Origin of the sequence: Streptomyces sp. NPDC057137 (assembly GCF_042670825.1) — a bacterium.
Classification (GTDB): Bacteria; Actinomycetota; Actinomycetes; order Streptomycetales; family Streptomycetaceae; genus Streptomyces.
In genome coordinates, this window is the sequence record NZ_JBHUUW010000018.1 from 1 (window position 1) to 56,606 (window position 56,606).

A 56,606-nucleotide genomic window follows, 5' to 3' on the forward strand; every position below is an offset into this window, starting at 1 on the left:
GAGTGCGCCCGGCGCCGCTCGCTTTCCGGGGAACGGAGCGCGAGCCGGCGCCCAACTCGTGACAACGTCGCGCGAGTTGTGACACCGAGCGCGCTCGGAGACGGGACGCGCAGCGAAACCGGGCGGCCCGCACGTGGGACGCCCGCCGAAAGACGGGACCTGCCGGGTGACCACCCCTGAACAGACGACCGGACAACCCGACTCGGGACCCAGCGGCTACGCGGCGGCCCGGCTGCGCCTTCTCCACGAGAAGACGCGGTCCGGGCCGCCGCGCCGCGCCGCCCTGGCACGCCTCACGGACGACTGGCTGCACGCGCTGTTCACCGCCGCGGTCCGCGAGGTGGGCGTCCAGGGCGCGGCCCTCGTCGCCGTCGGCGGCTACGGACGCGGTGAACTGTCCCCCCGTAGCGACCTCGACCTTCTTCTCCTGCACGACGGTGGCTCCGACGCCGCGGCCATCGCCGCGCTCGCGGACCGCGTCTGGTACCCCGTGTGGGACCTCGGGCTCGCCCTCGACCACTCCGTGCGTACGACGTCCGAGGCCCGCAAGACCGCCGGCCAGGACCTCAAGGTGCAACTCGGGCTCCTCGACGCCCGCCACATCGTCGGCGACCCGGCGCCCACCGCCGCCCTGCGCACCGCCGTACTCGCCGACTGGCGCAACCAGGCCCCCAAGCGCCTTCCCGAACTGGACGAACTCTGCCGCGAACGCGCGGAGCGCCAGGGCGAGCTGCAGTTCCTTCTCGAACCCGACATCAAGGAGGCACGGGGCGGGCTCAGGGACGCCACCGCGCTGCGCGCCGTCGCCGCGTCCTGGCTGGCCGACGCCCCCCGCGAAGGCCTCGCCGACGCCCGCCGCGCGCTCCTCGACGTACGCGACTCCCTGCACCTGACGACGGGCCGGGCCACCGATCGGCTCGCCCTCCAGGAGCAGGACGGCGTCGCCGCGGACCTCGGCATCGACGACGCCGACGAACTCCTGCGGCAGGTCTACGAAGCGGCGCGCACCGTGTCGTACGCCTCCGACGTCACCTGGCGCGAGGTCAACCGCGTCCTGCGCTCCCGCGCCGCCCGCCCCCGGCTCCGTGCCCTCCTCGGCGGCGGCAGCAGGCCCGCCCCGGAGCGGACACCGCTCGCCGAAGGCGTCGTGGAGCAGGACGGCGAGGCCGTACTCGCCAGGACGGCGCGCGTCGAACACGACCCCGGACTGCCGCTGCGCGCCGCAGCCGCCGCAGCCCAGTCCGGGCTGCCGATCTCGCCGTACGTCGTCCGCCGGCTCGCCGCCGCGCCCCCGCTGCCCGTGCCGTGGCCCGCCGCGGTGCGCGAGGAATTCGTCACGCTGCTCGGCGCGGGGCAGCCGACCGTCGACGTATGGGAGGCGTTCGAGGCCGAAGGGCTCATCACCCGCCTCATCCCCGAGTGGGAACGCGTCCGTTGCCGGCCCCAGCGCAACGCCGTGCACACCTGGACCGTGGACCGCCACCTCGTCGAGACGGCGGTCGAGGCGTCCGCGTTCACCCGGCGCGTGAGCCGCCCCGACCTGCTCCTGGTCGCCGCCCTGCTCCACGACATCGGCAAGGGTCTGCCGGGCGACCACTCCGAGGCCGGCGAGCCCGTCGCGCGCTCCGTCGCCCTGCGGATCGGCTTCGACCGCGCCGACGCCGATGTCGTCGCCGCGCTCGTACGCCACCATCTGCTGCTCGTCGAGACGGCCACGCGGCGCGACCTGGACGACCCGGCCACCGTCAGCTCCGTCGCCGAGAAGGTCGACTCGCTGACCACCCTCGAACTGCTCCACGCGCTCACCGAGGCCGACGCCCTCGCCACCGGCCCCGCCGCCTGGTCCACCTGGCGCGGATCGCTCGTCACGGACCTCGTCGGCCGCGTCGCGGCCGCCCTCGCGGGCAAGCCACCGGCCGCACCGCGCCCCGTGGTGACCAGTGCCGAACAGGAACGCCTCGCCGTCGAGGCGCTGCGCACCGGCGGCCCCGTGCTGTCCCTCCACACCCAGCCGGAGCCTCCCCAGGAGGACGACGAACCGGAGCCGGTCGGCGTCGAACTGCTCATCGCCCTGCCCGACCGCCCCGGTGTCCTGCCGGCCGCCGCCGGAGTCCTCGCGCTGCACCGTCTCACCGTGCGCGCCGCCGATCTGCGCATCGTCGAACTGCCCACGGCGCTCGGCGAGGTCTCCGACGTCCTGCTGCTGAGCTGGCGGGTCGCGGCGGCGTACGGCTCCCTGCCCCAGGCGACGCGGCTGCGCGCGGACCTCGTGCGCGCCCTGGACGGTTCGCTCGACATCCGGTCCCGGCTCGCGGAGCGCGAGGCCGCCTATCCCCGGCGGCGCGGCACACAGGCTCCACCGCCCCGTGTGACGGTGGTGCCGGGCAGCTCGGAGCTGGCCACCGTCATCGAAGTACGCGCGCAGGACGCCCCTGGTCTGCTGCACCGGATCGGGCGGGCGCTGGAGGAGGCGGCGGTACGGGTCCGCAGCGCGCACGTGTCCACGCTGGGCGCGAACGTCGTGGACACGGTGTACGTCACGCGCGCCGACGGCGCCCTCCTGACGGACGGGGAGGCGACGACGGTCGCGAAGACGGTGGAGGAGGCCCTGCGCGGCTGACCGCGGCGGAGGCCGTACGAGGCCGACCACAGGGGCCGTGGAGCGGGGCGGGCACGGCGCCGTACGGGGCCGTGCGACGCCGCGGCGGAGGGCCCCGTACGGGCATTCACACCGGGCAGGGCCCCCCGTGTTCGCCCGGCCGGATACCCTGGAGAGCAATCCACCCTGCCCCCGACCCCTGAGGACCTACGAGCGCCGTGTTCGATACCCTCTCCGATCGCCTCTCAGCGACTTTCAAAACCCTCCGCGGCAAGGGGCGACTGTCCGAGGCGGACATCGACGCCACCGCACGCGAGATCCGCATCGCGCTCCTCGAGGCGGACGTCGCGCTCCCAGTGGTCCGCGACTTCACCGCGAAGGTCAAGGAGCGGTCGCGCGGGGAGGAGGTCTCGCGGGCGCTCAATCCCAGCCAGCAGATCATCAAGATCGTCAACGAGGAACTCGTAGGCATCCTCGGCGGCGAGACGCGGCGCCTGCGCTTCGCCAAGCAGCCGCCGACCGTGATCATGCTCGCGGGTCTGCAGGGTGCGGGCAAGACGACCCTCGCGGGCAAGCTGGGTCTCTGGCTCAAGGGCCAGGGCCACTCCCCGCTGCTGGTCGCCTGCGACCTCCAGCGCCCCAACGCCGTGAACCAGCTCTCCGTCGTTGCCGAACGCGCGGGCGTCTCGGTGTACGCCCCCGAGCCCGGCAACGGCGTCGGCGACCCGGTCAAGGTCGCCAAGGACTCCATCAAGTACGCGAAGGACCGCGTCCACGACGTCGTCATCGTCGACACCGCCGGTCGTCTCGGCATCGACGAGGAGCTGATGCGGCAGGCCGCGGACATCCGCGACGCCGTCAGCCCCGACGAGGTCCTGTTCGTGGTCGACGCGATGATCGGCCAGGACGCGGTCAACACCGCGGAGGCCTTCCGCGACGGCGTCGGCTTCGACGGCGTCGTTCTGTCGAAGCTCGACGGCGACGCCCGCGGCGGCGCCGCGCTCTCCATCGCGCACGTCACGGGCAAGCAGATCATGTTCGCCTCCAACGGCGAGAAGCTGGACGAGTTCGACGCGTTCCACCCGGACCGCATGGCGTCCCGCATCCTCGACATGGGCGACATGCTCAGCCTCATCGAGAAGGCCGAGCAGACCTTCAGCCAGGCCGAGGCCGAGAAGATGGCCCAGAAGCTGGCGAAGGGGCCCAAGGAGTTCACGCTCGACGACTTCCTGGCGCAGATGGAACAGGTCCGGAAGATGGGCTCCATCTCGAAGCTGCTCGGGATGCTGCCCGGCATGGGGCAGATGAAGGACCAGATCAGCAACATCGACGAGCGGGACGTCGACCGTACGGCCGCGATCATCAAGTCCATGACGCCGGGCGAGCGGCACGAGCCGACCATCATCAACGGCTCACGCCGGGCGCGTATCGCCAAGGGTTCCGGCGTCGAGGTCAGCGCCGTGAAGAACCTGGTGGAGCGCTTCTTCGAGGCCCGCAAGATGATGTCGAAGATGGCGCAGGGCGGCGGGATGCCGGGTATGCCCGGCGCTCCGGGCTCGGGTGGCGGCCCCGGCCGGCAGAAGAAGCAGCAGAAGCAGGCCAAGGGGAAGCGGCGCTCCGGCAACCCGATGAAGCGCAAGGAGGAGGAGCAGGCCGCGGCGGCGCGGCGCGAGGAGGCGGCGCAGGCGGGTGGCGCGTTCGGCCTCCCGGCGGCCGAGGCGGACAAGAACTTCGAACTGCCCGACGAGTTCAAGAAGTTCATGGGCTGACGCCTCTGGGGCCCGGTGTGACGGGCGGCGGCGCGGGGCCGCTTGTGCGGTTGCCCGGCGCCGCCGACGTATTCGCTGCGGCTACCGCGCCGCGCCGGGCGGTCCGCCGAGCAGCGTCGCTCCCGTCGTGAGCGCGCTGGCGTCCAGGCCGAGGGCCGCCGCGGCCGTCGCCCCGACGTCCGCCAATGTGGCGGCGTCCGGCAGGAGTTCGATCCCCGCGCCGTCCGGGCGGTGGATCAGGACGGGGACGTACTCGCGTGTGTGGTACGCGTGGCCGATCGTCGGGTCGTTGCCGTGGTCGGCCGTGACGATCAGACGGTCGCCCGGCGCGGTGAGCAGCCCCATCAGTTCGGTGAGCCCGACGTCGACCTGCTCCAGGACGCTCCCGTAGCGCCCCGTGTCCTGCTGGTGGCCCGCGAGATCGCTCTCCTGGACGTTGGCGACCACGAGGCCGCCCTGCCCGCCCCGTACCGCCGCCAACGTGTGCTCCAGCACCTCCGCCGTCGCGACCGCGGGGCGCCGAACGGCGGCCTCGCACGCCAGGATGTCCGCCGCCTTGCCGACGAGGGTGACAGGCAGGCCCGCACGGGCGGCGACGTCGGGCAGCTGCCCGGTGTGGTCGAGATCCACGCCCAGATGCCGCACCTGGAGCCCGCCGTTGCGGTAGAAGCCGGTGGCAGGCGTGTCCAGCCCGACGGTGCCGCCGTCACCCTCACGTACGTACGTGGAGAGCGCCCCGTCCGCGTGGCCGCCGACGGCGATCACACGGGCGACCGGCGCCACCGCCCGCACCGTACGGGCGATGGAGAGGATCCGGTCGAAGGCCATGTCGTCGAGACGTCCGGAGGCGTTCCAGTTGATGCCGGGGTCGGCCTCCAGGTTGTCGTGGACCAGTACGGCGCCGTCGACGAGCAGCAGCGGCTGCCCCCGCAGGGGCTCGACCAGGTGTCCCGCCGACTTCAGCGCGCCGGTGACCTCGCCGAGATGCCCGGCGAGCGGGGCCACCGTGACCCGGCTGAAGTCCGCGCCCATCATGGTCTGATGCCCGGCGAAGGTGTCCGCTCCGGGGTAGCCGAGTGCTGCCCGGCCGGCGGCGACGGGGCGGCCGGTCCGGCGGGCGAGATCCGGGTGCGGATGGACGAGGCCGAGGCCCAGCGCTCCGAGTGCGGGCAGCCGGAGCGGCCGGCCCAGTGACGCGCGGCAGTGGTCGAGGACATGCCCGCAGGTGTCGGCGGTGAGATCGCCGGGGCGCAGCGCTCCCGCGTCCGGCATCGCGCCGACACCGAACCCGTCGATGACGAGGATCACGGTGGTGCTCATGGCTGTGGCTCCTTATCGGGCCCGGCCCTGGGCGTCGTAGAGGCCGGTCAGCCGGGGTTCTCCGGTGGAGAGCCCGGAGACGACCGCGACGGTCGAGCGGGTGACGAAGATCTGGGTGCGGAAGGCGAGTACGGCGGTGTCCCCGACCTCAACGTCCGCGGCGTGGGTGGGGCGTTGGAGCAGTCGGTAGTAGTCGATGTTCTCCGCGGGCGCGTCCTGTACGGGCAGGCGCAGCCCGGTGCGCGGCAGCAGGGCGTCGTTGATACGGGCGCGCGGGTAGAAGCCGCCGCCGTGGATCGCCGGCCGTCCGTCGGCGAGCGTGTGGGCGACCTCGCTGACGTACACGTAGGCGGGCCGTTCGGGCTGATGGTGGTCGACCGCGTGCAGCGGGGTCGTCCCGGTCAGGGCGTGCCCCGGCTCGCCGTGCGTGGCGCCCAATTCGGCGAGGAGGGGGAGGGTGGCCATGGAGGTGGCACTCGGGGCGCTGAGCTTCAGCCCCTCGTGCCCGCGCGCGGCCAGCAACTCGCGCGCCGTGATCGTGAGTTGGAAGTTCTGCGTGGGGGCCGGTGCGCCGGTCAACGGATCGCACAGGACACAGGGGAACGCGGTGACGCCCGCGATTCTGATGCCCGGCAGCGCCTCGGCCGCCGCCGCGAAGTCGTCGAGCCCGGCGAGCGGTACGCCGCCCTCCTGCCCCGGATAGACCTTGTCGGTGCCCTCAAGACGTACGAGAACGTCCTGGACGAAGCCGAGCCGCCGGGCGGCGTCCGAGACGGCGCGTGCGTTGGCCAGGTCGAACACGGTCACTGTCTCCGGCCGCCAGCCGAGCATCTCGGGCAGCTGACGGGGCGGAATCTGTACGAGGTGGCCGAGGTTGCCGGCCCGTGCCCCCGCGTCGTGCAGCAGCCGCGCCTCGTACGGATCGATCGCCGCGAACCGGGGGATGTGCCGGGCGATCGCCCGGATCAGCGCCGGATTGCGGCCGATCTGCTTGACCACGAACCAGAGCGACAGGCCGAGCCGTTCGGCCTCGCCGGCCAGCAGCGCGGCGTTGGCCTCCACGGCGTCGGCGTCGATCACGTACGTATCGGGCGGGACGGTGCCGGAGTTGTGCAGCGAGACCGCCACATCGACGAGCTCGGGGTTGCGGGCCAGGACGGCGTCCAGGAACACGTTCAGTCCTTCAGGTCGTGCAGCGAACGGCGGAGGATCTCGATCACCAGATCGGCGCCGGCCCGCATGGGGTTGATCCGCACGGTCCGGTCGGCGAGCTCCGGAGCGTCGTCGAGGGACGAGCTGGACATCCGGTAGAAGAGCGGGGCGATCTCGTAGCGGGAGTTGGAGCCTACGGGGTACGGCGCGGCGCCGTACCGCGCCGCCGCGGCGGGCAGTTCACGCGCGACGGGGCGGTCCAGGCGTACGAGCAGACAGCGATCCTGCGCGTTGGCGATCCGTACCTCCGCCACACCGGGCACCTCCCCGGCGGCGAGCCGGTCGGCGATCTCGGCGCCGACCTGCGACTGGACGGCCCACATGGCGGGGACATGGGTGAGGGCGCGCAGCGCGTCGAGCGCCTGGTGGCCCTGCACCTGACCGCCGCCCGAGTAGTTGTCGGCGCGCACGCGCGCGACGACGTCGGCCGCCCCGACGACGGCGCCGACTCCCTCTGGCCCGTGCAGCTTGAAGAGCGAGAAGCACGAGGCATCGGCGCCCAGCTCAACTCCGCACAACGGGGCGCGCATTACCGCGTAGTTGTCGTCCACGATCGTGCGCACCTCGGCGGCGCGGCAGGCCGCGAGGACGTCTCCCGCGTCGTACGAGTCGGCGAGCCGTTGCCGGCTGTGCTGGACGTACGCCCACCCGAACTCACCCGAGTCCAGGGCCCGGCGGAGCGCTGCGCCGTCGTTGAAGTCCGCCTCGACGGTGCGGACTCCGAGCCCGCGCAGGGTCACCGCGGTCGTGCGGTAGACCGGTGCCCGGTGGATCAGCAGCGGGTCACCGGCGCCGACGGCGCCCTGCAGCGTGGCCCGGATGGCACCGGTACCCGCGCCCTGCACCAGGGCGGCGTCCTCGGCGCCGAAGAAGTCGGCCAGCACCGACTCGACCCGCGCGGTGGTACGGGGCCGGCCCAGGTCCGGCACCACACCCGCGTCCGCCTCGAAGAGCTGCTGCCCCTCGAATCGCGTGGCGACGCACTCCAGCAGCCTGAACTGCATCCGGACCGCGTCGTCCAGCGGGATCGTCGTCAGGGGGAAGGTCCGCGGCAGTTGTACGGACATCTCAGTGGTTCTCCTTCGTGTCCGCACCGGTCAGGAACCGGAGCGGATTGCGCCGTGTCATCAGATCGATCAAGTCATCGTCCACGCCGGCGGCGCGCACCCGGGGCAGGAAGGACCGGAAGAGATGCCCGTAACCCTGCCCGCCCTCCGACCGCAGATAGGCGTGCCGGGAGATGTCGCAGCTGAGCAGGACGCGGTCGGCGTGGCCGGCCTCCAACAGGGCCAGCAGGAGCCGCAGCCGCGTGGTGTCGCTCTGGTAGCTCTCCTTGCCGACGGTGTCGAAGGCGACGTACGCGCCGCTCGCCGCCAGCTCACGGTGCACCGTCGGGGCGTCGAGCAGGTCCTGGTGGCCCAGCGAGATCCGGTGCGGTGGGAGACCGGCGCCGGTGAGCAGTTCCAACTGGGCGAGACCGCCGTGGCCGAGCTGGGCGTGGGTGGCCACCGACAGCCCCGTGGCGACGGCGGCGTGCGCCGAGGCCAGCAGGGCGCGGGTCTCCGGCTCGGTCGGCGTGTCGCCGTGGCTGCCGATCTCGCCGAGTACGCCGGGCCGGATTCCGGTGTCGCCGAATCCGGCGTCGATCTCCCGTACGAGGGTCGCGGTCAGTTCATCGACGCCCGCCCCGTCGAGCTCCGCCGGATGGAACGGCTCGTAGTACCAGCCCGTGGCGGCCACCACCGGCACCCCGGACTCCGCGGAGATCCGGGCCAGGGCGTGCGGACGGCGCCCCATGCCGCGGCAGGTCAGCTCGACGACCAGGCCGAGGCCGTACTCCTCGCGCAGGGCCGCCAGTTCCGCGGTGACGGCGGCCCCGTGCAGGTCCGCGTCGAGAACCGCCGCGCCGTCTCCGGCGCGGTCGAGATCGAGGACCAGGTGTTCGTGGGCGAGCACGGGGCCGAGTACGGCGGAGACGGGCAACGGGCCGGTGACGGTGCGCAGATGGCGCGGCCGGCGCGCGTCGTCACCGGTGTCGGGTGCCGTGCCGGAGTCCGGGTGCTGCATGGTGCGGGGGGCCTTCCTGTGTGATGCGTGTTCGTTACGGCGAGTCCCTTGGCGCCCCCTACCCCTTGATCGGAGTGAACAGGTCCATCCAATAGAGGACGTTCAGCAGCACGCCGCCCACGATGACCGCGGCGGGCGCCGCTGCCATCCGCACCACGGGGCGGCCCATCGACTCGTTCAGCAGGTAGAGCCCGCCCACGATGAGGATGCCGAGGCCCCCTCCCATGACGTTGGCGGCCATCAGCGAACCGAAGAGGATGGCGAGCCCCAGGGCGTCGCCGATCGCGCTGCGCAGATGCTCGGAGGAGTCGCGGACGCTGGGCAGTTTCCCGAGGACCTTGCCGATGGCGGAGAGCGCCAGCACCTCGATGGCGAAGACCGCCGCGCCGACGATGGCGGCGAGAAACGGGTTCGGCATGAGGTAGCCGATGGGGTAGACGAAGGTGAAGCCGGCGATGCCGTACGCGCCGGAGGCGAGCGCGGTCGTCGCGATCAGCGGTACGAAGCCGAAGGCCCGGTAGAAGTCCACCTGGGCGGCCTCCGCGTAGTCGCCCTTGGCGATCAGGAAGCTCGTCGCCTCACCACCGCCGAACACATGCGACTGGGCCAGTACGCAGACGCCCGCCCCGAGCAGCATGAACAGCGGCAGATGGCGGCGCAGCCGCAGCGCGCTCGCGCTGAAGAGCGAGGCCATCGGATCTTCCGCGTCGTCCGTCGCCCCGTTCTTCCCCTCCTGGGCCGAGTCGCCCGCCGCGGCTGCCTTCGCCGCCTCGGCCCGGTCCAACTTCCGCTGCGCCATGTCCTTGTTGACGGCGAAGCCGATGAGCGTCAGGACTCCGACGGCCATCGCGATGGAGCCGGGGAAGATGTCGGGCCAGACCTTCATCGTCATCACGACGAGCGCCAGCTCGACGACCGCGGCTATCCCGCCCCGTAGCCGCCCGAACTGCTTGGTGATGGCGAGCACCGGAAAGAGCGTGAACAGGAACAGGATCGGCGTCGACATCTGCTGGAGCGCGGTCAGGAAGTCGACGGGCAGGTCGTGGGCGAGGCTGTTGGCCCCGTTGAGGCCGAACACGACCACGGCGCCCCACGCGCCGCCGAGCAGCGGCGCGATCCACTTCTTGGGCGACAGGATGCCCAGGATGTCGGTGGGCAGGAAGACCAGCCACGGGTTCAGTACGCCGGTGGACAGCGCCATTGGGGCGCCGAGACCGAAGATGAAGCCGGCGGAGAGGCCGAAGGACACGGCGGTGGTGGCGTTGCGCGTGGACCGCCCCTGGATGAAGTCGAGCATGAAGGGGCGCACGCCGTCGTTGAAGACGGCCAGTGCCATATGAGAGATGAACGCGGTCAGCGCACACAGCGCTATCACGGTCAGTTGCTGTGCCAGCGAGAGATCGAGGTCGGTCGAACTCGCTGCGAGGACGCTGTTCACGGGATTCACTCCTCAGTGCCCGGCGGGGCCTGGCCCGGCGCGGGGTCTTACGAGGTCTGTCGAGCCCTTGCGGGTTCGTACGGGGCCGTCAGCCGCGTGCGGCGATGGCGCGGGCCATGAGCGGGGCGACCACGTCGATCTGGTCGATGGCGAAGCCGAAGACCTTCTTGCCTTCCGCCAGCAGGGCGTTCACCTCGTCCTCCGTGGGCACGGAGCGGCCGAAGGTGTGGCAGGCGGGCTTGCCGAGCAGTCCGACGAGTACGCCGAGGGAGGCGCCGGCGCCGGTGTGGCAGGTGCCGAGGAAGTAGTCGGCCTGGCCGCCGCGGAGTTTCATCGCGGCGTCCATGTCGTTGGAGACCACGATCTCGATGCCGTCGAGGCCGAGCTTCTTGACGGTCTCGGTGACCTCGGCCTTGCCGACGCCGCCGGTGAGGATCTTCGTCATGGCTGGTTCCTTCTCATGTCTCATGTCTCGCGCCGTGGGGGCGAGTTCTGGTCGAGCAGGGCGAGGTGCAGTCCGAGGAAGTTGATCTCGGAGTCGGGAAGGGGCGCGCCGAGTTCCGATGCCGCGCGTACGGAGACGGCGCGTGCCCGCGCCACCGCGGCCGGGTGCCCGGCGAGTTCGGCGGCGATCTCGGAGTCGGTGGGGAAGTCCGCGATCGGCTCTCCGTCGAGCAGCCTGGTGAGGGCCATCATGAGGTGGCTGGTGAGCGTGCCGGCCGTCTCCTCGGTGACGGTGCGGCCCTCGGCGGCCAGGGCGTCCAGCTCGGCCGTCACGAACGCGGCGGCCTCGGGCCGGACTTGGCCGCCCTCTCGGAACAGTTGAATGCGTAGGGCGAGCTGGTCGTCCATGGTCGTCCCTTCCTTCGATACGACAGTAACCAGGATTTTGGATTTTGAGCAGAGGCTCGGCTTCTTCTTTTTCTGCGGGGCCGAGGGGCGCCGCCCCGTCGGGGCGGGGCCGGACGTTCCGTACGTCGGGCGGACGGTCAGTACGACGGGGCGCGTTCACCTCGCAGCACCTCGGCCTGGCAGGTGGTGATGAGCGAGAGGTCGAGGGAGTCGCGTACGGCGCCGAGCGCCTTCGCCCCCTCGGTCCTGCCGATGATCGCGGCGCTGGAGTTGCGCAGCGACAGGTCGCGGGTGACCTCGTCGCCCAGCGGCAGTACGTCCACGCCGGCGCCGAGCCGGTCCTGGACCTCGTCGAGGTTCCACAGGGTGGCGTCGACGCGGTCGTGCGCGAACAGGTCGCGCAGCTGCATGTACGACGCCTCGACCCACGTGATGTCCGCGCGCCCGGCGAAGACGCGCTCCGCGAGTATGCGCTGGTCCTCGGAGGCGTGGTCGACGGCGACCCGTAGTCCGTTGGTCTCCAGGGTCACGCCGTGCCGCAGCAACAGCCCGTGCGCTCCCACGTACGTGCCGGGCCCGAGGTCTGCGACCAGTTCCACGGGGCGCTCTTCGATCAGCCGGTCGGCGGCGAAGCGCGAGAGGACCACCAGGTCGACCTTGCCCTCGATCAACGCGGTGGTGCGGGCCCCGGCGCCGCGCATGAACGTGATGGCGAAAGGCGCCCCGGCCTGCTCGAACGCGGCGCGCAGTCCGGTGGCCAGCCCCTCGTAACGGTGCGAGTAGGGCAGCGGCATGGCTGCCAGGAGTGTGCCGAGCCCCGAGAGCCGCCAGAGGACCGAGCGGTCGGAATCGACGAGGAACGTGCCGAGGTGGCCGCGCGCGGTCGTACGGATCGCGCCCGCCGTTTCCAGGAGCTGGAGCGCGGCCTGGACGGTGCCGTTGCCGACGCCCAGTTCCTCGGCGAAGTCGCGGACGCGGGGCAGGCGGGTGTCCGGTTCGTGGTTGAGCAGCAGGACGGCGAGCTGCCGGGCGGCGAGGCCGTTGCGGGTCAGGAAGCGTTCATCGAAGCCGGTCACGGAAGGGACAGTAACCAGTATTCTGGATACTGACAAGAGTGTCCTCAGGATGTCTTTCGCGTGGTCTGGTTGCGTGCTCTCTGCGCGCTCGACGGCTGCCGCGCGCCGCGGTCCTCGGTACCAAGGGCGGCTCGCGGCGCGGACTACGGCACGGTGCCACCCCGCCGCGCCCGCGGCGGGGTGGCACCGTGTTCAAGCCACATGTGGCCTTGTCAGGGCGTGCGCGCGATCAGGTAGCGGAAGACATTGGGCATCCATACGGTGCCGTCGCGCCGGACATGCGGGTGGAGGGCCTCGGTTATCTCCTTCTCCACCTGCGACTGATCCGTCGCCCGCACCGCCGCGTCGAACACTCCGGTCGACAGCAGCCCGCGCAAGGCGCTCTCCATGCCGGCGTAGCCGAACGGGCAGGACACGCGCCCCGAACCGTCAGGCTTCAGCCCGGCCCGCGCCGCCACGTCCTCCAGGTCGTCCCTGAGCGGCGGACGGTAGCCGCCACCCTTGCGCAGCCGCTCCGTCAGCCGCCCCGCGACTCGCAGGACGCCGGACGTCGCGCAGCGCTCCGGCGGGCCCCAGCCGGCGAGCACCACGGGGGTGCCGCGGTCCGCCATCGGTACTGCCTCCGCCAGCGCGGGGCCGAGGCCGTCCGAGTCGCCGGTGGCGACACCGATGGGCTGGAACGCCGTGATCACGTCGTAGGAAGGGCGCTCCGCCTCGGCGACAGCGGTCGCGCCGCCCGTCAGTACGCGCGCTCGGGCCCGGCCGCCGAACGCCCCCGACGACGCCGACGGCGAAGCGGCCACGGCCCTTCCCGGCGCCGTGGAGGATGTCGCGTGCGCCATGGGGCGTACGTCGTGGACGAGCCGCTCACGGGCCAGCGCCACGCGTTCCTGGTCGGCGTCCACGCCGGTGACCTGGGCGCCCCTGGCCGTGGCGATCAGCAGGGCGAGTCCCGAGCCGCAGCCGAGGCCCAGCAGCCTGGTGCCGGGGCCGACCTCCAGACGCTCGTACACCGCCTCGTAGAGCGGCACCAGCATCCGTTCCTGGATCTCGGCCCAGTCACGGGCGCGCTCGCACGCCTCTGTAGAAGGGTCTGTCGAGGCCGCGTTCACCTGCTGCTGGTGGTGCTGGACGAGCGTACGAGTCATGGATAGCGCCCCAATCCGGCGAGAGGTCCTTGTGCCCTGATTGACAGCCCCCGTGTACGTGCGCACCTTCGTTCCCCGTATGCCAGGGAACTCCGCATCCGTGCCCGCGTCCAGTGGTTCGCGGGCAATCCTTGTGTGCTCCGGTCGTGCGCCCCGGCGCACGAAAAATCGCTCTCACCGAACGTTGTCGCCCTACGGTGCGAGCCTCCGCCGAATCGCCGCTGGCCGCGCCCCGTACGCCGCCACTGTGCCCCTGCGCGGAGCCCGCACGGGCAAGGCGGAACGGCTCACGAGGGCCGTGGACGGGTGTCGCTGGAGATTGGGCCGAACGGGTGATGCCGCCGGGGCGTGACCCCTCAACTCCCCATCACCCGCGCCGGTATCGGGTGAATCCGCGCGGCCTGCCCCGGGCGGGGCCGATGCCGGGGATCGGCGGCGCGCCCGTTAATGTCGTTCTTGTGGTCCCGCCCCGTACCGCCCTTCTACGGAGGCCTGAGCGGCGTGGACATCGGTACGGCTGCCCGAACGGTCGCAGCCAGGCATGGGCTCGATCTGGTGTACGTATTTCTCCTACGCGTCCAGACGTAGCCAGTGCTACGTACCGCCTTGTGGCGAGAAGCGAGGCTTCTCCACAGATCTACGCACCCGCCCTCGTCAGGACGCATCAATGGCAACTGACGGGTACGTGCAAAATATTTGGGATGCCCCGGAATGGAACCCGGGAGGCTTCAGGCTCGTTGTTCACGACGTGAGCACGACACCACCTGTTCTCGCCGCAGAGCTGGCGCAGGCGTGGGCCGAGATTCAGCGGCACCACACCGAGCTGCCCGATCTTGCCGCGCCAGAGTCCCTGATCGGAGAGTCGTCGTCCGCCTGCGGCGCCGAGCTCTCCTTCGAGCGACTGCTTCATGAGGCAGTCCATGGCATCGCCGCCGCCCGGGGTGTCCGCGACACCTCCCGAGCAGGCCGCTACCACAACCGCCGATTCCTCGCGATCGCCGAGGAGTTGGGCCTGGACCATTCCGAGGAGCCGCATCCCAGCAGCGGCTTCTCGCTGGTATCACTCAACCCCGAGGCGAGACGGCGCTACCGCCCCACCATCGAGCGACTCCAGCGCGCCCTCGCGGCGCACACGGTCGCGACGACGTCCGACACCGAGCGCAGCTTCCGCGGTCCCGCCGCGCGGCACGGCTCGTCGGGCGGCGGGGTGCGCGTGAAGGCGGTCTGCGACTGCGGCCGTAACGTGCGCGTGGTTCCGTCGGTCCTCGCCCAGGCCCCGATCGTTTGCGGCGGCTGTGGCAAGCCGTTCCGCATTCCGGAAGTGGTCGCCGCTGCGAGCTGAGCACCACCGTTGCCCGCCCGGCCCCGGAGTCGCCCCCGTCAGGAGCCGCCCCGGTCGGGCGGGGCGCGGCGCGCCCGAGGCGTGTGGCACAATGGCCAGCTGTACTCGACAGTCGCACAGGACCCCTCTCTCCTCCGGCTGACGCGTCCATCGGGCACACGAGTACCGCAACCCCACGCGGCATGCGATGTGCCCAACCACGTCAAGATCCAGGAGAGACCACTTCCGTGGCAGTCAAGATCAAGCTGAAGCGTCTGGGCAAGATCCGTTCGCCTCACTACCGCATCATCGTCGCCGACTCCCGTACCCGCCGTGACGGCCGGGCCATCGAGGAGATCGGCCTGTACCACCCGGTGCAGAACCCGTCGCGTATCGAGGTCGACTCGGACCGCGCGCGTTACTGGCTGTCCGTCGGCGCCCAGCCGACCGAGCCGGTTCTCGCGATCCTCAAGCTCACGGGCGACTGGCAGGCGCACAAGGGCCTGCCCGCGCCGGCGCCGCTGCTCCTGCCGGAGCCGAAGGCCGACAAGCGTGCCCTCTTCGAGGCCCTCGCCAAGGACGGCGACGAGCCCAAGGGTGATGCCATCACCCCCAAGGCGAAGAAGGCCGACAAGAAGACGGACGAGGCTGACGCCGCTGCTTCGGCGCCCGCCGCTGAGCCGACCGAGGCCTGAGCATGCTCGAGGAGGCTCTCGAGCACCTCGTGAAGGGCATCGTCGACAACCCGGACGATGTGCAGGTCGCCTCGCGCACCCTGCGCCGTGGCCGTGTGCTCGAGGTACGGGTCCATCCCGACGACCTCGGTAAGGTGATCGGCCGCAACGGCCGCACCGCACGCGCCCTGCGCACCGTCGTGGGCGCGATCGGCGGCCGTGGTATCCGCGTCGACCTCGTCGATGTGGATCAGGTCCGCTGACAGAGTTGTGAACCGGCACGGGCCGGGGAGGGCCATGGCCCTCCCCGGTCTTTGTCGTCTTCGTGGCGCGGACGCGGAACGCCGCGGCGTCGCTCCGCCGCCGCCAATGCCGGAGTAGCCGCAGAAGTTGGAGAACAGGGGCGTGTGCAAGTGCAGTTGGTAGTCGCGCGGATCGGCCGTGCCCACGGCATCAAGGGCGAGGTCACCGTCGAGGTGCGCACGGACGAGCCCGAGCTGCGGCTCGGCCCCGGAGCCGTACTCGCCACCGAACCGGCCTCCACGGGCCCCCTGACGATCGAGACCGGCCGGGTGCACAGCGGCAGGCTGCTGCTGCGTTTCGCCGGGGTGAGCGACCGTACGGGCGCCGAGGCCCTGCGCAACACCCTGCTCATCGCCGAGGTGGACCCGGAGGACATGCCGGAGGACCCGGACGAGTACTACGACCACCAGCTCATGGACCTGGACGTCGTCCTGGCGGACGGTACCGAGGTCGGGCGGATCACCGAGATCACGCACCTGCCGTCGCAGGACCTGTTCATCGTGGAGCGGCCGGACGGCACCGAGGTCATGATCCCCTTCGTCGAGGAGATCGTGACCGAGATCGACCTGGTCGAGCAGAGGGCCGTGATCGACCCGCCGCCCGGCCTCATCGACGGCGACGCGGTCATCGCTGCCGGCACCGACGGCGGGGACGGCGCGGAGGCCGCCGAGGGTACCGGCGGTGCCGGCCCCGACGGTGCGGGCAAGGGCGAGTCGTCATGACGTCCACCGCCACCCTGCGGGCCGACGTGATCACGATCTTCCCGGAGTACCTCGAACCGCTGAACGTGTCCCTCGTCGGCAAGGCACGCGCGCGTGGCCGCCTCGACGTGGACGTGCACGACCTCCGGGAGTGGACGTACGACCGGCACAACACGGTCGATGACACCCCTTACGGCGGCGGCCCCGGCATGGTGATGAAGACCGGCCCCTGGGGCGAGGCCCTCGACGAGGCGATCGCGGACGGCTACGAGGCGGGCGCGCACCGCCCCGTCCTGGTCGTTCCCACGCCCAGTGGCCGCCCCTTCACCCAGGAACTCGCCGTCGAGCTCTCCGAGCGGCCGTGGCTGATCTTCGCACCGGCCCGGTACGAGGGCATCGACCGCCGCGTCGTCGACGAGTACGCGACGCGGATGCCGGTGTACGAGGTGTCCATCGGCGACTACGTCCTGGCCGGCGGCGAGGCCGCCGTACTGGTCATCATGGAGGCGGTCGCACGGCTGCTGCCCGGCGTCCTGGGCAACGCGGAGTCCCATCGTGACGACTCCTTCGCCCCCGGAGCGATGGCCGATCTGCTGGAGGGCCCGGTCTACACGAAGCCCCCGGAGTGGCGGGGGCGTGTCATTCCGGACACCCTTCTCAGCGGTCATCACAGCAAGATCGCGCGGTGGCGGCGGGACGAGGCGTTCCGTCGTACGGCGCTCAACAGGCCCGACATGATCGAGCGTTGTGACGCCGCGGCCTTCGACAAGAAGGACCGCGAGACGCTCTCCATCATGGGCTGGGCCCCGGAGCCCGGTGGCCGATTTTGGCGCAGGCCCGAGGCCGTGGAAGAATGAGCCGTTGCCGTACGTCCGGTGCGCGCCCCTGCCACAGGGGGAACGACGCCCACCCGACGCGAACGGCGCTCCGAATTTTCCTTTCGACATTCCGTTGATGACCTGTGGCATCAGCGAGGAAGCAGACGATCATGGCTCACCTGCTCGACACCGTAGACGCGGCGTCGCTGCGCAGCGACCTCCCCGCTTTCCGTCCCGGCGACACCGTGAACGTCCACGTACGTGTCATCGAGGGCAACCGCTCCCGTATCCAGCAGTTCAAGGGTGTTGTCATCCGCCGACAGGGCTCGGGCGTCCGTGAGACCTTCACGGTCCGCAAGGTCTCCTTCTCCGTCGGCGTCGAGCGCACCTTCCCGGTGCACAGCCCGATCTTCGAGAAGATCGAGCTCGTGAGCCGTGGTGACGTACGTCGCGCCAAGCTCTACTACCTCCGTGAGCTGCGCGGCAAGGCCGCGAAGATCAAGGAGAAGCGCGACAACTGAGCCGAGGCTCGAACTCGCGCACGGTTCCACCGGACGGCCGGATAAGCTCTGAGCCCGATGGACACCGAACCACAGCACTTGGAGCGCGACCCTTCTTCCACACCCGCCACAGGGAATGAAGAGGGGTCGCGCTCCGTGCGTATGCCGGGATTCTCGGGACTTCTACGGGGCCTTTCGTGGCGCAGGGCCGCGGCCCTGGGCGTCCTGGGTACGGCCTCTCTCCTGCTGTTCAGCGCCTTTGTCGTGCAGCCCTTTCTGATCCCCAGCGGCTCCATGGAGCCGGGCCTCCAGGTCGGGGACCGGGTGCTGGTCAACAAGTTGGCGTACCGTTTCGGTACCGAGCCGCAGCGCGGTGATGTGGTCGTCTTCGACGGCACCGGGTCCTTCGTCCAGGAGCCGGTGCGGGAGAACCCCGTCACCCGGGTCGCCCACGGGGCGGCGGCGGCCCTCGGTCTCGCCGAGCCCGCCGAGACCGATTTCGTGAAGCGCGTGATCGGCGTGGGGGGAGACCGGGTGGTCTGCTGCGACGAGGGGGGCAAGGTCGAGGTGAACGGCCGGGCGGTCGACGAGCGGTACCTGTACTTCGGCGACGCGCCCTCCAGCGCGCCCTTCGACATCGTCGTACCCGCCGGCACGCTCTGGGTGATGGGCGACCACCGCAGCAACTCCCGCGACTCACGTGACCACTTGGGCCAGCCCGGTGGGGGCATGGTGCCCGTGGACAAGGTCATCGGGCGGGTGGACTGGATCGGCTGGCCACTGGGCCGCTGGGCCTCGCTGGAGCGCTCCGACGCCTTCAGGGACGTAACCGGCCCGGACGGCGCCCATGGGTAACCGAGGACGGCCCGGGGGCCACCGGTCCGACACCCGGCTGCCGACAGGCACCAGACCCACCGCGGAACGCGCCCTGCCGGGGCGCGCGGAGCGGCGCAGGCTCGCCCGCAAGGTGAAACGCCGCCGTCGGCGCTCCGCGATGACGGAGATCCCGCTCCTGATCACCGTGGCGCTGCTGATCGCGCTCGTGCTCAAGACCTTCCTCGTCCAGGCCTTCGTGATCCCCTCCGGCTCCATGGAGCAGACGATCCGGATCGACGACCGGGTGCTCGTGGACAAGCTGACGCCCTGGTTCGGCTCCCGCCCCGAGCGCGGCGACGTCGTCGTGTTCAAGGACCCCGGCGGCTGGCTCGAGGAGGAGACCGAGGCGCCCGCGGACGACCCGATCGTCGTCAAGCAGGTCAAGCAGGTCCTCACCTTCATCGGACTGCTCCCGTCCGCCGACGAGCAGGACCTGATCAAGCGCGTCGTCGCCGTGGGCGGCGACACAGTGAAGTGCTGCGACAAGGACGGGCGCATCGTCGTCAACGGGGTACCGCTGACGGAGCCGTATCTGAATCCCGGCAACCCGCCGTCCACGCTCGACTTCGAGGTGAAGGTGCCAGCGGGGCGGATCTTCGTGATGGGCGACCACCGGTCGAACTCGGCCGACTCGCGCTTCCATCTCGACGAGAAGTTCCGCGGCACCGTCTCGGAGGACGAGGTCGTCGGACGGGCCGTCGTCATCGCCTGGCCACTGGGCCACTGGCGGCGGCTGGAGGAGCCGGAGACGTACGCCTCCGTACCGGACGCGCGCGCCGCACCGACCACGGCGCTCGGCCCGTCGAATAGTGTGTCCTCTCAGGATCCGAACGGAATGATCCTGCTCCCGACCCCTGCGGAACTCCCGCTCGTTATGGGAGTGGTGGGCCTGCTCCGTCTCCGGAGCGGGCGGTTGCACGGAGTGAGGAGTGGATGTGGGGGATTTGGCCGTCGGCGCACGATCCGGACACGGTGAGCCCGAGGACAGGCCCGAGCAGCTCGCCGAGCCTTCCGTCGGTTCTGCCGGTTCCGCCGCGGAGACCCCATCCGCAGGCGCGTCCGCAGAGATGAAGGACCAGACGTTGGAGCGGCCGGACGGTGGGCCCGGGGGCGGCGATCCCGGAGACGACGGGGCTTCGGACGTGAAGAAGCCGCGTTCGTTCTGGAAGGAACTGCCGCTGCTGATCGGTATCGCGCTGCTGCTCGCGCTGCTGATCAAGACCTTCCTGGTACAGGCGTTCTCGATCCCCTCGGACTCGATGCAGGACACGCTGCAGCGTGGGGACCGGGTGCTCGTCGACAAGCTCACGCCGTGGTTCGGCGCGGAGCCCGAGCGCGGCGAGGTCGTGGTCTTCCACGACCCGGGCGGCTGGCTCGACAGCACGGAGGCCCCCGAGCCCAACGTGGCGCAGAAGTTCCTCAGCTTCATCGGCCTCATGCCGTCCTCCGAGGAGAAGGACCTCATCAAGAGGGTCATCGCGGTCGGCGGCGACACGGTGGAGTGCAAGAAGGGCGGCAGCGTCCAGATCAACGGGAAGGCGCTGAACGAGAAGTCGTACATCTTCCCCGGAAACACCGCCTGTGACGACGAACCGTTCGGACCGATCACGGTGCCCGACGGCCGGATCTGGGTGATGGGCGACCATCGGCAGAACTCTCTCGACTCCCGCTACCACCAGGAACTGCCGGGTCACGGCACCGTCTCCACGGACGAGGTCGTCGGCCGCGCGATCGTCATCGCCTGGCCGCTCGACCGGCTGTCGACGCTGCCCGTGCCCGACACCTTCGACCAGAAGGGCCTCAACGCGGCCGCTGTGGCGACGGCGGGGGCCCCGGCCGTGCTCGGCGTCGCCGGCGCCGTACCGCTGGTGTTCTGGCGCAGGCGGAGGCTGACCGGCGGCCGTACCGCCGGGTAGGGTGCCGTCCCAGATCGCCGATCCGGCGATGATCATTCTCCGGGACGGGGGACGGCTGGGATGAGCGGAACAGGACGTACGAACGGCGGCCACGGCCGCCTCGGCAGTGTGCTGTCGGGGCTGGCCGTGGCCGTCGGCTGTGTGCTCTTTCTCGGCGGGTTCGTCTGGGGGGCGGTGGAGTACCAGCCGTACACCGTGCCGACGGACTCGATGGACCCGACGGTGAAGGCGGGCGACCGGGTCCTGGCGCAGCGGATATCCGGCGACCAGGTGCGGCGCGGCGACGTCGTGGTCTTCAAGGACGCGCAGTGGGGCGACATGCCGATGGTGAAGCGGGTCGTCGGCGTCGGGGGCGACAAGGTCGCCTGCTGCGACTCCAAGGGGCGCCTGACGGTCAACGGGAAATCGATCGAGGAACCGTACGTCCAGCGGATGCCGGGCGGGCTCGCGTCGACCACGGGCTTCGGGGCAACGGTCCCGAAGGGACAGCTGTTCCTCCTCGGTGACGAACGCAGCGGGTCGCTGGACTCGCGGGTCCATCTCCAGGACCAGGGGCAGGGGTCGGTGCCCCGCTCGACGGTGACCGCGCGGATCGACGCCGTGGCGTGGCCGCTGGGCGGTCTGATCGAGCGCCCGCAGGGGTTCGCGGCGCTGCCCGGCGGGGTGTCGGAGCCGGGGCCCGTGACGCTGGTGGTGGGCTCCGTGGCCCTCGGGGCGCTGCTGATCCTGGGCGGCGCGGCGTACGGGCCGGTCGTACGGCGGCTGGGCGGGCCGCGGCGCACGGGGCCGGCGGGGCGGACCGACGGGGAGGTGTCGACCGGTGTCCGGTGACGCGCCGCGGAAGGTCGCACGGGTCGTACTGCTCGACCCGGACGACCGCATTCTGCTGATGCGCGGATACGAGCCGGCCGACCCGGCCAACGACTGGTGGTTCACACCCGGCGGCGGCCTGGAGGGCGACGAGACGCGGCAGGAGGCCGCGCTCCGCGAGCTGGCCGAGGAGACCGGCATCACAGAGGTGGAGCTCGGGCCGGTCCTCTGGCGGCGTACCTGCTCCTTTCCGTTCGACGGGCGGCGCTGGGACCAGGACGAGTGGTACTTCCTGGCACGTACGGCGCAGACCGAGACGACCGTCGAGGGGCTGACGGAGCTGGAGCGGCGCAGTGTCGCGGAGCTGAGGTGGTGGACCTCCGCCGAACTGTCGACGACGCGTGAGACGGTGTATCCGACCAGGCTCGCCGGGCTGCTGCGCACGCTGCTCGACGAGGGTCCTCCGGGTGCACCGGTGCTTCTCGCCTCTGAAATCGTCTAGGGGCGCACGGGGCCGGAGCACAATAGGGGGACGTACGGCTGAAGGGGAACATGCCATGAGCGCCGAGGACCTCGAGAAGTACGAGACCGAGATGGAGCTGAAGCTCTACCGGGAGTACCGCGATGTCGTCGGTCTTTTCAAATACGTGATCGAGACCGAACGACGCTTCTATCTCACGAATGACTACGAGATGCAGGTGCACTCGGTACAGGGCGAGGTCTTCTTCGAGGTCTCGATGGCGGACGCGTGGGTCTGGGACATGTACCGGCCTGCCAGGTTCGTCAAGCAGGTGAGGGTACTCACGTTCAAGGACGTGAATATCGAGGAGCTGAACAAGAGCGACCTGGAGCTGCCGGGCGGCTGAAGCGGGTGAGGGGTGGCCGCGCGGTCGGTGCGGGTGGTGAGGGCCGTGCGAGTGGTGAGGGCGGTTCGGGTGGTGCGGGTGGGGCCTGGGGTGGTCGGGGTTGCTGTGTCTCCTGAGGCATGTGTGACTCCTGGGGCGCTGGTGGGTGACGGAGTTATCCACAACCGGTGAGTTGTCCACCAAGATCCACTCGCTACGGGTCTTCGCCTCAGAGTCGGTGCCGGAGGTGGTGCCGACATGAACGCGACGGGGGCACTCGGGCGGTACGGCGAAGGGCTGGCCGCGCGACGGCTGGCGGCGGCGGGGATGACCGTGCTGGACCGCAACTGGCGGTGTGGCAGGACGGGCGAGATCGACATCGTCGCCCGCGACGGGGACGTGCTCGTCGTCTGTGAGGTGAAGACCCGCAGGGAAGGCTCTTTCGAGCATCCGATGGCCGCGGTCACGCCGGTGAAGGTCGACCGGCTGAGGCGCCTCGCCGCCTGCTGGCTGGAGGCGTGCGGCGGACCGCCCCCGGGCGGGGTGCGTATCGACCTGATCGGAGTGGTGCTGCCCAGACGCGGCGCTCCCGTGGTCGAGCACGCCCGAGGGGTGGCCTGATGGGATTCGCGCGTGCGTGCTCGGTGGCGCTGGTGGGTGTCGAGGGCGTGGTGGTGGAGGTCCAGGCGGATCTCGAACCCGGTGTGGCGGCCTTCACCCTGGTCGGGCTGCCCGACAAGAGCCTGTCGGAGAGCCGCGACAGGGTCAGGGCTGCTGTCGTGAACTCCGGCGCGGAGTGGCCGCAGAAGAAGCTCACGGTAGGGCTCAGCCCGGCCTCCGTACCCAAGAGCGGATCCGGTTTCGATCTCGCGGTCGCGGTCGCCGTCCTGGGGGCGGCCGAGCGTATCGAGGCGCGGGCCATCGCCGACCTGGTGCTGATCGGGGAGCTGGGGCTCGACGGCAGGGTCCGTCCGGTACGAGGCATCCTCCCGGCCGTCCTCGCGGCGGCCGAGGCCGGCTACCAGCAGGTGGTCGTGCCGGAGCAGACAGCGGGCGAGGCGTCGCTGGTTCCGGGAGTGTCCGTGCTGGGCGTGCGGAGCCTGCGCCAGCTCATCGCGGTGCTGACCGGCGATCCGGTGCCCGAGGAGCCGACGGTCACCGAGGAGGGCCGCCCCGATCCCATGCTCGCGGGTCTGATGGTCCCCGGCGCCGGGGTGGGGACGGGCCTGGCTCCCGGCTTCGGGCAGCGGGACGCGCACTGCCCGGACCTCGCCGACGTGGCGGGGCAGCGGGCAGCGCGTACGGCCCTGGAGGTCGCCGCGGCGGGTGGACACCACCTGCTGCTGCAGGGGCCGCCCGGAGCGGGCAAGACGATGCTGGCCGAGCGACTGCCCGCGTTGCTGCCGCCGCTGACGAGACAGGAGTCCGTGGAGGTCACGGCGGTGCACTCGGTCGCCGGGATCCTGCCGCCCGGCGAACCGCTCGTACGTACGGCGCCCTACTGCGCCCCGCATCACTCGGCCACCATGCAGTCCCTCGTCGGAGGCGGCAACGGGCTGGCGAGGCCAGGAGCGGTGTCCCTGGCGCACAAGGGCGTGCTCTTTCTGGACGAGGCGCCCGAATTCTCGGGCAAGGCTCTCGACGCGCTGCGCCAGCCCCTCGAATCGGGGCAGGTGGTCATCGCGCGCAGCGCCGGAGTCGTGCGGCTGCCCGCCCGCTTCCTGATGGTTCTTGCCGCCAACCCGTGCCCCTGCGGGCGGCACACCCTGCACGGCGCCGGATGCGAGTGCCCGCCCTCCGCGATCAGGCGCTACCAGTCCCGGCTGTCCGGTCCCCTGCTCGACCGGGTCGATCTGCGGGTGGAGGTCCAGCCGGTGCACCGTGCCGATCTCATGGGACGGGGCGGCCGGGGTGAGACCACGGCTGTCGTCGCCGAGCGGATCAGGGAGGCCCGGCTGCGGTCGGCGGAGCGGCTGGCGGGGACGCCGTGGACGGTCAACAGCGAGGTGCCCGGTCACGAACTGCGTACTCGGTGGCTCACCACTCCTGGGGCACTCGACGTCGCCGAGCGGGACCTCGAACGGGGCCTCCTCACGGCCCGTGGCCTGGACCGGGTCCTGCGAGTCGCCTGGACGGTCGCGGACCTCGCCGGACGCGACCGCCCTGACGGACGGGACGTGGCCATGGCGCTGGAACTGCGCACCGGCATCGCACGCGGCGCCGGGGCCACGGTCGGCGGCGTGTCATGACGACGGAGATCGGCACCGACGAGCGACTGGCGAGGGCCGCCCTGACACGCGTGATCGAGCCGGGCGACGAGAACGGCGGGCGGTGGCTGCGCAAGTACGGCGCCCTAGGGCTGATGGAACTGCTCACCTGCCCCGAGGGAGCCGACGACGAGGCCTTGGCCGACATCGGTCCACGCCGCATCCGTGGCCTTCGGGCACGCGCGGCGGCGACCGACCCCGAACGTGATCTGTCGGTCGTTGCCGGGATCGGCGGCCGGTTCGTCTGTCCCGGCGACCAGGAGTGGCCGACTCAACTCGACGACCTGGGTACGTCACGCCCCATCGGGCTGTGGGTGCGCGGCAGGCCCGATCTGAGGCTCTGGGCCCTGCGCTCCGTCGCTGTCGTCGGAGCCAGGGCCTGCACGCCGTACGGGGCGCACATGGCGGCGAGCATCGCATCGGGGCTGGCCGAGCGGGGCTGGGTGGTGACGTCGGGCGCGGCGTACGGAATCGACGGAGCCGCCCACCGGGGAGCCCTCGCCTCCGACGGCGCGACCGTCGCGGTCCTGGCCTGCGGCGTCGACGTGGTCTACCCGCCCGGACACGCGGAGCTGGTGCGGCGCATCGCCGAACAGGGGCTGGTGGTGGGGGAGCTGGCACCCGGTGATCATCCGACCCGCAGCAGGTTCGTCCTGCGCAACCGCGTGATCGCGGCACTCACCCGGGGAACGGTCGTGGTGGAGGCCGAGTACCGCAGTGGCTCACTGGTCACCGCCCGCGGTGCGCAGAGGCTCGGGCGGTTCACCATGGGAGTGCCGGGTCCGGCGACGAGCGGGCTCTCCGCTGGGGTACATGAACTGCTGCGAGGCGAAGGCGTGCTGGTCACGGACGCCGCCGAAGTGGCCGAGCTGGTGGGGGACATGGGTGACCTCGCACCCGCCAGGCGCGGTCCCGTTCTGGCGAGGGACCTGCTCGATCCCCTCGGCAGACGGATCCTCGACGCGCTGCCCGCCCGAGGCGCCCTCGGTGGGCGGGACATCGCCCGGGAGGTCGCGACGACGGCCGACGAGGCTCTCGGCAAGCTGTACGAACTTCACTCCCTCGGGTTCGTCGAACGGCACCGTGACGGCTGGCAGTTGACGCCGCCGGCGACACGCGACGGCGGTACGCGGCGAGCCGGTCCTTGACCTGGGGCATTCGGGTGAAAAGGTGAGGCAGATGACCATCGCAGTTCTCCCGGCGGCGCGACAGCGGCCGATACCCGCGGTGTCGGCGCCGGATCGCGGAATCCCGGCGGCGGCCGACAGCGCCTGTCCGGACAGGCCCCAGCCCCGCCTCCTCGCACACCGCGACCGTGGTGTCACGCTACGCTCACCAGGAATCCGGCCCAGACGTACCTCCCCTCACTTCACGGCAGAACGGCTCAAGGCAACGCATGCCCCAGCACACCTCCGGGTCCGACCGTGCGGCGGCGCCCTCCGTGGCGCCCCCCGCGGCCCGCGGCGAAGTGCGACCCTCCGCCCCCTCGGCGCTCGACACCTTGTGGCGGTCGTACAAGACCACGGGCAACGAGCGGCTGCGTGAGCAGTTGATCCTGCACTACTCGCCGCTGGTGAAGTACGTCGCCGGCCGGGTGAGTGTGGGACTGCCGTCCAACGTCGAGCAGGCGGATTTCGTCTCCTCCGGAGTCTTCGGGCTCATCGACGCGATCGAGAAGTTCGACATCGAGCGGTCGATCAAGTTCGAGACCTACGCCATCACGCGCATCCGCGGGGCGATGATCGACGAACTGCGTGCGCTGGACTGGATCCCGCGCTCCGTACGACAGAAGGCCAGGGCCGTCGAGCGGGCGTACGCGACGCTGGAGGCGCAGTTGCGGCGTACCCCGTCGGAGACCGAGGTGGCCGCCGAGATGGGCATCGCCGTCGAGGAACTGCACGCCGTCTTCAGCCAGTTGTCGCTGGCGAACGTCGTGGCGCTGGAGGAACTGCTGCATGTCGGCGGGGAAGGCGGCGACCGGCTCAGCCTGATGGACACGCTGGAGGACACGGCGGCCGACAACCCCGTCGAGGTCGCCGAGGACCGCGAGCTGCGCCGACTGCTCGCCCGCGCCATCAACACCCTTCCCGAGCGCGAGAAGACCGTGGTCACCCTCTACTACTACGAGGGGCTCACGCTGGCGGAGATCGGCAACGTCCTCGGTGTCACCGAGAGCCGCGTCAGCCAGATCCACACGAAGTCCGTGCTCCAGCTCCGCGCGAAACTCGCCGACGCGGGACGCTGAATCGTCACTGCCCCGCCTGCGCGGGCGGTCTCCGCCGTAGAGTGGGCACGTGCCCAGGATTCGAGCGGCCTCCGTGGCCGAGCACCGGACCATGCAGCGCGGCGCCCTGCTGGACGCCGCACGCTCCCTCCTGTCCGAAGGCGGCACGGAGGCGCTGACCTTCCCCGCCCTCGCCGAGCGCACGGGGCTCGCCAGGTCGTCGGTCTACGAGTACTTCCGCTCGCGCGCGGCCGTCGTCGAAGAGCTCTGCGCCGTCGACTTCCCTGTCTGGGCAGCCGAGATCGAGTTCGCCATGGCGGAGGCGACGACCCCTGAGACCAAGGTCGAAGCCTACGTACGCAGGCAGTTGAGCCTCGTCGGCGACCGCCGTCACCGGGCGGTGGTCGCCATCTCCGCGAGCGAGCTCGACGCGGGTGCCCGCGAGAAGATCCGAGCGGCGCACGGCGGACTCATCGCGATGATCGTCGACGCCCTTTCGGAACTGGGCCACGAGCAGCCGAGGCTGGCCGCGATGCTGCTCCAGGGCGTTGTGGACGCCGCTGTGCGGCGGATCGAGCTGGGCGCGGCCGAGGACCCCGTGGTGATCGCCGAGGCGGCGGTGTCCATGGTGCTCCGAGGCGTACGCGGTAACTGACCCCCGTACGACTCCGCTGCCGCACCCACGCTGCCGCCGCGAGCAGGGCCGCGGCATGCAAGGCGTCGCCGGCCGCCGCGGCGGTCTCCTCGGCCATGATCGCGACATCGTCCGGCGCGAAGGGCGGTGGCGATCCGGGCGGCGCCTCCGTGGCGGCCGGCTCGGGGACCCCGAACACCGGCAGCAGACGGGCCGGGCCTCGGTCGAGCAGGTCGTCGGGCAGCAGGGACAGCGGGTCGAGATACGTCTCGCCCCGCAGCAGACCCCAGTGCAGACATCCGCCGGCGCAGTGGAAAGGTCCTGGCCCGAGGACGGCGACGACCTGGCCCGCTGTCACTTCATCGCCTTCGGCGACAACCGCCGTCACCGGTTCGTAGGTGGTCCGCAGCGGTGGCTGCCCTGTGCCGGTCAGCGTGATCGAGAGGACGCCGCGGCCCGCCACCATGCCGGTGAAGGACACCCGGCCGGGAGCGGCGGCGCGGACGAGAGTGCCCGGGGCCGCGGCGAGATCGACGCCCCGATGGCCGGGGCCGTACGGCGAGGCGGGCGGTTCCCACCCTCGTAGGACGGTCGGCCGCGGCCCCACCGGCCAGGCCCGGTCGCCGCTGACGCCGTCGACACCTTTGCCGGACTCGACACCGATCCCGGCCCCGGCGCCCGTGGAGGTATCGGCGGCGGCGGTGCTGCCGCCCGAAGTGGCCGAGGGCGCACCGGAGTTGGCACCCGCGCCTGTGCTCGCCTCCTCGTTGTCCGCGGCCCACGCTTCGGGCGAGGGGCCGAACAGGACGGCCGCCACCACCCCCGCGAGCGCGGCGACACCGGCGGAGACGCACAGAGAGATGACCCCCCGCCGACCACGACGGCCGGGTCGGGCGGAGGCGTGAATGAGCAGTTCGTGGACAGTGATCATGGCGTTCACGCTGCCGCAGTCGGCGAATCCATGTGGATCATGCTCGGATTCTGTGGATAACCGGCCCATTGTGTATAACTCCGTCACCCCCGCACTCCGTCGCCGGGCACTGTGCGGGTCCCGTACACTTCCTGTGGCGATCCGGGTCACCGGATCGACTTCGCACGCCCCGCCGCCGACCTCTTCGCCGGCGTCCACGCTTCTCGGTCCCTAGTGGCAAAGCGTTCCGGGGCGTCAGGCGCGACCGCCGTCCGGCGGACGCGACAACCGAGTACCTCAAGGAGTACGGCCATGGCCGTCGTCACGATGCGGGAGCTGCTGGAAAGCGGCGTCCACTTCGGTCACCAGACCCGCCGCTGGAACCCGAAGATGAAGCGTTTCATCTTCACGGAGCGCAACGGCATCTACATCATCGACCTGCTCCAGTCGCTGTCGTACATCGACCGCGCCTACGAGTTCGTCAAGGAGACCGTCGCCCACGGCGGCTCCATCATGTTCGTCGGTACGAAGAAGCAGGCGCAGGAAGCCATCGCCGAGCAGGCGACGCGCGTCGGCATGCCGTACGTCAACCAGCGCTGGCTGGGCGGCATGCTCACCAACTTCTCCACCGTCTACAAGCGCCTTCAGCGTCTCAAGGAGCTTGAGCAGATCGACTTCGAGGACGTGGCCGCCTCCGGCCTCACCAAGAAGGAGCTCCTGGTCCTCTCGCGTGAGAAGGCCAAGCTGGAGAAGACCCTCGGTGGTATCCGCGAAATGCAGAAGGTGCCCAGCGCCGTCTGGATCGTCGACACCAAGAAGGAGCACATCGCCGTCGGTGAGGCGCGCAAGCTCCACATCCCGGTCGTCGCGATCCTCGACACCAACTGCGACCCCGACGAGGTCGACTACAAGATCCCGGGCAACGACGACGCGATCCGCTCCGTCACCCTGCTCACCCGCGTGATCGCCGACGCCGTCGCCGAGGGTCTCATCGCCCGCTCCGGCGCCGCCACCGGCGACTCCAAGCCGGGCGAGAAGGCCGCCGGTGAACCCCTCGCCGAGTGGGAGCGCGACCTCCTCGAAGGCGACAAGAAGGGCGACGCCGAGAAGCCCGCCGACGCCGCCGAGGCGCCTGCCGACGTCCAGACCTCCGCCGAGACGGAGAAGGTCGCCGACGCGGAGCAGGCCGAGGAGGCCGCCGCTCCGGCCGAGGCCCCCGCCGCCGAGGTCACCGAGGCTCCGGCTGCCGAGGCTCCGGCCGCGGACGCCGACAAGGCCTGACCTCAAAGGTTCGGTTGCTGACGGCGGGGGCCACGGGCCCCCGCCGTCCACCCGTAGATCTTCGACTTCCGAGAGAGATTCACAGACATGGCGAACTACACCGCCGCTGACGTCAAGAAGCTCCGCGAGCTCACCGGCGCCGGCATGATGGACTGCAAGAAGGCCTTGGTCGAGGCCGACGGCGATGTCGACAAGGCCGTCGAGGTACTTCGCGTCAAGGGCCAGAAGGGCGTCGCCAAGCGCGAGAGCCGCAGCGCGGAGAACGGCGCTGTCGTCTCCCTCGTCTCCGACGACAACACCTCCGGTGTTCTGCTGGAGCTGAAGTGCGAGACGGACTTCGTCGCCAAGGGTGACAAGTTCCTGGCCGCCGCCAACGCGCTCGCGGCGCACGTGGCCGCGACCGGCCCCGCCGACATCGACGTGCTGCGCGCCTCCGAGATCGAGCCCGGCAAGACCGTCCAGGCCTTCGTCGACGAGGCCAACGCCAACCTCGGCGAGAAGATCGTCCTGGACCGCTTCGCGCAGTTCCAGGGCGACGGCAGCTTCGTCGGCACGTACATGCACCGCACCATGCCCGACCTCCCGCCGCAGGTCGGTGTCCTGGTCGAGCTGGACAAGGGCAGCGTCGACGACGCCACGGCGGCCACGGTCGCCAAGGACGTCGCCCAGCACATCGCCGCCTTCGCGCCGAAGTACCTCACCCGTGAGGACGTTCCGGCCGACGTCGTCGAGAACGAGCGCCGCGTCGCCGAGGCCACCTCTCGCGAGGAGGGCAAGCCCGAAGCCGCGCTGCCCAAGATCGTCGAGGGTCGTGTCAACGGCTTCTTCAAGGAGGTGACCCTCCTCGACCAGCCGTTCGCGAAGGACAACAAGAAGTCCGTCAAGAAGGTCCTGGACGAGGCCGGTGTCACGCTGAAGCGCTTCGCGCGCATCCGCGTCGGCGCCTGACGTTCCGGACACCGTCCCGGGGCCGAGCACCCGGGACAGCGCAGTCGTACGCGATCGACGGTGGACCCCGCTAGGGTCTACTGCAGCCGCCGGCCGAACACGCGCCGGACGGCCGCAGATCTGACGAGGAGGCCATTGCCGCTAGGGACACAGACCCCACCGGCAATGGCCTTCTTCGTATGTGCACGAGGAGATCCCCATGAACAAGGGCGCGGACGCCACCCAGTCCACCGACGACAACAGCGACCCCGGCAAGAAGGCCGGGCGCTTCATGCTGAAACTGTCCGGTGAGGCGTTCGCCGGCGGGGGAGCGCTCGGCGTCGACCCCGACGTCGTACACGCCATCGCCCGCGAGATCGCCGCCGTCGTACGGGACGGGGCGGAGATCGCCATCGTCATCGGCGGAGGCAACTTCTTCCGCGGCGCCGAACTGCAGCAGCGCGGCATGGACCGGGCCCGCTCCGACTACATGGGCATGCTCGGTACGGTCATGAACTGCCTCGCTCTCCAGGACTTCCTGGAGAAGGAAGGCATCGACTCCCGCGTCCAGACCGCCATCACCATGGGGCAGGTCGCCGAGCCGTACATCCCGCTGCGCGCCGTACGGCACCTGGAGAAGGGCCGCGTCGTCATCTTCGGCGCCGGCATGGGGATGCCGTACTTCTCCACCGACACCACCGCCGCCCAGCGCGCCCTGGAGATCGACGCCGAAGCGCTGCTGATGGGCAAGAACGGCGTGGACGGGGTCTACGACTCCGACCCCAAGACCAACCCCGACGCGGTGAAGTTCGACGCGCTGGAGTACGGCGAGGTGATCACCCGCAACCTCAAGGTCGCCGACGCCACGGCGGTCACTCTCTGCCGCGACAACGCGCTGCCGATCCTTGTCTTCGAACTCCTCACGGAGGGCAATATCGCGCGCGCCGTCAAGGGTGAGAAGATCGGCACGCTCGTGAGCGACCGGGGCACCCGGGCCTGAACTCGGGCTGCCCCGCACGGGGATGGACAAAGCCCTGCCGGTCGGACACCGTGCAGGAAGAAGACGCGACGCAGGTTCCGCCGGCCCTGTAAGCACACCGGGCCCACTCAAGACACGCAGGAGCAAGTGGTGATCGAAGAGACCCTCCTCGAAGCAGAGGAGAAGATGGAGAAGGCCGTCCTGGTCGCCAAGGACGACTTCGCCGCGATCCGCACCGGTCGTGCGCACCCGGCGATGTTCAACAAGATCGTGGCGGACTACTACGGTGCCCTGACCCCGATCAACCAACTGGCCTCGTTCTCGGTGCCCGAGCCGCGCATGGCGGTGGTGACCCCGTTCGACAAGAGCGCGCTGCGCAACATCGAGCAGGCCATCCGCGACTCCGACCTCGGAGTGAACCCGAGCAACGACGGAAACATCATCCGGGTGGTGTTCCCCGAGCTCACGCAGGACCGCCGCAAGGAGTACATCAAGGTCGCCAAGACCAAGGCGGAGGACTCGAAGATCTCGATCCGCTCCGTGCGCCGCAAGGCCAAGGAGACGATCGACAAGCTGATCAAGGACGGCGAGGTCGGCGAGGACGAGGGGCGCCGCGCCGAGAAAGAGCTCGACGACACGACGGCGAAGTACGTCGCCCAGGTCGACGAGCTGCTCAAGCACAAGGAAGCCGAGCTGCTCGAGGTCTGATGAACGACTCTTCCTGGGGGGCCCCGCCGACCGCCGGCTACTGGGGACCGCCTGACCAGGGGGCTGCCCCGGCGGGTCCCGCATACGATGAGCTTGACGCACAGCAGACTCGGCCCATGCCCATCGTGCCCGACGTACCCGCGAGCGGCGGGGCCCAGGATGACGACCGGGGGGCTGCTCGGCCGGGCGGCCCCCTGTTCCGTGACGAAACGCCGCAGGAGCCCATGTCCGCCCCTCCGCCACCACCGCCGAAGAAGCGGGCAGGCCGCGACCTCCGCGCGGCCATAGGGGTCGGTGTGGGGCTCGGCGCGGTGATCGTGGCGTCGCTGTTCGTCGTGAAGGCCGTCTTCATCGGCGTCATAGTGGTCGCGGTCGTCGTCGGGCTGTGGGAGTTGACCTCCCGGCTCGACGAGAAGAAGGGCATCAAGGCGCCCCTCGTCCCGCTCGCGGTCGGTGGCGCCGCGATGGTCGTCGCCGGGTACGTACGGGGCGCGGAAGGCGCCTGGGTGGCCACGGCCCTCACCGCGCTCGCCGTGCTCGCCTGGCGCATGACGGAGCCGCCGGAGGGCTATCTCAAGGACGTGACGGCGGGCGTCTTCGCGACGTTCTACGTGCCCTTCCTGGCGACGTTCGTCGCGATGATGCTCACGGCGGACGACGGCGCACGGCGCGTGCTCACCTTCCTGGTGCTGACCATCGTCAGCGACACCGGTGCGTACGCGATCGGCTGGCGCTTCGGCAGCCACAAGCTGGCGCCGCGCATCAGCCCCGGCAAGACCCGCGAGGGCCTGTTCGGCGCCGTGGGATTCGCCATGGTGGCCGGCGCGCTGTGCATGCAGTTCCTCGTCGACGACGGCACCTGGTGGCAGGGCCTGCTGCTCGGTCTTGCCGTCGCGGCCAGTGCCACGCTCGGTGACCTGGGCGAGTCGATGATCAAGCGGGATCTCGGGATCAAGGACATGGGCACGCTGCTGCCCGGTCACGGCGGCATCATGGACCGCCTCGACTCGCTCCTGCCGACGGCCCCGGTGGTGTGGCTGCTGCTGGTGGTGTTCGTCGGCTCGGGCTGAGCCGTATCCGTACCGGTTACCCTGGTAAGGCCCGCCGTCCCGTACGGCGGGCCTTACTGCGCTCCGCGGTCGCGGGGCCCGTCACATGAGGTCTCCTGGCACCGGCAGTGTGCCCATGTCCCTCCCGCAGCCGGCGGGGAACACCGGCCTCGTCGTACCGAGGAGAAAACAGCTCATGGCACCGCCCAATCCCGGAGAGCTCACGTTTGTCGCGCCCCGTGGCGCCAAGAAGCCGCCGAGGCACCTCGCCGACCTCACGCCGGAGGAGCGTCGCGAGGCCGTGGCGGCGCTCGGCGAGAAGGCGTTTCGCGCCAAGCAGTTGTCGCAGCACTACTTCGCGCGGTTCGCGCACGACCCCGCCGAGTGGACGGACATTCCGGCCGCCGCGCGCGAGAAGCTCGCCACGGAGCTGCTGCCCGACCTGATGTCCGTGGTCCGGCACATCTCCTGTGACGACGACACCACCCGTAAGACGCTGTGGCGGCTGCACGACGGCACGCTCGTCGAGTCCGTCCTGATGCGCTACCCGGACCGGGTCACCATGTGCATCTCCTCGCAGGCGGGCTGCGGCATGAACTGCCCGTTCTGCGCCACGGGGCAGGCGGGTCTCGACCGCAACCTGTCCACGGCCGAGATCGTGCACCAGATCGTGGACGGTATGCGCGCGCTGCGCGACGGCGAGGTCCCCGGCGGCCCCGCCCGGCTCTCCAACATCGTCTTCATGGGCATGGGCGAACCGCTCGCCAACTACCGCCGCGTCGTCGGGTCGATCCGTCGGCTGACCGACCCGGAGCCGGACGGTCTCGGCCTCTCGCAGCGCGGCATCACCGTCTCGACGGTGGGCCTGGTGCCCGCGATGCTGCGATTCGCCGACGAGGGCTTCAAGTGCCGCCTCGCCGTCTCGCTTCACGCGCCCGACGACGAACTGCGTGACACCCTCGTGCCGGTCAACACCCGCTGGAAGGTGCGGGAGGTGCTGGACGCCGCCTGGGAGTACGCCGAGAAGTCGGGGCGCCGGATCTCCATCGAGTACGCCATGATCCGCGACATCAACGACCAGGCGTGGCGGGGCGATCTGCTGGGGCGGCTGCTCAAGGGCAAGCGGGTGCACGTCAATCTGATCCCGCTCAACCCGACGCCCGGCTCCAAGTGGACCGCTTCACGCCCCGAGGACGAGAAGGCCTTCGTCGAGGCCATCGCGTCCCACGGGGTGCCCGTGACGGTGCGCGACACCCGCGGCCAGGAGATCGACGGAGCGTGCGGTCAGCTGGCGGCGACGGAGCGCTGAGCGCGGCGAAGGGGCCCCGTCGGGGCCCATGTACGCTGGGGTTCGAACGAATTACATATTCCGACAGGGGAGCGCCACAGCGCTGAGAGTGCGGCAGAGGCTCGAGAAGAGCCTCACGGTCGCAGACCCTCTGAACCTTGCCCAGGTCATTCTGGGTAGGAAGTTCGGTCATCACTCAAGCTGTTGCGCCCTGCCCTGCTCCGGTTCGCCGGCGCGGGGCAGGGCCGCGTCTTCTCCTGGACATCCCAGGAGGAATTCAGTGCGTACCACGAAGAAGATGGCGGTCGGCGCCGTCGCCGCCGCGCTGGGGGTCTCCACGCTCGCCGCGTGCGGCGGCGGATCCGAGGACTCCACGGCGTCGGACGGCGCGAAGTCCAAGAGCGTGACGCTCGTCGCCCACGACTCGTTCGCCGCCTCGGACTCCGTACTGAAGGAGTTCACCGAGCAGACGGGCTACACCGTCAAGGTGCTCAAGAGCGGCGAGGCCGGCGAGGCGCTCAACAAGGAGATCCTCACCAAGGGTTCGCCGCAGGGCGACGTCTTCTTCGGCGTCGACAACACCCTGCTCTCCCGTGCTCTCGACAACGGTCTGTTCACGCCGTACGAGGCGAAGGGACTCGACCAGGTCCGCGCCGACGTACGGCTCGACGACGCCAAGCACCGTGTCACCCCCGTCGACACCGGCGACATCTGCGTCAACTACGACAAGAAGTACTTCACCGACAAGAAACTGGCCCCGCCGCAGTCCTTCGCCGACCTGACGAAGCCCGCCTACAAGGACCTCCTCGTCGTCGAGAACGCCGAGCAGTCCTCACCGGGCCTCGGCTTCCTCCTCGGCACCGTCGCCGCGTACGGGGACGACGGCTGGCAGGACTACTGGAAGAAGCTCAAGGCCAACGGCGTCCAGGTCGTCGACAGCTGGGAACAGGCCTACAACGAGGACTTCTCCGGCTCGGCGGGCGGCAAGAAGGCGAAGGCGGAGCGTCCGCTCGTCGTCTCGTACGCGTCGAGCCCGCCTGTCGAGGTCCTGTACGCCGACCCGCAGCCCAAGGAAGCGCCTACCGGCGTCGCCGCGGGCACCTGCTTCCGCCAGATCGAGTTCGCCGGCCTGCTCCAGGGGGCGAAGAACGAGGCGGGCGGCAAGGCCCTGCTGGACTTCCTGGTGAGCAAGACCTTCCAGGAGGACATGCCGCTCAACATGTTCGTGAACCCGGTCGTCGACGGTGCGAAGCTGCCCGCGCTCTTCACCGACCACGGCGCCGTCGTCGACAACCCGGAGACGGTGGCGCCGGAGAAGATAGCCAAGAACCGTGACGAGTGGATCCAGTCGTGGTCCTCACTCGTCGTCAAGTAGGCGCGGAGGCCGCCCGGAAGGGCGAGAGGCCCACGGGTAAGGCTGCCGCCGCCGGTCCCGTCGTCCGACGACGGGACCGGGGAGCGGGGCGCGCGGCGCGCGTCGTACGGCGCCGGGGGAGCGCCGTACGGCTCTGCCTCATGGCCGTACCCGTCGCCTTCTTCGCGGTCTTCTTCGCCTACCCCGTCGCCGCGATCGTCGGCCGCGGGCTGAAGGCGGACGGCTCCTGGCACTGGGGCAGGTTCGGCGACGTGCTGAGCCGGCCCGACATCGGGCAGGTGCTCTGGTTCACGACGTGGCAGGCTGCGGTCTCCACCGCCCTCACCCTGCTGATCGCGCTCCCCGGTGCCTACGTCTTCGCCCGCTTCCAGTTCCCCGGCAAAGAGGTGCTGCGCGCCGTCGTGACCGTGCCGTTCGTCCTGCCGACCGTCGTTGTCGGCACGGCGTTCCTCGCCCTGCTGGGGCGCGGCGGGCTGCTCGACGAACTGTGGGGCGTGCGGGCGGACACGACGGTATGGGCGATCCTCCTCGCGCATGTCTTCTTCAACTACGCGGTGGTCGTCCGCACCGTGGGGGGCCTCTGGGCCCGCCTCGACCCACGTCAGGAAGAGGCCGCGCGAGTGCTCGGCGCCGGGCGGTTCGCGGCGTGGTGGCGCGTCACGCTGCCCGCGCTCGGCCCCGCCGTAGCCGCCGCGGCGCTGATGGTCTTTCTCTTCACCTTCACTTCCTTCGGCATCGTCCAGATCCTGGGCGGTCCGGCCTACTCCACGCTGGAGGTGGAGATCTACCGGCAGACCGCGCAGCTGCTCGATCTGCCCACCGCCGCCGTTCTGACGATGGTGCAGTTCGCCGCCGTCGGCGCGGTCCTGGCGCTGCACGCCTGGACCGTACGGAGGCGGGAGACCGCCCTGAAACTGGTCGACCCCGCGCAGACGGCGCGCAGGCCGCGCGGAGTCGGCCAGTGGGCGCTGCTCGCCGGGGTGCTCGGCACCGTCCTCCTTCTGATTCTGCTACCCCTCGGCGTGCTGATCGAGCGGTCGCTCGACGGCCCTGCCGGGTACGGCTTCGACTACTACCGGGCACTTCGTTCGGTGGAGGCGAGCGGCGGCACGTTCCTCGTACCGCCGCTGGAAGCGGTCTGGAACTCCCTGCGCTACGCCCTGGTGGCGACGGTCATCGCCCTGGTCGTGGGCGGGCTGGCGGCCGCCGCGCTCACCCGCAGGGCGGGGCGCCTCGTACGGGGCTTCGACGCGCTGCTGATGCTCCCGCTGGGCGTCTCCGCCGTGACCGTCGGCTTCGGGTTCCTGATCACGCTGGACAAGCCGCCCCTGGACCTGCGGGCGTCGTGGATCCTGGTGCCGCTCGCCCAGGCATTGGTGGGGGTCCCCTTCGTCGTACGGATCATGCTTCCCGTACTGCGCGCCGTGGACGGGCGGTTGCGCGAGGCCGCCGCCGTTCTCGGTGCTTCGCCGTTGCGTGTGTGGCGGGAGGTGGATCTGCCGATGGTGCGCCGAGCGGTGCTGGTGGCCGCCGGATTCGCCTTCGCCGTCTCGCTCGGCGAGTTCGGTGCCACGGTCTTCATCGCGCGACCGGACCGGCCGACACTGCCGGTCGCCGTCGCGCGGCTGCTGGGGCGGCCCGGTGATCTCAACTACGGGCAGGCGATGGCGCTGAGCACGGTGCTGATGGTGGTGTGCGCCGTCTCGCTGCTGGTGCTCGAACGTATCCGTACCGACCGTTCCGGAGAGTTCTGATGGCCCTGTTCGCTCTTGAGGACGTGACCGTACGGTTCGGGCGGCGTACGGCGCTCGACGCGGTGGATCTGGAGATGGCCGCGCACGAGATCGTCTGCGTGCTGGGACCGAGCGGCAGCGGCAAGTCCACCTTGCTGCGCGTCGTCGCCGGCCTGCAGCCGCCCGACTCCGGACGGGTGCTGCTGGAGGGCACCGACCAGGCGGGTGTACCGGTGCACCGGCGCGGCATCGGACTGATGTTCCAGGATCACCAGCTCTTTCCGCAGCGTGACGTCGGCGGCAACGTCGCCTTCGGACTGCGCATGCGCGGCGAACCGCGCGCCGAACAGCGGCGACGTGTCGCCGAGTTGCTCGACCTCGTCGGCCTGCCGGGCGCCGAGCGCCGCGCCGTCGCTACGCTGTCCGGCGGCGAGCAGCAGCGTGTGGCACTGGCGCGGGCGCTCGCCCCCCGGCCCCGGTTGCTCATGCTCGACGAACCGCTCGGCCAGCTCGACCGCAGTCTGCGCGAGCGCCTGGTCGTGGAACTGCGCGGCGTGTTCGCGCAGTTGGGCACGACGGTGCTGGCTGTCACACACGATCAGGGCGAGGCGTTCGCGCTCGCCGACCGGGTCGTGGTGATGCGCGACGGACACGTCGTCCAGACCGGCACACCGGTGGAGGTCTGGCAGCGCCCGGCCTCCGCGTTCGTGGCGCGCTTTCTGGGCTTCGACAACGTCGTGCCGGCCACGGTGCACGGCGACGTCGCCGATACGCCCTGGGGCAGGATCCCGGTGCCCGCCGACTCGCCCCAGGGCCCCCGCACGCTGCTGGTACGTCCTGCGGGAGTCCGGCTTGGCGCCCCCGAGTACGGACTTCGCTGCACCGTGGGCGCGCGCACCTTCCGCGGCAGCCACGTCGCCGTCCTGCTGCGCCCCACGGACGGGCCGGAGGTGGAGGCGGAGTGCGGCCTCCGCGACGTGCCCGACGAGGGCGCGACGGTCGGGGTCTCCTTCGCCGCCGAGGACGTGGTGGTCCTCGACGAAAGAGAGCCGGAGTCGGCCGACGCCGAAGAGAGCACAGCTCCGACAGGCGACAACGGGGCGGACTGACGAGGTGTCACCCGGCACGTACGCCAGGTCGGTCAGCCCGAGAGCCGGGCCAGGGCCTCGGGAGCCTCGGTCACCGAGTCGACGAGCGCGATGCGCGATTCCATTGAGCGCTCCCGGGCCAACGACGTGAGCAGCGGCCAGGCAGGCAGCCGCTCCGTCCAGTGCGCGCGGTCGACCAGGACCATGGGCGTCGGTTCGCCGCGCGACTCGTAGTAGTTCGGCGTCGCGTTGTCGAAGACTTCCTGGACGGTGCCCGCGGCGCCGGGCAGGAAGATGACGCCGGCGTTGCAGCGGGCGAGCAGGCCGTCCTCGCGGGTCGCGTTGGCGAAGTACTTCGCGATGTGGCCGGCGAAGGCGTTCGGCGGTTCGTGGCCGTAGAACCAGGTGGGGATGCCCACAGAGCCGTCGCCGCCGGGCCAGCGGCCCCGTATCTCGAAAGCGGCGCGCGCCCAGTCGGAGATCGACGGGCTGAACGACGGTGTCTTGGCGAGGATTTCGAGGGCCTCGTCCAGCATTTCGTCGGGATGCGGGGCGGCGTAGGCGCCGAGGTTGGCCGCCTCCATGGCGCCGGGGCCGCCGCCGGTCGCGACCGTCAGCCCCGTACGGGCCAGTTCGCGGCCGAGACGCGCCGCCCCCGCGTACGCGTCGGTGCCCCGTGCCATGGCGTGGCCGCCCATCACGCCGACGACCCGTGCGCCGACGAGGAGTTCGTCCAGAGCGTCCGAGATCGCGTCGTCGTGGACCGACCTCAGCATCGAGGCGAGGATGTCGCCGTCGGCCTTGGTGCGCTGGAACCACTCGTAGGCGAGCGCGTCCGGCGTCGCCTCGTACCCACCCGCGTCCAGCCCCTCGAAAAGCTGCTCGGGGGAATAGAGCAGGCCCCGGTACGGGTCGAAGGGAAGGTGCGGGACGGGCGGGAAGACCAGGGCCCCGTCCGCCCGTATCTTCGCTGCGGCGTCCGGTGCCATCGGGCAGCCGAGGAAGACGGTTTCGGAGGTGTCGGTGGACAGCAGGGCGAGCGTACGGCCCGTCAGGTCGACCGACTGGACGCGGAAGCCGCTGAGCGTCCCGCCCAGGATCACCTGGTCGAACTCGTCGAGGGTCTCGATCTCGCGGTCCAGGCCGTCCGCCCGGTGCTCCCAGGGGCCCTGGGGGCCTTGCGCCGCTGCCTGTTGCGCTTCATGTCCGTCGTGTCCTTCGCCGTACGCCATGCGGACACGATAGGCCCCTCGTACGGGAGGGGAACGCGGGTCCGGGAAGCGGGCCGGTTCAGCCGGTGAGCGGTACGGCGGCGAGTGCGGCGATCACCCACGTCAGCGGCCCGAAGACGGCGAGCAGCGCGCCCGCCCGCAGCGCGGCGGCCGTGCGCAGGAGACCCGTGGGGGCGCCCACCCGCACCAACGCCGCCGTCGTGTCGGTGCGGGCGCGTTTGGCCTCCAGGACCGCCGTCAGCAGCGTCGCGACGGTGCAGCCCACGACGAGCGTGGCGCCGAGGCCGGTGAGCGGTCCGAACGGACGCGGGTCACCGGGGCCGTACAGCGCCGCGGCGGCGAAGCCGCCGGCGACCACCGCGCAGACCACGCCCAGCGGACGGCCGATCCGTACCGCCTCGTCCATCAGGACGCGCCCCGCGAGCAGCCGGGTCGCGCCGGGCCGAAGCATCTGGAGGAGCCGGCCGCAGAGGTGCGCGATACCGGGGCCCGCCAGGGCCAGGCCGAGCGCAGTCAGCGACCAGCCGGCCAGGACACCCGCCGGGCTGCCCTCGAAGCGTCCCGGCAGCGGCAGCGGCGCTCCCGAGCCGCCCCGGCTCGCGTACGTCTCGACGGCGAGCCCGGCCGCGGTGAGAGCCACGCCCCAAGGCAGCCCCGACGGGGCGGGCTTGGGCGTCGCGGGCCGCTCGGGATCGGCGTCGTCGACCGGCCCCGCCTTGCGCGGACGCAGGGCGAGTCCGGTGGCCACGGTGGCGAGGACCGGTACGACGGCGAGCAGCGTGAGTACGGCGGCCAACGGCAACGGCTGTCCGGCGCCGAGGAGATCGGACGCGGCGCCGTCGAACGGCAGCCCCGTGAGGTCACCACGCAGGTGAAGGAAGAACAACAGCGCCACCACGCTGCCCAGCGTGCAGGACAGGGTGGTCGACGCGGCGGCCAGGGCGGTGAGCTGGGCCGGGCCCAGGCCGACCGCCGAGAGACCGGGGCGCGGCCGCGTACTGGGGTCCGTGCGGGCCACGGCGACGGCGAACTGCACCGTGGCGGCGAGCGGGAGCACGCACCACAGCAGGCGTAGCAGCGATCCCTCGGGGTGGTTCATGGCCCAGCCCAGCGTGCACAGCAGGAGGAAGCCGACGCCCGCCGACGCCGCGGCGACGAGCAGTCTGCGCAGCAGGACGAGGAGCTGGCTGCCACGGGCTAGACGGAGAGCGAGCACGCTGCCTGACCTTCCGCCTCGGCCGGTCGCAGGGCGCTCACACGGCGGCCGTCCACGAGTACGACGGTGCGGTCGGCGAGGGTCGCGACCTCGTCGTCAAGGGTGGCGAGTACGACAGTGATGCGATGCGAGCGCGCCGCTGTCGTGAGGGTGCGCAGGACCTGTGCGCGATCGGCGGCGTACAACGGCGCCGTCGGCTCGTCGGCGAAGAGTACGGCGGGCGTGCTGACCAGGGCGCGGGCGACGGCGACGCGCTGGCGCTGCGACTGGAGCAGGGCGTGCGGACGCTTGCGGGCGCACATGCCGATGTCGAGCCGCTCCAGCCACTCCACGGCCGCGGCCTTCGCCGCACGGCGGGAGGAGCCGCGCAGCAGCAGCGGCAGGGCGACGTTCTCCCACGCGTTGAGTTCCGGGACCAGGACCGGATCGGAGTCGATCCAGCCGAAACGGTCGCGCCGGAGCCGTTCACGCAGCGCCGACGGCATCGTGTGCACGGCGGTGCTGTTGAACCAGACCTCGCCCTTCTCCGGGACGAGCTGGCCCGCGAGACAGCGCAACAGGGTCGTCTTGCCGCTGCCGCGCGCGCCGCTGACGGCGAGGATCTCGCCCTCGCGCACACCGAGCGAGACGCCGCTGAGCGCGGGCGAGCCGTTGTGCGAGTGGTGCAGGGAACGCGCCCAGAGCACGTCGTTGTCCGGCGGGGCAACCATGGCGTACACCTCGGTTCGGATCGGGCTCGGTTCCGAGCTGACGTACCGCGCCCCGTCCGGGGGGAACGAGAGCGAAGCCGATCGGTCACTGCACCGTAAAGATCCATAACGAGGTGTGCGGACAGCACGCGGCCCGGGTGCCCCCTTTGCACTCGAACGGGGGCACCCGGGCCGTCTGCGGCTGGGCGGGGTGGGGCTAGGAGGCGGCGTACGGCTCCACGTACGCGCCGTCCCCCGCCCCGTACGGTGCGGTGATCAGAGCTTCGTCCAGGCCTCGGTCAGGACGGTGCGCAGGATCTGCTCGATCTCGTTGAACGTCGACTGGTCGGAGATCAGCGGCGGCGCGAGCTGTACGACCGGGTCGCCGCGGTCGTCGGCGCGGCAGTACAGCCCGCTGTCGTACAGGGCCTTGGAGAGGAAGCCGTACAGGACGCGCTCCGTCTCCTCGTCCGTGAACGACTCCTTGGTGGCCTTGTCCTTGACCAGCTCGATGCCGTAGAAGAAGCCGTTGCCCCGTACGTCGCCGACTATCGGCAGGTCGTGGAGCTTGCGCAGCGTCGAGAAGAACGCGTCCTCGTTGTCCAGCACATGCTGGTTCAGACCCTCGCGCTCGAAGATGTCGAGGTTGGCGAGACCGACGGCCGCGGAGACCGGGTGGCCGCCGAAGGTGTAGCCGTGCAGGAAGGTGTTGGCACCTTTGTAGAAGGGCTCGGCGAGGCGGTCGGAGATGATGCAGGCGCCGATCGGTGAGTAGCCCGACGTCATGCCCTTGGCGCAGGTGATCATGTCCGGCACGTAGCCGAACTTGTCGCAGCCGAACATCGTGCCGAGCCGGCCGAAGGCGCAGATGACCTCGTCCGAGACGAGCAGCACGTCGTACTGGTCGCAGATCTCGCGAACCCGCTGGAAGTAGCCCGGCGGGGGCGGGAAACAGCCGCCCGCGTTCTGCACCGGCTCCAGGAAGACGGCGGCGACCGTGTCCGCGCCCTCGAAGAGGATCTCCTGCTCGATCTGGTCGGCGGCCCAGCGGCCGAAGGCCTCCGGGTCGTCGCCGTAGTGCGGGGCGCGGTAGATGTTGGTGTTCGGCACCTTGCGGGCGCCGGGCACCAGCGGCTCGAACGGGGCCTTCAGAGCGGGCAGTCCGGTGATGGACAGCGCCCCCTGCGGCGTGCCGTGATAAGCGACGGCGCGTGAGATGACCTTGTACTTGGTGGGCTTGCCCGTCAGCTTGAAGTACTGCTTGGCGAGCTTCCAGGCGGTCTCGACCGCCTCGCCGCCGCCGGTGGTGAAGAAGACCTTGTTGAGGTCCCCGGGCGCGTAGTGGGCCAGCCGCTCGGCCAGCTCGATCGCCTTCGGGTGGGCGTAGGACCACACGGGGAAGAAGGCGAGTTCCTGAGCCTGCTTGTAGGCGGTCTCGGCCAACTCGTGGCGCCCGTGGCCCGCGTTGACGACGAACAGGCCGGAGAGGCCGTCCAGGTAACGCTTGCCCTTGTCGTCGTAGATGTAGGTGCCCTCACCACGCACGATGGTGGGCACGGGTGCGTTCTCGTACGACGACATGCGGGTGAAATGCATCCACAGGTGGTCGTAAGCGGTTTTGGAGAGGTCCTTGCTCACGGCTATCGGGTTCCCCACATGTAGGTCTGCTTCTTCAACTTGAGGTAGACGAAGCTCTCGGTGGAGCGCACGCCGGGGAGCGCGCGGATCCGTTTGTTGATGACGTCCAGCAGGTGGTCGTCGTCCTCGCAGACGACCTCCACCATCAGGTCGAAGGAGCCCGCGGTCATCACCACGTACTCGCACTCGTCCATCTCCGTCAGCGCGTCGGCCACGGAGTCGAGGTCGCCCTCGATGTTGATGCCGACCATCGCCTGGCGCCGGAAGCCGACGGTCAGCGGGTCGGTCACGGCCACGATCTGCATGACCCCCTGGTCGAGCAGCTTCTGGACGCGCTGGCGTACGGCTGCCTCGGAGAGGCCCACGGCCTTGCCGATCGCGGCGTAGGGGCGTCGGCCGTCCTCCTGAAGCTGTTCGATGATCGCGAGAGACACGGCGTCGATCGTCGGCGACGATCCGTTCCCGTGCCCGTTCCTGGGGTCTGCGCTGTGACTGGCCACCGGCTCACTGTGCACCGCGACTCGTCTGTCTTGCAACCCCGAAGCGATGAAATTCGTTGTACGAGGGTCAGAATATGACTGAATCCGAAGTTGGGAGGGGTCGGGCCTGTCGAAAGCGTCGGCAGAACGCTTAAGGTGGGTGTCTCACCCATCGGACACATCCGGCATGACATCTGTAAGGAGGGGTGGCAGTGACCACCGAGCTGCGCCGTCTGCGTAACTACATCAACGGGGAGTTCCGGGACGCCGCCGACGGGCGGACCATCGAGGTGGTCAACCCGGCCACGGGCGAGGCCTACGCCACGTCCCCGCTTTCCGGCCAGGCCGACGTCGACGCCGCCATGGAGGCCGCAGCCGCGGCGTTCCCCGCCTGGCGCGACACCACTCCGGCCGAGCGTCAGAAGGTGATGCTCAAGATCGCGGACGCGTTCGAGGAGCGCGCCGAGGACCTGATCGCCGCCGAGTCGGAGAACACCGGCAAGCCGTTCGAACTGACCCGCACCGAAGAGATCCCGCCGATGGTGGACCAGATCCGGTTCTTCGCGGGCGCGGCGCGGATGCTCGAAGGCCGCTCGGCCGGCGAGTACATGGACGGCTTCACCTCCATCGTGCGGCGTGAGCCGGTCGGCGTCTGCGCGCAGGTCGCGCCGTGGAACTACCCGATGATGATGGCCGTGTGGAAGTTCGCCCCGGCGCTCGCGGCGGGCAACACCGTCGTACTGAAGCCGTCGGACACCACCCCCGCCTCCACGCTGCTGATGGCGGAGATCATCGGCGCCATCGCGCCCAAGGGTGTCTTCAACGTCATCTGCGGCGACCGCGACAGCGGGCGCACCATGGTGGAGCACGCGACTCCCGCGATGGTCTCGATCACCGGCTCCGTACGGGCCGGGATGCAGGTCGCCGAGTCCGCGTCGAGGGACGTCAAGCGCGTGCATCTGGAGCTGGGGGGCAAGGCGCCCGTCGTGGTCTTCGAGGACCTCGACAGCGAGGCGATCGCCAAGGCCGTCGAGGACATCTCGGTGGCCGGCTTCTTCAACGCCGGGCAGGACTGTACGGCGGCGTGCCGCGTCCTGGTGCACGAGTCGATCCACGACGAGTTCGTGACCGAGCTGGCCAAGGCCGCCGCCGGCACCAGGACCGGTGGTCCGGACGACGAGGACGTGCTGTACGGGCCGCTGAACAACGCCAACCAGCTGAAGCACGTCTCGGGCTTCATCGAGCGGCTGCCGGCCCATGCCAAGGTCGAGGCGGGCGGTCACCGGGTCGGCGACAAGGGGTACTTCTACGCGCCGACCGTCGTCTCGGGGCTCAAGCAGGACGACGAGATCATCCAGAACGAGGTGTTCGGGCCCGTCATCACGGTGCAGTCGTTCACGGACGAGGCGCAGGCGCTGGAGTACGCGAACGGGGTCGAGTTCGCGCTCGCCTCCTCGGTGTGGACCAAGGACCACGGGCGCGCGATGCGTATGTCCAAGAACCTGGACTTCGGCTGCGTGTGGATCAACACGCACATTCCGCTGGTGGCCGAGATGCCGCACGGCGGCTTCAAGAAGTCGGGCTACGGCAAGGACCTGTCGGCGTACGGCTTCGACGACTACACGCGTATCAAGCACGTGATGACGTCGCTCGACGCGTGAGGTACGCGAGGCGCGCGGGCCGCTGAGGTCGACGCGTCGTCGCCGCGGCGTGATCGGCTCGCCAACTCGCGAGTACGGCGCCCGAGTTGGTTCCCCCGGGGCGGGGCGCGGACACGCTACGTGTCCGGGCCCCGCCCCGTCCGGCGTGGTGCGCGTCTGAGATGGTCGGAGACATGACGGACGCACGCGTACGCGGTGACCGGGTGGGTCCCGCCGTGACTCTGGGGCTGCTGGCGGCCTGGGTTCTGCACGATGCCGAGGAACTGGCCACCGGGCCGCGCTGGATCAGCGAGAACCTGCCTTCCCTGCGCGAGCGGTTTCCCGGCGTACCGGAGCCGGTGTGGGGCGCCATGGCCGCCGTCGAACGGCGTGAGTTCGCTGTGGCCGTAGGGGTGATGGCCACGTTCGTCGGTTCCGCCGCCGTCGCGGGGCACCGTACGGGGGGTCGGTCCGGCTTCTACCAGGGAGCGCTGGACGGATTCGGACTGCACGGTCTGGTGCATCTCGCCCAGGCAGCCGCCGTACGCGGATACACCCCCGGGTCCGTCACGTCGCCGCTGATTGTCGTGCCGTTCACGCTGTGGGCGCGGGGACGGCTGAGGCGGGCCGGTGTGCTGAAGCCGTCGCGGGCACGCGACGTCGCGATGGGCCTGGCCGTGGCCGCGGGCGCCACCGCCGTCTCGCACGCCGTCGCGCGGAAGGTCGTCGGGAGCCGCTGAACTCCGGCCCCGTTCTCGGCGGTTGGGGCGGGTCCCCGGCCCCCTCGGGGACGCGGGAGACCCGCCCCGCCGACCCGACCGCCGTGTTCCGGCCGGCCTTCCCTACGCCTTCGGGCTGTCCGGCCGGCCCGCGCGGAGCAGCTTCGCGAGCGTGTCGATGCGGTTGGTGGTGATCGAGTCGACCCCCGCGCCGACCAGGCGTCGCATGCTCCGTCCGGTGTCGGCCGTCCAGGCGGAGACCAGCAGCCCGTCGCGGTGGACCCGCTCCGTCAGCTCCCGACTCACCAGACCGAAGCGGTAGTTGAGCCAGCGGGGCCGTACCGCTTCGAGCAGCGCGGGGCGCGGTGGGGCCAACGACTGCCACGTCATGGCGATTTCGGCGCCCGGGTCCGCCGCGCGTACGGCGAGCATCGCCTCGGCGCCCGCGCAGTAGTACACCCGCTCCGCCGCGCCGCATTCGCGCACCGTCCCGACCACGGTGCGCACCGACTCCGTCGTGGCGCCCGGCAGATCGACCATGAGGCGGGCGTTCGCCACCGGCCCCGGCGCCAGCAGCACCTCCCGGAGCGTCGGCACACCGCCCCGTGTGAGGGTGCTCAGCTCCTCCTGGGTGACGTCCGCGACCGGCCGGTCATGACCCCAGAGCCGTGCCAGCGAGGAGTCGTGCAGCAGGACGGGCACCCCGTCGCGCGTGACCCGTACGTCGATCTCCACGGCGTCGGCGCCCCGTTCCAGGGCGGAGCGGACCGAGGGAAGGGTGTTCTCACGTACGCGGTACGGATCGCCCCGGTGCCCGACGGCCACGACGGCGCGCAGCGACGCGTCGCCGAGACCGCCGACCGCGCCCCGTGCGGCCGTCACTTGGCGAGCCACTGAGCCGTGTACGTGTCGATCTCGGCGTTCAGCCGGTCCTTGCCCACCTGGTCGAGGAACGACGCCTCGACGGCGCCCTTCGCGAGCCCCGCCACCCCCCGCTCGTCCAACTCCAGAAGCCGCGCCGCGACCGCGTACTCGTTGTTGAGGTCGGTGCCGAACATGGGCGGGTCGTCGCTGTTGACCGTCACGAGCACGCCTGCGGACACGAGCGTCCTGATCGGGTGAAGCTCGATGTCGGTGACCGCTCGCGTGGCGATGTTGGAGGTGGGGCAGACCTCCAGGGGGATGCGGTTCTCGGCGAGATACGCCATCAACTCGGCGTCCTGGGCGGAGCTGATGCCGTGTCCGATCCGTTCGGCGCGCAAGTCCCTCAGCGCGTCCCACACCGTGCCGGGCCCCGTCGTCTCGCCCGCGTGCGGCACGGAGTGCAGCCCTTCCGCGACCGCCCGGTCGAAGTGGGGCTTGAACTGCGGCCGCGGTACGCCGATCTCCGGGCCACCGAGACCGAAGGACACCAGCCCCTCGGGACGGAGGTCGACGGCGAGCCGCAGTGTCTCGTCCGCGGCTTCCAGGCCGGCCTCACCGGGGATGTCGAAGCACCACCGCAGTACGACGCCGAACTCGGCCTCGGCCGACTTGCGGGCGTCCTCGATCGCCTCCATGAACGCCACTTCGGGGATGGAGCGCCGGGTCGAGCTGAAGGGGGTGATCGTCAGCTCGGCGTAGCGGATGTTCTGCCGGGCCATGTCGCGTGCGATCTCGAACGTCAGCAGCCGGACGTCCTCCGGGGTGCGCAGCAGATCCACGACGGAGAGGTAGACGTCGATGAAGTGCGCGAAATCGGTGAAGACGAAGTAGTCGGCCAGGGCTTCGGGGTCCGTCGGCACCTTGGTGCCAGGGTGCCTGGCCGCCAGTTCGGACACGATACGGGGCGAGGCCGAGCCGACGTGATGGACATGCAGCTCGGCCTTGGGCAGCCCTGCGATGAAGGGATGAAGGTCGGTCATCGGGTCCTCCGCGTGCTGAGCGGCGGCGGAAAGGGTGTCGCCGTCCGCCGGGCAGGACGTCCCCCTGCCCAGGGCTTTATCGGACAGGGATCATCGTAGGCGGGGTGGGGGAGGCGCTCGGCAGAGGCCTTAGCATGACGGAATCACGATGGGGGAGGACCATGTCAGACAGCAGCGCGCAGCCGCCGGGCGCCCACGAGCCGAACGATCCCTGGGCGCCGCCGGAGCGCGGGGTGCCGTTGAACAAGCCGGCGCAGGCGCCGGGGCCCATCCAGGACCAGCCACCGGTCCGGCCCGTCTACGACCAGCCGACCGTCACGTCCATGCCCGGTGTGGGGCCGGAGCCGGGCGCCGCTGGTGCCGGGCCGGTCCCCGGAGCCGTACCGCCACCGCCGATAGCCCCCGGGGGACCGGCCCCGACGACTTCCGGTCCGTACGGCTACCCGGGTGCGCCCGCAGCCTCCCAGTACCCCGGCGCCGGCGCGTCCTATCCCGGATACCCGGGATACCCCGGCTATCCGGGATACGGCCAGGCCGGCTGGCAGCCCGGCCCGGCGAACGGCATGGGCGTCGCCGCGATGACGCTTGGCATCCTCTCGATCTGTCTGTTCTGCCTATACGGCGTCGTCGGCATCATTCTGGGCATCCTCGCCGTGATCTTCGGTGTCGTCGGGAGGAAGCGTGCCGAACGGGGCGAGGCCACCAACAGCGGTCAGGCCCTCTCCGGGATCATCATGGGCAGCATCGGGATCGTCATCGGCGCGGTCGTCATCGGTCTTCTCATCTGGGGCTTCACCGACGCGATCAACGACGACAACAACGACAACGACTACGACAGCGGCACCGACGGTTACTCCGCCATGCTTCTTGTGGACGCAGGCCGCTGATCCGGCGGACGGCGCGCGATCAGGACCTCGCCGCCTCCGCGCGGAGCCGCTCCCGCGCCTCCATAAGAGCGAAGCCCAGCAGATTGAGCCCGCGCCAGCGCGCGGGGTCCTGCGCCCGCTCGTCGTCCGCGGCCAGTCCGATGCCCCATATCCGGTCCATCGGGCTGGCCTCGACGAGCACCCGGTCACCAGTGCCCAACAGGTAGTCGCGCAGCCGGTCGTCCTGCCGGAACTTGTGGACGCTGCCTTCCACGACGATGCCGGACCGTTCGCGCTTCCATACGGTCTCGTCGAACCCCCGCACCAGCCGCCCGGCCTTCTTGGCCAGCGCCGGACCTGACGCGGTCAGAGCCTTCCGCTCGGCCTCCGCGTCGTCGAACAGCCGGGCCTTGGCGGCCATCATCCAGTGCTCCGCCGTCGCGTACCCGACCCCGTCGACCGTGAACGGCGACTGCCACCACTGGCTGAGACAACTCGCGCCGATGGCCCCGTCCTGCCGCGGGGCGTGCCCCCAGAAGTGCAGATACTTGACCTTCACGCCGCGACTCGTACGGTCGGTCAGCTCGGCAACCGTGATCATCCCCATGCACGTGAGTCTGCCAGCCACCACTGACAGTCCGTATGCCGATCAAGGTGATGGCGCGACACATGGTCAACCGATTCCGTCGCGTAACCAAAAGGCAACAACGGAATCACTTGTTGGACGCCCGATGCTCTGTCAGTATCGGCACTCAATTCAAGCCAGAACAACACTGGCGGCTTCGGATCAACCGCGGCGACAGCCGGAAACACGGAGGGCGCCATGGGCAACCGCTTCCCCGCGCGGGACCGCTTCGCGGACGGTGCGCAGTTCATCGACGGACGGCTGCGCCCCGGCACCTCGGGCCGTACACACGCCGTGGTCGACCCGGCGACGGGCGACGAACTGCTCACGTACGAGATGGCGGGGGCGGCCGACGTCGACGCGGCCGTGGCCGCCGCGCTCGCCGCGTATCCGGGCTGGGCGGGCGCCACCCCGGGGGAGCGTTCCGACGCACTGCACCGGTTCGCCGCCGTACTCGCCGAGCGGGCCACGGAATTCGCGGCGGCCGAGTCGCTCCAGTGCGGAAAGCCGATCAAACTGTCCACGGAGTTCGACGTTCCGGGAACCGTCGACAACGCCGCCTTCTTCGCCGGCGCCGCCCGTCATTTGGAAGGCGCGTCGGCGGGCGAGTACAGCGGTGACCACACCTCCTACGTACGCCGCGAACCGATCGGCGTGGTCGGCTCCATCGCCCCCTGGAACTATCCGCTCCAGATGGCCGCCTGGAAGATCCTCCCGGCGGTCGCCGCGGGCAACGCGATCGTGCTGAAGCCGTCCGAGCTGACGCCGTTCACCTCACTGATGTTCGCGCAGGCGGCGCAGGAGGCGGGCATCCCCGACGGCGTGATCAACATCGTCAACGGCGCGGGCGCCGACGCGGGCGAGCGCCTCGTGGGCCACCCCGATGTCGTCATGACCTCCTTCACCGGCTCCACCGCCGTCGGCAAGCGCGTCGCCGAGATCGCCACGGCCACCGTCAAGCGGCTGCATCTGGAACTCGGCGGCAAGGCCCCGTTCCTGGTCTTCGACGACGCCGACCTGGACGCCGCCGTACAGGGCGCCGTCGCGGGCTCGCTCATCAACACGGGGCAGGACTGCACGGCCGCCACCCGCGCCTACGTACAGCGTCCGCTCTACGACGCCTTCGTGAGCGCCGTCGCGGCGCTGATGGAGACGGTCCGCCTCGGCGACCCGTTCGCCCCGTCGACGGACATGGGGCCGCTGATCTCGCACGCCCACCGAGACCGGGTCGCCGGCATCGTCGACCGGGCGCGCGGATACGCCCGCGTCGTCACCGGCGGCACCGCGCCGGACGGCGCCGGGCTCGCCGACGGCGCGTACTACCGCCCCACACTCGTCGTGGACGCCGCCCAGGACAGCGAGATCGTCCAGTCGGAGATCTTCGGCCCCGTCCTGGTCGTGCTGCCCTTCGACTCCGACGACGAGGGCATCCGCCTCGCCAACGACACCCCGTACGGCCTCGCGGCGTCCGTCTGGAGCCGCGACGTGTACCGCACGGGGCGCGCCACCCGCGAGATCAAGGCCGGCTGTGTGTGGGTGAACGACCACATCCCGATCATCAGCGAGATGCCGCACGGCGGCTACAAGGCCAGTGGTTACGGAAAAGACATGTCGGCGTACTCGTTCGAGGAGTACACACAGGTCAAACATGTGATGTACGACAACACCGCGGTCGCCAGGAAGGACTGGCACCGCACAATCTTCGGGGACCGTCTCTAACTCTCCTCACCCTCTCCTCACCCGAAAGGGCACCGCCCATGGAGCTGTACGAGCCCGACCGTCTCTCGGCGGCCCAGATAGCCGCGACGCGTCGCAGCCTCAGTAACGGACGAGGCGCGCTCAGCCGCCGTTCGCTGCTGCGCGCCACCGGCGCCGGGGCGCTCACGATCGGCGGCGTGGCAGGCCTCGGCGCCTGCGGGATTCCGCCCGCGAAGGGAGAGAGCGGGGGCCCCGCGTCCACCGATCACTCGGCGAAGGAGAAGCGCGTCGTCTTCTCCAACTGGACCGAGTACATGGATGTCAGCGAGGACGAGAAGAGCTACCCCACCCTGGAGGCGTTCACGAAGCGCACCGGGATCCAGGTGAAGTACACGGCGGACATCAACGACAACGTCGAGTTCTTCGGCAAGATCCAGCCGCAGCTCGCGGCCGGCCAGGACACGGGGCGCGACCTCATCTGCGTCACCGACTGGCTCGCCGCCCGCATCATCCGGCTCGGCTGGGCGCAGAAGCTCGATCCCGCCAACTTGCCCCACGCGTTCGCGAATCTGTCCCCGCAGTTCCGCTCGCCGGACTGGGATCCGGGGCGCGCCTACACGTATCCGTGGACCGGTATCCCGTCCGTCATCGCCTACAACACGAAGGCGACGGGGGGCCGCAAGGTCGAGTCCGTCTCGCAGCTGCTCGACGATCCGGACCTCAAGGGGCGGGTGTCGTTCCTGTCCGAGATGCGCGACTCCATCGGGCTGACCCTGCTCGACATGGGCAAGGACCCGGCGTCGTTCTCCGACGACGACTACGACGGCGCCGTCGCCCGCATACAGAAGGCCGTCGACAAGAAGCAGATCCGCCGCTTCACCGGCAACGACTACACGGCGGACCTCAGCAAGGGCGACATCGCGGCGTGTATCGCCTGGGCCGGTGACATCGTGCAGCTCCAGGCGGACAACCCGGACATCCAGTTCGCCATCCCGGAGGCCGGTTACATGATCTCCAGCGACAATCTGCTGGTCCCGGCGAAGGCACGGCACAAGACCAACGCCGAGAAGCTCATCGACCACTACTACGAGCTTCCGGTCGCCGCGCAGCTCGCGGCGTACATCAACTACGTCTGCCCCGTCGAAGGTGTCCGTACGGAGCTCGCAAAGATCGACGAGTCGATGGCGTCCAACCCGCTGATCCTCCCGGACGCGGCGATGGCCTCGCGGTCCCACGCCTTCCGCTCCCTGAGCGGCGAGGAGGAGACGGCGTACGAGGAGAAGTTCGCCAAGCTCATCGGCGCCTAGGCCGACGGGCCCCACGGGGCCGCCGGTTCGCACGGTCGCCGGTGGTACGCCCGCCGGCCGCAGGGGTCCAGAGGCCCCGTCCGCTCCGTTCTTCCCTTCTCAAGCCCCCGGGATCGTTACCCATGAGTGAGACCGCATCCACCGACCGGGGCGGCGACGACGTCCGCCTCACCGGGATAAGCAAGTCGTACGGCTCCTTCCACGCCGTCAAGCCCCTCGACCTCACCGTCCCCGAGGGCTCCTTCTTCGCCCTGCTCGGTGCCTCGGGCTGCGGCAAGACCACCACGCTGCGGATGATCGCCGGTCTGGAGGACCCGACCACCGGATCGGTCTTCCTCGGTGAGAAGGACGTCACCGGCCTGCCGCCGCACAAGCGCCCCGTCAACACCGTCTTTCAGAGTTACGCGCTCTTCCCGCACCTCGACATCTACGAGAACGTCGCCTTCGGCCTGCGCCGTCGCGGCATCAAGTCGGTGAAGAAGCAGGTCGGCGACATGCTCGACCTCGTCCAGCTCGGCGACTTCGCGAAGCGCAAGCCGCACCAGCTCTCCGGCGGCCAGCAGCAGCGCGTCGCCGTGGCCCGCGCGCTCATCAACCATCCGAAGGTGCTGCTGCTCGACGAGCCCCTCGGCGCGCTCGACCTCAAGCTGCGCCGCCAGATGCAGCTCGAACTCAAGCGCATCCAGACGGAGGTCGGCATCACCTTCGTGCATGTCACGCACGACCAGGAGGAGGCCATGACGATGGCCGACACGGTCGCCGTGATGAACGCGGGGCGGGTCGAGCAGCTGGGCGCGCCGGCGGAGCTGTACGAGAATCCGCAGACCACCTTCGTCGCCAACTTCCTCGGCACCTCCAACCTCATCGAGGCCGACGTCGCGGAGACGACGGGCGACGAGGTGGTGGTGACGTCGGCGGGTGTGAAGCTGAGGCTGCCCGCGGCCCGCTGTACGACGCGGGTCCCGGACGGCGGCAGGCTGCTCGTCGGCGTACGCCCCGAGAAGATCTCCCTCGCGCACGCGGACGACGAGGGTTCCATCCCCGCGGGCCGTAACCGGATCACCGGGCGCATCGTCGACTCCAGCTTCATCGGGGTCTCGACCCAGTACGTCATCGACAGCCCCGTATGTGCGGAGTTGGAGGTGTACGCGCAGAACATCGAGCGCGACGGCCGGCTCGTTCCCGGGGCCGAGGTGGTCCTGCACTGGAACCCCGCGCACACCTTCGGACTCGACGCCGCCCAGGACATCGACGCGGGCGTCAAGACGGTGGACGAGGAGGGGGCGTGACCGCGACGGAAGCACCACCGGCACCACCCACACCACCGGTCACCGAAGCGGCAGTACGCAAGGTTCCGCGCCGTAAACGCCTCGTGCCTTACTGGCTGCTGCTGCCCGGCATCCTGTGGCTGCTGGTCTTCTTCGCGCTGCCGATGGTCTACCAGGCGTCGACCTCCGTACAGACGGGCTCGCTGGAGGAGGGCTTCAAGGTCACCTGGCACTTCCAGACCTACTGGGACGCGCTCCAGGACTACTACCCGCAGTTCGTGCGCTCGCTGCTGTACGCGGGCACCGCCACTGTGCTGTGTCTGCTGCTCGGCTACCCGCTGGCGTACCTCATCGCCTTCAAGGCCGGCCGCTGGCGCAATCTCCTGCTGGTCCTGGTCATCGCCCCGTTCTTCACCAGCTTCCTGATCCGCACGCTCGCCTGGAAGACGATCCTCGCGGACGACGGCACCGTGGTCGGGGCGTTGGACACCCTTCGGGTGCTGGACGTGACCAGCTGGCTCGGCTGGACGGCCGACGACCGCGTCCTGGCCACGCCCATGGCCGTCGTCTGCGGCCTCACGTACAACTTCCTGCCGTTCATGATCCTGCCGCTCTACACCTCGCTGGAGCGCATCGACGGCCGGCTGCACGAGGCGGCCGGGGACCTCTACGCGAGGCCAGCGACGACCTTCCGCAAGGTCACCGTCCCGCTGTCGATGCCGGGCATCGTCTCCGGCACGCTGCTGACCTTCATCCCGGCGAGCGGCGACTACGTCAACGCGGAACTGCTCGGCTCCACCGACACCAAGATGGTCGGCAGCGTGATCCAGAGCCAGTTCCTGCGCGTGCTCGACTATCCGACGGCGGCGGCACTCTCGTTCATCCTCATGGCGGTCGTGCTGGTCGTGGTCACCGTCTACATCCGCCGTTCAGGGACGGAGGACCTGGTCTGATGCGCTGGATCCGACGCAATGTGGTCGTCGTCGCGGGCCTGCTCACGCTCGCGTACATGATCCTGCCGAACCTCGTCGTGATGGTGTTCTCCTTCAACAAGCCGAAGGGGCGCTTCAACTACGCCTGGCAGACGTTCTCGCTGGACGCCTGGAAGGACCCGTGCGGCGTCGCGGACCTCTGCGGGGCGCTGACGCTCTCGTTCCAGATCGCCGTCTGGGCGACGATCGGGGCGACCGTCCTCGGCACCATGATCGCCTTCGCCCTGGTCCGCTACCGCTTCCGGGCGCGCGGCGCGATCAACTCGCTGATCTTCCTGCCGATGGCCATGCCCGAGGTCGTGATGGCCGCCTCGCTGCTGACTCTGTTCCTGAACATGGGGGCGGAGTTGGGCTTCTGGACCGTCCTCATCGCGCACATCATGTTCTGCCTCAGCTTCGTGGTGACAGCCGTCAAGGCGCGCGTCATGTCCATGGATCCGAAGCTGGAGGAGGCGGCGCGCGATCTGTACGCGGGGCCGGTGCAGACCTTCGTACGGGTCACCCTGCCGATCGCCGCACCGGGCATCGCGGCGGGGGCGCTGCTCGCCTTCGCCCTCTCGTTCGACGACTTCATCATCACCAACTTCAACGCCGGCTCGTCCGTCACCTTCCCCATGTTCGTCTGGGGCTCGGCGCAGCGCGGCACACCGGTGCAAATCAACGTCATTGGGACGGCAATGTTCGCCATCGCGGTACTGATGGTGATCGGCGGCCAGCTGGTCAGTGACCGGCGCAAGAAGGCCGCAACACCCTGAGCGGGACCTGAAGGAGTTGGAAGACATGGCCCCTGGAGCCATGCGTACAGCAGCCGCCTCACTCGCCGACGCGCAGCCCGTCGCCTACTGGCTCGACGACCCGGGCAGGCCGGGCGCGGTGCCCGCCCTCGCGGGCGACGAACGCTGCGACCTGCTCGTCGTCGGCGGCGGCTACAGCGGCCTGTGGACCGCGCTCCTCGCCAAGGAGCGCGATCCGCACCGCGACGTCGTCCTGATCGAGGGCCGAGAGGTGGGCTGGGCGGCCTCAGGCCGTAACGGCGGCTTCTGCTCCGCCTCTCTCACGCACGGCCTCGCCAACGGTCTCAGCCGCTGGCCCGGCGAGCTGCGGGCCCTCGAAGACCTCGGTGGGGCCAATCTCGACGGTATCGAGTCGGCTGTCGAGCGCTACGCCATCGACTGCGACTTCGAGCGCACCGGCGACATCTCCGTCGCCACCGAACCGCACCAGCTCGACGACCTCCGTCAGTTGCGCGACGAGGCGGCCGAGGCCGGTTTCACCGGTCTGGACCTCCTCGACGGCGAGGCGGTCCGCGCGGAGGTCGACTCGCCGACATTCCTGGGCGGCCTCTGGGACCGGCGCGGCGTCGCCATGCTGAACCCGGCCAGGCTCGCGTGGGGGCTGAAGCGCGCCTGTCTCGACCTCGGCGTGCGGATCTACGAGAACACGCCCGGTCTCGAACTGGCCCGCTCCGGGCCCGGCATGGCCGTCCGCACGCCGTACGGCCGCGTCCTGGCCCGCCACGTCGCGCTCGGCACGAACGTCTTCCCGTCGCTGGTCCGGCGCGTGCGGCCGTACACGGTGCCCGTCTACGACTACGCCCTGACGACCGAGCCTCTCACCGAGGGCCA

54 protein-coding genes, 1 pseudogene and 1 riboswitch (1 of these 56 running past the window's edge) are annotated in these 56,606 nt (G+C 70.4%); of the genes and pseudogenes, 37 read left to right on the forward strand and 18 right to left on the reverse strand.

Translation table 11 applies throughout. The features are described 5' to 3' along the window. The first annotated feature begins 166 nt into the window (after positions 1–166). Both ACFT9I_RS17020 and ffh read left to right on the forward strand, forming a co-directional pair. On the forward strand, positions 167–2,620 hold the full coding sequence (locus tag ACFT9I_RS17020; protein WP_382564965.1) for a [protein-PII] uridylyltransferase: 2,454 nt from the start codon (positions 167–169) through the stop codon (positions 2,618–2,620). 197 nt (positions 2,621–2,817) lie between these two features. Next, positions 2,818–4,368 carry a signal recognition particle protein gene (ffh, locus tag ACFT9I_RS17025; protein WP_382564967.1) on the forward strand — a complete coding sequence of 517 codons (1,551 nt, stop codon included), beginning with the start codon at positions 2,818–2,820 and terminating at the stop codon, positions 4,366–4,368. An 81-nt stretch (positions 4,369–4,449) separates the two neighbouring features. Here the strand turns inward: ffh and ACFT9I_RS17030 are convergent, their stop codons facing one another. The 9 genes from ACFT9I_RS17030 to ACFT9I_RS17070 all read right to left on the reverse strand — a co-directional run bounded on the left by ACFT9I_RS17030 (position 4,450) and on the right by ACFT9I_RS17070 (position 13,481). Next, positions 4,450–5,688: a phosphopentomutase gene (locus tag ACFT9I_RS17030; protein ID WP_382564968.1), complete on the reverse strand. Its 1,239-nt coding sequence runs from the start codon at positions 5,686–5,688 to the stop codon at positions 4,450–4,452. A gap of 12 nt (positions 5,689–5,700) precedes the next feature. Next, a complete protein-coding gene (locus tag ACFT9I_RS17035; protein ID WP_382564969.1) occupies positions 5,701–6,861 on the reverse strand; it encodes an alanine racemase in 1,161 nt (386 codons plus the stop codon). A 2-nt stretch (positions 6,862–6,863) separates the two neighbouring features. After that, complete coding sequence (locus ACFT9I_RS17040; RefSeq protein ID WP_382564971.1) at positions 6,864–7,967, reverse strand: aminotransferase class V-fold PLP-dependent enzyme; 1,104 nt, start codon at positions 7,965–7,967, stop codon at positions 6,864–6,866. A gap of 1 nt (position 7,968) precedes the next feature. Continuing rightward, positions 7,969–8,967, reverse strand: a complete 999-nt coding sequence (locus tag ACFT9I_RS17045) for a phosphotriesterase (RefSeq protein ID WP_382564972.1) — start codon at positions 8,965–8,967, stop codon at positions 7,969–7,971. Between the two features lie 58 nt (positions 8,968–9,025). Further along, the gene (locus ACFT9I_RS17050; RefSeq protein ID WP_382564974.1) at positions 9,026–10,405 is read right to left on the reverse strand and encodes a YhfT family protein; all 1,380 of its coding nucleotides are present in this window, start codon (positions 10,403–10,405) and stop codon (positions 9,026–9,028) included. Positions 10,406–10,493: 88 nt separating this feature from the next. Beyond that, positions 10,494–10,850, reverse strand: a complete 357-nt coding sequence (locus ACFT9I_RS17055; RefSeq protein ID WP_354604705.1) for a DUF2620 domain-containing protein — start codon at positions 10,848–10,850, stop codon at positions 10,494–10,496. 20 nt (positions 10,851–10,870) lie between these two features. Beyond that, positions 10,871–11,257 carry a transcriptional antiterminator gene (locus ACFT9I_RS17060; protein WP_382564976.1) on the reverse strand — a complete coding sequence of 129 codons (387 nt, stop codon included), beginning with the start codon at positions 11,255–11,257 and terminating at the stop codon, positions 10,871–10,873. 137 nt (positions 11,258–11,394) lie between these two features. Next, positions 11,395–12,333 (reverse strand): GntR family transcriptional regulator YhfZ, encoded by a 939-nt coding sequence (gene yhfZ / locus ACFT9I_RS17065; RefSeq protein ID WP_382564978.1) that lies wholly within the window; start codon positions 12,331–12,333, stop codon positions 11,395–11,397. Between the two features lie 212 nt (positions 12,334–12,545). Continuing rightward, complete coding sequence (locus ACFT9I_RS17070; protein WP_382564980.1) at positions 12,546–13,481, reverse strand: methyltransferase domain-containing protein; 936 nt, start codon at positions 13,479–13,481, stop codon at positions 12,546–12,548. A 748-nt stretch (positions 13,482–14,229) separates the two neighbouring features. Here ACFT9I_RS17070 and ACFT9I_RS17075 point away from each other — a divergent pair. From ACFT9I_RS17075 to ACFT9I_RS17155, 17 genes are all read left to right on the forward strand, one after another. Beyond that, a complete protein-coding gene (locus ACFT9I_RS17075) occupies positions 14,230–14,823 on the forward strand; it encodes a hypothetical protein (protein ID WP_147878267.1) in 594 nt (197 codons plus the stop codon). A 227-nt stretch (positions 14,824–15,050) separates the two neighbouring features. Further along, complete coding sequence (gene rpsP, locus ACFT9I_RS17080; protein WP_382564982.1) at positions 15,051–15,497, forward strand: 30S ribosomal protein S16; 447 nt, start codon at positions 15,051–15,053, stop codon at positions 15,495–15,497. Positions 15,498–15,499: 2 nt separating this feature from the next. Then, positions 15,500–15,739, forward strand: a complete 240-nt coding sequence (locus ACFT9I_RS17085) for an RNA-binding protein (RefSeq protein ID WP_003980229.1) — start codon at positions 15,500–15,502, stop codon at positions 15,737–15,739. A gap of 150 nt (positions 15,740–15,889) precedes the next feature. Further along, complete coding sequence (gene rimM, locus ACFT9I_RS17090; RefSeq protein WP_382564983.1) at positions 15,890–16,501, forward strand: ribosome maturation factor RimM; 612 nt, start codon at positions 15,890–15,892, stop codon at positions 16,499–16,501. A 14-nt stretch (positions 16,502–16,515) separates the two neighbouring features. After that, positions 16,516–17,337 carry a tRNA (guanosine(37)-N1)-methyltransferase TrmD gene (gene trmD, locus ACFT9I_RS17095; RefSeq protein WP_382565114.1) on the forward strand — a complete coding sequence of 274 codons (822 nt, stop codon included), beginning with the start codon at positions 16,516–16,518 and terminating at the stop codon, positions 17,335–17,337. A 131-nt stretch (positions 17,338–17,468) separates the two neighbouring features. Then, positions 17,469–17,819, forward strand: a complete 351-nt coding sequence (gene rplS, locus ACFT9I_RS17100; RefSeq protein ID WP_023538359.1) for a 50S ribosomal protein L19 — start codon at positions 17,469–17,471, stop codon at positions 17,817–17,819. A gap of 57 nt (positions 17,820–17,876) precedes the next feature. After that, the gene (gene lepB, locus ACFT9I_RS17105) at positions 17,877–18,653 is read left to right on the forward strand and encodes a signal peptidase I (RefSeq protein ID WP_382564984.1); all 777 of its coding nucleotides are present in this window, start codon (positions 17,877–17,879) and stop codon (positions 18,651–18,653) included. Continuing rightward, the gene (lepB, locus tag ACFT9I_RS17110; protein ID WP_382564985.1) at positions 18,646–19,650 is read left to right on the forward strand and encodes a signal peptidase I; all 1,005 of its coding nucleotides are present in this window, start codon (positions 18,646–18,648) and stop codon (positions 19,648–19,650) included. The genes lepB (ACFT9I_RS17105) and lepB (ACFT9I_RS17110) overlap by 8 nt, the downstream gene beginning before the upstream one ends. After that, positions 19,619–20,590, forward strand: a complete 972-nt coding sequence (gene lepB / locus ACFT9I_RS17115; protein WP_382565116.1) for a signal peptidase I — start codon at positions 19,619–19,621, stop codon at positions 20,588–20,590. Before lepB (ACFT9I_RS17110) ends, lepB (ACFT9I_RS17115) begins: the two co-directional genes overlap by 32 nt. A 60-nt stretch (positions 20,591–20,650) precedes the next feature. Beyond that, positions 20,651–21,421 (forward strand): signal peptidase I, encoded by a 771-nt coding sequence (lepB, locus tag ACFT9I_RS17120; RefSeq protein WP_382564988.1) that lies wholly within the window; start codon positions 20,651–20,653, stop codon positions 21,419–21,421. Beyond that, positions 21,411–21,902, forward strand: a complete 492-nt coding sequence (locus ACFT9I_RS17125; RefSeq protein WP_382564989.1) for an NUDIX hydrolase — start codon at positions 21,411–21,413, stop codon at positions 21,900–21,902. Before lepB (ACFT9I_RS17120) ends, ACFT9I_RS17125 begins: the two co-directional genes overlap by 11 nt. 55 nt (positions 21,903–21,957) lie before the next feature. After that, on the forward strand, positions 21,958–22,266 hold the full coding sequence (locus tag ACFT9I_RS17130) for a DUF2469 domain-containing protein (RefSeq protein ID WP_003965949.1): 309 nt from the start codon (positions 21,958–21,960) through the stop codon (positions 22,264–22,266). A gap of 237 nt (positions 22,267–22,503) precedes the next feature. Continuing rightward, a complete protein-coding gene (locus ACFT9I_RS17135) occupies positions 22,504–22,866 on the forward strand; it encodes a YraN family protein (protein WP_382564991.1) in 363 nt (120 codons plus the stop codon). After that, entirely contained in the window at positions 22,866–24,494 is a 1,629-nt protein-coding gene (locus ACFT9I_RS17140; protein ID WP_382564992.1) for a YifB family Mg chelatase-like AAA ATPase, read from the forward strand. The genes ACFT9I_RS17135 and ACFT9I_RS17140 overlap by 1 nt, the downstream gene beginning before the upstream one ends. After that, positions 24,491–25,660: a DNA-processing protein DprA gene (gene dprA, locus ACFT9I_RS17145; RefSeq protein WP_382564994.1), complete on the forward strand. Its 1,170-nt coding sequence runs from the start codon at positions 24,491–24,493 to the stop codon at positions 25,658–25,660. The genes ACFT9I_RS17140 and dprA overlap by 4 nt, the downstream gene beginning before the upstream one ends. A gap of 248 nt (positions 25,661–25,908) precedes the next feature. Beyond that, positions 25,909–26,757: an RNA polymerase sigma factor WhiG gene (whiG, locus tag ACFT9I_RS17150; protein ID WP_382564996.1), complete on the forward strand. Its 849-nt coding sequence runs from the start codon at positions 25,909–25,911 to the stop codon at positions 26,755–26,757. Positions 26,758–26,830: 73 nt separating this feature from the next. After that, on the forward strand, positions 26,831–27,391 hold the full coding sequence (locus ACFT9I_RS17155) for a TetR/AcrR family transcriptional regulator (RefSeq protein WP_382565118.1): 561 nt from the start codon (positions 26,831–26,833) through the stop codon (positions 27,389–27,391). Between the two features lie 292 nt (positions 27,392–27,683). On the opposite strand, the pseudogene ACFT9I_RS17160 reads toward ACFT9I_RS17155, so the two are convergent. Next, positions 27,684–28,370: pseudogene (locus tag ACFT9I_RS17160) on the reverse strand (peptidoglycan DD-metalloendopeptidase family protein); the annotation flags it as partial. Between the two features lie 222 nt (positions 28,371–28,592). On the opposite strand from ACFT9I_RS17160, the gene rpsB reads away from it, so the two are divergent. The 9 genes from rpsB to ACFT9I_RS17205 all read left to right on the forward strand — a co-directional run bounded on the left by rpsB (position 28,593) and on the right by ACFT9I_RS17205 (position 38,729). Continuing rightward, positions 28,593–29,561: a 30S ribosomal protein S2 gene (gene rpsB, locus ACFT9I_RS17165; protein WP_382564998.1), complete on the forward strand. Its 969-nt coding sequence runs from the start codon at positions 28,593–28,595 to the stop codon at positions 29,559–29,561. A gap of 87 nt (positions 29,562–29,648) precedes the next feature. Beyond that, a complete protein-coding gene (gene tsf, locus ACFT9I_RS17170; protein WP_382565000.1) occupies positions 29,649–30,509 on the forward strand; it encodes a translation elongation factor Ts in 861 nt (286 codons plus the stop codon). 199 nt (positions 30,510–30,708) lie between these two features. Further along, entirely contained in the window at positions 30,709–31,488 is a 780-nt protein-coding gene (gene pyrH, locus ACFT9I_RS17175; RefSeq protein ID WP_382565002.1) for a UMP kinase, read from the forward strand. A 129-nt stretch (positions 31,489–31,617) separates the two neighbouring features. Then, on the forward strand, positions 31,618–32,175 hold the full coding sequence (gene frr / locus ACFT9I_RS17180) for a ribosome recycling factor (RefSeq protein WP_355187260.1): 558 nt from the start codon (positions 31,618–31,620) through the stop codon (positions 32,173–32,175). After that, the gene (locus ACFT9I_RS17185) at positions 32,175–33,245 is read left to right on the forward strand and encodes a phosphatidate cytidylyltransferase (protein WP_382565003.1); all 1,071 of its coding nucleotides are present in this window, start codon (positions 32,175–32,177) and stop codon (positions 33,243–33,245) included. The genes frr and ACFT9I_RS17185 overlap by 1 nt, the downstream gene beginning before the upstream one ends. A gap of 175 nt (positions 33,246–33,420) precedes the next feature. Then, positions 33,421–34,533, forward strand: a complete 1,113-nt coding sequence (gene rlmN / locus ACFT9I_RS17190) for a 23S rRNA (adenine(2503)-C(2))-methyltransferase RlmN (protein WP_354604725.1) — start codon at positions 33,421–33,423, stop codon at positions 34,531–34,533. 55 nt (positions 34,534–34,588) lie between these two features. Beyond that, positions 34,589–34,713, forward strand: a riboswitch (TPP riboswitch). A 79-nt stretch (positions 34,714–34,792) separates the two neighbouring features. Beyond that, complete coding sequence (locus ACFT9I_RS17195) at positions 34,793–35,887, forward strand: thiamine ABC transporter substrate binding subunit (RefSeq protein ID WP_382565006.1); 1,095 nt, start codon at positions 34,793–34,795, stop codon at positions 35,885–35,887. Between the two features lie 140 nt (positions 35,888–36,027). After that, entirely contained in the window at positions 36,028–37,641 is a 1,614-nt protein-coding gene (locus ACFT9I_RS17200; RefSeq protein WP_382565120.1) for an ABC transporter permease, read from the forward strand. A gap of 5 nt (positions 37,642–37,646) precedes the next feature. Beyond that, the gene (locus tag ACFT9I_RS17205; protein ID WP_382565121.1) at positions 37,647–38,729 is read left to right on the forward strand and encodes an ABC transporter ATP-binding protein; all 1,083 of its coding nucleotides are present in this window, start codon (positions 37,647–37,649) and stop codon (positions 38,727–38,729) included. Between the two features lie 32 nt (positions 38,730–38,761). Here the strand turns inward: ACFT9I_RS17205 and ACFT9I_RS17210 are convergent, their stop codons facing one another. The 5 genes from ACFT9I_RS17210 to ACFT9I_RS17230 form a co-directional block, all read right to left on the reverse strand. Continuing rightward, on the reverse strand, positions 38,762–39,940 hold the full coding sequence (locus ACFT9I_RS17210; protein WP_382565007.1) for an LOG family protein: 1,179 nt from the start codon (positions 39,938–39,940) through the stop codon (positions 38,762–38,764). Between the two features lie 58 nt (positions 39,941–39,998). Then, a complete protein-coding gene (locus ACFT9I_RS17215; protein WP_382565009.1) occupies positions 39,999–41,156 on the reverse strand; it encodes a hypothetical protein in 1,158 nt (385 codons plus the stop codon). After that, positions 41,138–41,866 (reverse strand): ABC transporter ATP-binding protein, encoded by a 729-nt coding sequence (locus ACFT9I_RS17220; RefSeq protein ID WP_382565011.1) that lies wholly within the window; start codon positions 41,864–41,866, stop codon positions 41,138–41,140. Before ACFT9I_RS17220 ends, ACFT9I_RS17215 begins: the two co-directional genes overlap by 19 nt. Positions 41,867–42,121: 255 nt before the next feature. Then, a complete protein-coding gene (locus ACFT9I_RS17225) occupies positions 42,122–43,501 on the reverse strand; it encodes an aspartate aminotransferase family protein (RefSeq protein ID WP_382565013.1) in 1,380 nt (459 codons plus the stop codon). Further along, positions 43,486–43,998, reverse strand: coding sequence for an Lrp/AsnC family transcriptional regulator (locus tag ACFT9I_RS17230; RefSeq protein WP_382565015.1), 513 nt, complete (start codon positions 43,996–43,998; stop codon positions 43,486–43,488). The genes ACFT9I_RS17225 and ACFT9I_RS17230 overlap by 16 nt, the downstream gene beginning before the upstream one ends. A gap of 176 nt (positions 43,999–44,174) precedes the next feature. Here ACFT9I_RS17230 and ACFT9I_RS17235 point away from each other — a divergent pair, with 176 nt between their 5' ends. Together ACFT9I_RS17235 and ACFT9I_RS17240 are read left to right on the forward strand one after the other, a co-directional pair. Further along, positions 44,175–45,623: a gamma-aminobutyraldehyde dehydrogenase gene (locus ACFT9I_RS17235; RefSeq protein WP_382565122.1), complete on the forward strand. Its 1,449-nt coding sequence runs from the start codon at positions 44,175–44,177 to the stop codon at positions 45,621–45,623. Between the two features lie 173 nt (positions 45,624–45,796). Then, positions 45,797–46,342, forward strand: coding sequence for an HXXEE domain-containing protein (locus tag ACFT9I_RS17240; RefSeq protein ID WP_382565017.1), 546 nt, complete (start codon positions 45,797–45,799; stop codon positions 46,340–46,342). A gap of 102 nt (positions 46,343–46,444) precedes the next feature. On the opposite strand, the gene ACFT9I_RS17245 is transcribed toward ACFT9I_RS17240, so the two are convergent. Together ACFT9I_RS17245 and ACFT9I_RS17250 are read right to left on the reverse strand one after the other, a co-directional pair. Next, positions 46,445–47,158 (reverse strand): glycerophosphodiester phosphodiesterase, encoded by a 714-nt coding sequence (locus tag ACFT9I_RS17245; RefSeq protein ID WP_382565123.1) that lies wholly within the window; start codon positions 47,156–47,158, stop codon positions 46,445–46,447. A gap of 41 nt (positions 47,159–47,199) precedes the next feature. After that, complete coding sequence (locus ACFT9I_RS17250; RefSeq protein ID WP_382565018.1) at positions 47,200–48,225, reverse strand: adenosine deaminase; 1,026 nt, start codon at positions 48,223–48,225, stop codon at positions 47,200–47,202. A 161-nt stretch (positions 48,226–48,386) separates the two neighbouring features. On the opposite strand from ACFT9I_RS17250, the gene ACFT9I_RS17255 reads away from it, so the two are divergent. Then, entirely contained in the window at positions 48,387–49,112 is a 726-nt protein-coding gene (locus ACFT9I_RS17255) for a DUF4190 domain-containing protein (RefSeq protein WP_382565020.1), read from the forward strand. A 19-nt stretch (positions 49,113–49,131) separates the two neighbouring features. Here the strand turns inward: ACFT9I_RS17255 and ACFT9I_RS17260 are convergent, their stop codons facing one another. Continuing rightward, on the reverse strand, positions 49,132–49,692 hold the full coding sequence (locus tag ACFT9I_RS17260; RefSeq protein ID WP_382565125.1) for an NADAR family protein: 561 nt from the start codon (positions 49,690–49,692) through the stop codon (positions 49,132–49,134). Positions 49,693–49,914: 222 nt separating this feature from the next. Between ACFT9I_RS17260 and ACFT9I_RS17265 the strand changes: the two genes are divergently transcribed. The 6 genes from ACFT9I_RS17265 to ACFT9I_RS17290 all read left to right on the forward strand — a co-directional run. Further along, the gene (locus ACFT9I_RS17265; RefSeq protein ID WP_382565022.1) at positions 49,915–51,435 is read left to right on the forward strand and encodes a gamma-aminobutyraldehyde dehydrogenase; all 1,521 of its coding nucleotides are present in this window, start codon (positions 49,915–49,917) and stop codon (positions 51,433–51,435) included. A 38-nt stretch (positions 51,436–51,473) separates the two neighbouring features. Then, complete coding sequence (locus tag ACFT9I_RS17270; RefSeq protein ID WP_382565023.1) at positions 51,474–52,721, forward strand: PotD/PotF family extracellular solute-binding protein; 1,248 nt, start codon at positions 51,474–51,476, stop codon at positions 52,719–52,721. A 122-nt stretch (positions 52,722–52,843) separates the two neighbouring features. After that, positions 52,844–54,010 carry an ABC transporter ATP-binding protein gene (locus tag ACFT9I_RS17275; RefSeq protein ID WP_382565024.1) on the forward strand — a complete coding sequence of 389 codons (1,167 nt, stop codon included), beginning with the start codon at positions 52,844–52,846 and terminating at the stop codon, positions 54,008–54,010. Next, entirely contained in the window at positions 54,007–54,942 is a 936-nt protein-coding gene (locus tag ACFT9I_RS17280; protein WP_382565026.1) for an ABC transporter permease, read from the forward strand. Before ACFT9I_RS17275 ends, ACFT9I_RS17280 begins: the two co-directional genes overlap by 4 nt. Next, a complete protein-coding gene (locus tag ACFT9I_RS17285) occupies positions 54,942–55,736 on the forward strand; it encodes an ABC transporter permease (protein ID WP_382565028.1) in 795 nt (264 codons plus the stop codon). The genes ACFT9I_RS17280 and ACFT9I_RS17285 overlap by 1 nt, the downstream gene beginning before the upstream one ends. A 25-nt stretch (positions 55,737–55,761) precedes the next feature. Then, positions 55,762–56,606, forward strand: the 5' portion of a protein-coding gene (locus tag ACFT9I_RS17290; protein WP_382565029.1) for an NAD(P)/FAD-dependent oxidoreductase. It continues 571 nt past the right edge of the window; 845 of the gene's 1,416 nt are visible here — the first part of the coding sequence; the start codon lies at positions 55,762–55,764; the stop codon falls past the right edge of the window.

What these genes read in the sequence shown, in the direction of transcription:
- lepB (WP_382564984.1), top strand. Translation starts at nt 17,877, where the DNA reads ATGGACACCGAACCACAGCACTTGGAGCGCGACCCTTCTTCCACACCC.
- ACFT9I_RS17135 (WP_382564991.1), top strand. Translation starts at nt 22,504, where the DNA reads ATGAACGCGACGGGGGCACTCGGGCGGTACGGCGAAGGGCTGGCCGCG.
- ACFT9I_RS17040 (WP_382564971.1), bottom strand. Translation starts at nt 7,967, where the DNA reads ATGTCCGTACAACTGCCGCGGACCTTCCCCCTGACGACGATCCCGCTG.
- ACFT9I_RS17210 (WP_382565007.1), bottom strand. Translation starts at nt 39,940, where the DNA reads ATGGCGTACGGCGAAGGACACGACGGACATGAAGCGCAACAGGCAGCG.
- pyrH (WP_382565002.1), top strand. Translation starts at nt 30,709, where the DNA reads ATGAACAAGGGCGCGGACGCCACCCAGTCCACCGACGACAACAGCGAC.
- tsf (WP_382565000.1), top strand. Translation starts at nt 29,649, where the DNA reads ATGGCGAACTACACCGCCGCTGACGTCAAGAAGCTCCGCGAGCTCACC.
- ACFT9I_RS17255 (WP_382565020.1), top strand. Translation starts at nt 48,387, where the DNA reads ATGTCAGACAGCAGCGCGCAGCCGCCGGGCGCCCACGAGCCGAACGAT.
- ACFT9I_RS17070 (WP_382564980.1), bottom strand. Translation starts at nt 13,481, where the DNA reads ATGACTCGTACGCTCGTCCAGCACCACCAGCAGCAGGTGAACGCGGCC.
- ACFT9I_RS17200 (WP_382565120.1), top strand. Translation starts at nt 36,028, where the DNA reads ATGGCCGTACCCGTCGCCTTCTTCGCGGTCTTCTTCGCCTACCCCGTC.
- rlmN (WP_354604725.1), top strand. Translation starts at nt 33,421, where the DNA reads ATGGCACCGCCCAATCCCGGAGAGCTCACGTTTGTCGCGCCCCGTGGC.
- ACFT9I_RS17250 (WP_382565018.1), bottom strand. Translation starts at nt 48,225, where the DNA reads ATGACCGACCTTCATCCCTTCATCGCAGGGCTGCCCAAGGCCGAGCTG.
- ACFT9I_RS17030 (WP_382564968.1), bottom strand. Translation starts at nt 5,688, where the DNA reads ATGAGCACCACCGTGATCCTCGTCATCGACGGGTTCGGTGTCGGCGCG.
- dprA (WP_382564994.1), top strand. Translation starts at nt 24,491, where the DNA reads ATGACGACGGAGATCGGCACCGACGAGCGACTGGCGAGGGCCGCCCTG.
- ACFT9I_RS17130 (WP_003965949.1), top strand. Translation starts at nt 21,958, where the DNA reads ATGAGCGCCGAGGACCTCGAGAAGTACGAGACCGAGATGGAGCTGAAG.
- rplS (WP_023538359.1), top strand. Translation starts at nt 17,469, where the DNA reads ATGGCTCACCTGCTCGACACCGTAGACGCGGCGTCGCTGCGCAGCGAC.
- ACFT9I_RS17045 (WP_382564972.1), bottom strand. Translation starts at nt 8,967, where the DNA reads ATGCAGCACCCGGACTCCGGCACGGCACCCGACACCGGTGACGACGCG.
- ACFT9I_RS17240 (WP_382565017.1), top strand. Translation starts at nt 45,797, where the DNA reads ATGACGGACGCACGCGTACGCGGTGACCGGGTGGGTCCCGCCGTGACT.
- rpsB (WP_382564998.1), top strand. Translation starts at nt 28,593, where the DNA reads ATGGCCGTCGTCACGATGCGGGAGCTGCTGGAAAGCGGCGTCCACTTC.
- ACFT9I_RS17275 (WP_382565024.1), top strand. Translation starts at nt 52,844, where the DNA reads ATGAGTGAGACCGCATCCACCGACCGGGGCGGCGACGACGTCCGCCTC.
- ACFT9I_RS17085 (WP_003980229.1), top strand. Translation starts at nt 15,500, where the DNA reads ATGCTCGAGGAGGCTCTCGAGCACCTCGTGAAGGGCATCGTCGACAAC.
- lepB (WP_382564988.1), top strand. Translation starts at nt 20,651, where the DNA reads ATGAGCGGAACAGGACGTACGAACGGCGGCCACGGCCGCCTCGGCAGT.
- ACFT9I_RS17140 (WP_382564992.1), top strand. Translation starts at nt 22,866, where the DNA reads ATGGGATTCGCGCGTGCGTGCTCGGTGGCGCTGGTGGGTGTCGAGGGC.
- ACFT9I_RS17285 (WP_382565028.1), top strand. Translation starts at nt 54,942, where the DNA reads ATGCGCTGGATCCGACGCAATGTGGTCGTCGTCGCGGGCCTGCTCACG.
- ACFT9I_RS17060 (WP_382564976.1), bottom strand. Translation starts at nt 11,257, where the DNA reads ATGGACGACCAGCTCGCCCTACGCATTCAACTGTTCCGAGAGGGCGGC.
- whiG (WP_382564996.1), top strand. Translation starts at nt 25,909, where the DNA reads ATGCCCCAGCACACCTCCGGGTCCGACCGTGCGGCGGCGCCCTCCGTG.
- ACFT9I_RS17270 (WP_382565023.1), top strand. Translation starts at nt 51,474, where the DNA reads ATGGAGCTGTACGAGCCCGACCGTCTCTCGGCGGCCCAGATAGCCGCG.
- ACFT9I_RS17055 (WP_354604705.1), bottom strand. Translation starts at nt 10,850, where the DNA reads ATGACGAAGATCCTCACCGGCGGCGTCGGCAAGGCCGAGGTCACCGAG.
- ACFT9I_RS17220 (WP_382565011.1), bottom strand. Translation starts at nt 41,866, where the DNA reads ATGGTTGCCCCGCCGGACAACGACGTGCTCTGGGCGCGTTCCCTGCAC.
- ACFT9I_RS17265 (WP_382565022.1), top strand. Translation starts at nt 49,915, where the DNA reads ATGGGCAACCGCTTCCCCGCGCGGGACCGCTTCGCGGACGGTGCGCAG.
- lepB (WP_382564985.1), top strand. Translation starts at nt 18,646, where the DNA reads ATGGGTAACCGAGGACGGCCCGGGGGCCACCGGTCCGACACCCGGCTG.
- ACFT9I_RS17185 (WP_382565003.1), top strand. Translation starts at nt 32,175, where the DNA reads ATGAACGACTCTTCCTGGGGGGCCCCGCCGACCGCCGGCTACTGGGGA.
- ACFT9I_RS17260 (WP_382565125.1), bottom strand. Translation starts at nt 49,692, where the DNA reads ATGATCACGGTTGCCGAGCTGACCGACCGTACGAGTCGCGGCGTGAAG.